Genomic DNA, 56,861 nt, shown 5'->3' with positions numbered 1-56,861 from the left:
GATCGCCCAGCCCATCGCCAAATCCGCAGCAAAGAAAAATATTGCAGCCAGCCCAGCCATGATGAAAACCATAGCGGTGGAAATCATAGTCTCGCGCCGCGTGGGCCAAGTCACTTTCGACGTCTCCGAGCGAACCTGCTGCAGAAACGTAAACGGATTAGTTTTGGATGCCATTGACTGCTCACGCCATATCGGCGCGTAAAGCTGACCACGCCAGCTCCACGCACCGCGTGTCTGATTTAAACCCTACATAAACTCCGATTCCCTTTTTCACAAGGGCAAATCGAAGCTTTTTTCCCATTGCCAAAGGCTGCACGTCAACCGCGCGACCATCGACAGATTTTGACGACTGGCAGGGGCAGTAAGGCTCGAACTTACGACCTGCGGTTTTGGAGACCGCCGCTCTACCAACTGAGCTATACCCCTTCGCCTGCCTTCCGGGCCTGCAATCCGCAAACCCGAAAAACAATTCTCGGCGCTTGTTAGTCAATCCGACCGGAAAAGACAAGCGCCCTCGCCCAAGAAATTTACCGCCTAATCAACGCCAAAACAAGCCTAGGTCAGATCGTCCGTCACCGCATCGGCCTTGCCGCTGATACGGTGTGCCAGTGCGGCTTCCATGAACGGGCTGATGTCACCATCCAGCACATCCGACGGCGCCGAGCTTTCGACGCCGGTGCGCAGGTCCTTGACCATCTGATAGGGCTGCATGACATAAGAGCGGATCTGGTGACCCCAGCCGATATCGGTTTTCGATGCCGCCTCAGCGTTTGCCGCCGCCTCGCGCTTCTCGAGCTCGGCCTCATAGAGTCTCGACCGCAGCATGTCCCAGGCCTTGGCCTTGTTCTTGTGCTGCGAGCGCTCCTGCTGGCAGGCCACCGCGATTCCCGTTGGGATATGCGTGATGCGCACGGCAGAGTCGGTCGTGTTGATGTGCTGGCCGCCCGAGCCCGAGGCGCGATAAGTGTCAATCCGGCAATCGCTCTCGTTGATCTCGATGTTGATCGAGTCATCGACGACGGGATAGACCCAGATCGACGAGAAGGACGTATGGCGGCGCGCGTTCGAATCATAAGGCGAAATGCGCACCAAGCGGTGCACGCCCGACTCGGTCTTCATCCAGCCATAGGCATTGTGGCCCTTGACCATGATCGTCGCGGACTTGATGCCGGCCTCTTCGCCGTCATGCATTTCCAGGATCTCGACCTTGTAGCCCTGTCGCTCGGCCCAGCGGGTGTACATGCGCAGCAGCATGTTCGCCCAGTCCTGGCTCTCGGTGCCGCCGGCGCCCGAATGCACTTCGACATAGGTGTCGTTGCTGTCGGCCTCACCGGAGAGCATCGCTTCGACCTGACGGCGATTGGCCTCCTTGAGCATCGCCTTCAGTGATTCCTCGGCCACTTGGATGATCTCCTGGTCGCTTTCCATCTCGCCGAGCTCGATGAGGTCGATATTCTCCTGCAGTTCCGCCTCGAACTTGCGGACGCTGGAAATGCCGTCGTCGAGCTGCTGGCGCTCGCGCATCAGCTTCTGCGCTTCCTGCGGATCGTTCCAGAGATTGGGGTCTTCAGACTTGTTGTTCAGCCAGTCCAGCCGCCTTACAGCCTGATCCCAGTCAAAGATGCCTCCTCAGCAGGCTTACGGCCTGCTTGATCTCGTCGACGACATTCACGATTTCATTGCGCATAGATTCATTCCGTTGGAAAATTCGGCCCGTCAATAATGTTTGACGGAGAGGATGTCAAAGGTTTGCACCTCGGCAAGCATCATTCTTCCAACAAGGCATTGAGCTGTTGGATCAAAGGCGGCAGCGCCTCGGTTGCCGTATTCCAAAGAATGTCGGTGCTAATATCGAAATAGGCATGAATCAGCCGGTTTCGCATGCTGATGATTAGCTGCCACTCTATCTCTGGATTGGCCTGACGCGTATCTTCGCTGATCTTGGAGGCCGCTTCGCCGACAATCTCGATTGCTCTCACCAGCGCGAACTGAAACTGCAAGTCAGCTTCAAGATCGTCTCGCGACCGCCCCTTGAGAAAGTGTGTCGCGACTACAGCGGACTCGCACATATGGCGCAGGCGAATGCGATCTTCATGCAGCATATTGGAGTTCCGCGGATGCCAGGACATCGCTCCGGAAATATCTGCTCAACTCATTCGCAGTGCGCAAATCAACTTTTCTGCCGTCCAACAGGACCGAGAGTTCAATCTCGATCCTGGCCATATCCAGGTATGTCGGCCGGGCAGTTTCGCTGAATTCAACGAGAAGATCGACGTCGCTGTTTTCCGTCGCCTTGCCCTTCAGTACGGAACCAAAAAGCGACAGCCGAACGATTCCATGGCGTTTGCATATCGCCTCAAGCGCTGATCTGTCGGAAAAGATTTCCATTCGAACCCCGTCTCGATGACAAGCGTGACCTTTATAGTTGTGATCACCACCTTCAAAGTCAAGCCGTCAGAACAGCCCGCCCTGCCCGCCTTCGACCGCTTCCTTGGCCTGTTGCGAGGAATTGAGGATCTCCTCCGGTGTGGCGAATTCCTCGCCGCCGATCACCGAGAAGACGTCGGCCGGGCCGGTGCCGGGCTTGAAGGCTTCCATGATCGTGCCACCTTCACCATCGATGGCCTGCATTCCCGTCTGGCGATTGACGGAGACCAGCTTCATGCCCTCCGGCAGGAGGAACTTCTCCGGCTTCTGGTCTTTTAGCGCCGCCTGCATGAACTCGTTGAACAAAGGCGCTGCCAGCGAGCCGCCGGTGGAGCCCCGGCCAAGCGGCTTGGGATCGTCGAAGCCGATATAGAGGCCAGCCACGAGATTCGGCGTATAGCCGACGAACCAGGTGTCCTTTTCGTCGTTGGTCGTGCCGGTCTTGCCGGCGACATCGCTCTCGAGCTTTATCTTGCCAGCCGCCGTGCCGCGCAGGATGACGCCCTGCATCATCGAGGTGATCTGGTAGGCCGTCATCGGGTCGAGCACCTGTTCGCGGTTGTCGACCACTTCGGGCTCGTCCTGTTCGGTCCAGTCGTCGGCATTGCAGGCCTGGCAGACGCTTTCCTCATGCTTGAAAATCGTCTTGCCGTAACGGTCCTGGATGCGGTCGATCAGTGTCGGCTTGATCTGCTTGCCGCCGTTGGCGAGCACCGAATAGGCGGAGACCATACGCAGAACCGTGGTTTCACCGGAGCCCAGCGACATCGAAAGCACTGGCTGCATCTTGTCATAGACGCCGAAGCGCTCCGCATATTCGGCCACCACATTCATGCCCAGGTCGTTGGCGAGGCGCACCGTCATCAGGTTGCGCGACTTCTCGATGCCGAGACGCAGCGTCGAAGGACCGGACGCACCGCCGCCATAGTTCTGCGGCCGCCACACGGTGCCGCCCGAGACGATTTCGATTGGCGCGTCGAGCACGACCGAGGCCGGCGTATAGCCATTGTCGAGCGCGGCCGCATAGACGAACGGCTTGAACGACGAGCCCGGCTGACGCATGGCCTGCGTCGCGCGGTTGAATTCGGATTGATTGTAAGAGAAGCCGCCGACCATGGCGAGTACGCGGCCGGTATGCGGATCCATGGCGACGAAGCCGCCCTGCACCTTGGGTGGCTGGCGTAGACGGTAGCTGCCCGGCTCTTCCTTCAGCGCTTCGACATAGACCACGTCGCCGGTATTGAGCACGCCGGTCGGGCTCTTCGCCGACTTGCGATCGGCCGTTGCCGAACGATAGGCCCATTTCATCGCCTTGGCTGCGATCCGGCCGGTCGTGCGCGCCTCGTCAACCTTGCCGGCTGCATCGACAGTCGGACGGAGACCGATATCGACCCCCTCCTCGTCGGCAGCAAGAACGACCGCGAGCTTCCATTCCGGCACATCGGCGAGCGGTACGACTTTGGAAAGCGGGATACCCCAATCGGTGCCGGTCTCAACCTTCGCGATCAGGCCATGGAAACCACGCGTCTCGTCATAGCTGATTAGTCCGTCCTGGAGGGCCTTGCGGGCAAACAGTTGAAGCGCCGGATCGAGCGATGTGCGCACTGAAAGGCCGCCCTCGAACAGGGACTCCTGACCGTATTTCTCGGTCAACTGACGACGCACTTCGCTGGCGAAGTAATCGGAGGCGAAAAGAAAGGAACTGGCCTTCTTCGGATTGACTCCGAGATCGGAGGCCTTGGCCTTGTCGCCGTCTTCCTTGGTCACGTAGCCGTTCTCGACCATGCGGTCGACGACCCAGTTGCGGCGTTCCATCGCCGCGTCGTGATGGCGGAAGGGATTGTAGTTGCTCGGCGCCTTGGGAAGAGCCGCGAGATACGCCGCTTCCCCGATCGTCAGTTCCGTCACCGGCTTGTTGAAATAGGTCAGCGACGCGCTGGCGAGGCCGTAGGAATTCAGGCCGAAGAAAATCTCGTTGAGATAGAGTTCGAGAATGCGGTCCTTGGAATAGGCCTGCTCGATGCGGAAGGCGAGAATGGCTTCCTTGACCTTGCGGTCGATCGTCTGGTCCGACGTCAGCAGAAAGTTCTTCGCCACCTGCTGGGTAATCGTCGACGCTCCGACGGGACGGCGGCCCGAACCCATGTTCTGCACGTTGACCGCGATGGCGCGAACCAGGCCCTGGAAGTCGACACCGGCATGCTGGTAGAAATTCTTGTCTTCGGCCGACAGGAACGCCGCCTTCACACGGTCCGGGATCGCCTGGATCGGCAGGAACAGACGGCGCTCATGGGCATATTCCGCAATCAGCGAGCCATCGTCGGCGTGCACGCGTGTCATCACCGGCGGCGAGTAGCTGGCGAGAACCTGGTAATCGGGGAGATCCTTGGTGACTTCACCGAGATAGGCGGATGCCATCATCGCCACCCCGAGATAGAGCACTGTCCCCAAACCAAAGAAATAGCCGATCAGTCTTATCATCAAACTCGTTCCGCGGGTGCCATCCCCGCATTGCTGTTTTCAGCAGGATTCGATCTATACCGAATTCGTCGCCGCCACGATACGTCAATGCCTGCCCGAATGTGAGGAAAATAGGGCCGGTCCGTAGCATTCCGGTCACAGCGCTTAACGAATTGCAGCCGGTTCCCACGCCATGTACCGGCTATCCGCCGCGCGCGACGCCCGCACTTTCCATATATTTCGCAATCGCCTCGGCCAGGAGGTCGGAAACCTTCTCGCGCCATTCGGGGTCGGTCAGCAGCACTTCGTCTTTTGGATTGGAGAGGAAGCCCAGTTCCAGGAGCACCGAAGGCACATCAGGCGCTTGCAGAACCCTGAAGCCGGCATGGCGCAGCGGGTTGTTGATCAGGCCGATCTGGCCGTCGAAGGAATCGCGCACCGTTTCCGCCATGCGGATCGAGAAGGCCTGTGTCTCGCGCCGGGTGAGATCGAGCAGGATATCGGTCACCTCGGTCGGCTCGTCGGCGATTTCCACGCCCGCAATGCCGTCCGAAAGGTTTTCGCGCTCCGCCAGTCCCGCTGCCAGCGCATCCGAGGCCTTGTCGGAGATCGTGTAGATCGTCGCGCCACGGATGTCCTTCTGCCTCAGCGTGTCCGCATGGAGCGAAATGAACAGCTGCGCGCCGCGCTGGCGGGCGATCACCACGCGCTCGGAGAGCGAGATGAACTCGTCCTTGTCACGGACGAGGAACGCCTTGATGCCCTTTTCCTTGTTGAGGCGGGCAGCGAGCGTCGTGGCGAAATCGAGCGTCACCGCCTTCTCCTCGATCTTCGTCAAAGTCCCCTTGGCGCCCGCATCGATACCGCCGTGACCAGCATCGATCGCGATCAGGAATTTGTTGTCCGCCGCCGGCTCCGGCGTCGTCGTCAGCCGATCGGTCTTGCCACCGGCGACCTTTTCCGCCCCGACCCATTTCTGCTCGGCGACCAGCGCCTGCAACGCCGGCTCGGTAATCACCTCGCAATCGAGCACCAGGCGAAAACCCTTGCCGGGCTCGTTGGGCTGCACTTCTGCCAGCACAGCGCGCGTCGGACGCCGCGCCGTGAGCACGATCCGCGAGGCGCCCTCGCCCATCCGTCCGTAACGGATCTCCGAGAACAACCCGATCGCCTTCAGGTCATCTTCCGAAAAGCCGAAGGCAGTCTCGCCGAGATCGATGATCAGCCGGTTGGGCTGCGCCGTATAATGAAGTGAGAATTCCGGCTTGCGGTCGAAGTCGATGACGACACGCGTCCGAGCATCATCGCCAGCGATCCGGGCGGCATAGGCGATCAGCGGCTCCGGCGCGGTCTGGGCATGCGCCATCACAGCCAGGAGACAAAGCAGGGAAAGCAGCAGCCTTGCTGTGAGTTTCAGCATCATCCAACCGGTCAAGTTTCAATTCCGTGCGCGTGCGCATCACCGTGGGTCAATATGATTCGCAACCATCATGGCAAGCCCCTGGCCTGATTGCGTAAAATGGGTCTGCTGGCCGGCGCAAGGAAAATCAATGACTTCTCCCTGCCGGCATAACCACTTCATCAATAATGTGACGGATTTGCGTCACCTCTTGATATTCAACGGGATAAACCCTAGAAGGAAAACGGGATGAAAGGCGAAGACGGGATAGAATCGCTTGAAGGCCGCCAGCCACAACTCTGGATTGGCGCCATGTTTGCGAAATCATCTGCCGTCGACACGTGCTCATCCCAAGCTATATCCGAACATGAGGCATGAACCTCATGTGATTTACTGGCGGCTTGCCGCCTTTCGCCCGAAGTCGGGCAAATTCATTGGACCTCACCACAGGTCTTGGGCATTGGCATTCTCGTTGGTACAGGACGTTGTCACAGGGATCTAGGTTAGTCGCGGCAGAACAAGGATGGATCGGATATCCGACTCCTCGCCGCCTTCCGACTGGCACCTGCCTACCCGCCACGGGAATAAAAATTATCGGCCACAGCAACGCCAGCCGCCAGCGTCATTCATTTGACGTCGGGCGGCTTTCGAATGTTCCTGGCCGAGGAGCAGTACTTACATGGCAGACAAGATGCTTATCGATGCGTCTCACGCTGAGGAGACGCGCGTCGTTGTCGTACGCGGCAACCGCATAGAAGAATTCGATTTCGAATCGCAGCACAAGAAGCAGATTCGAGGCAATATTTACCTCGCGAAGGTCACCCGGGTCGAACCCTCGCTTCAGGCAGCCTTTGTCGATTATGGCGGCAATCGCCACGGCTTTCTGGCCTTCGCCGAAATCCACCCAGACTATTACCAGATCCCGCTGGCGGATCGGCAGGCCCTGTTGCGAGCCGAAGCCGAGGAGCATCGTCGTGACGACGATTTTGAGCCGGCAGGTCCCGCCCCCAGCCAGGCGCGCGAGGAATGGCCGGTCTCTTCCGACCAGACACAGGAAGATGCACCGCAGCCGGTGATCGAAGCCTGGCAGGGCGAAAAGCTTACCCCCGCCGCTGCTCCGGAAACCGTTGTAGAAGCTGCGGAAATCGCGGAGACCGAAGCCGCTGAAAAGCCGAAGAAGCCGCGCAAGCCCCGTGCACCGCGTGCCAAGAAGGCAAAGGCTGGCGAAGAAGCCGCCGAACAGGCAAGCGACGATGAGGGCGGCTCGACGCCGCCGGCCATGGCCATGGCAGCCCATATCGATTCCGTCTCCGAAGACGCCCGCCGTCGCGGCGGTGACGACGACGATGATGACGACAGCCACGAAGAGCAGGAAGTTATCGAATCCGTCGGCGCCGAAGACGCGATGGAAGAAGTTCCCGATCGCGTGCAGCGCCGGCCGCGCAAGCAGTACCGCATACAGGAAGTCATCAAGCGCCGCCAGATCCTGCTCGTGCAGGTCGCCAAGGAAGAGCGCGGCAACAAGGGTGCGGCGCTGACGACCTATCTCTCTCTCGCCGGCCGCTACTCGGTGCTGATGCCGAACACCGCGCGCGGCGGCGGCATTTCCCGCAAGATCACCAATCCGCAGGACCGCAAGCGGCTGAAGGAAATCGCCCGGGATCTCGAAGTGCCGCAGGGCATGGGCGTGATCCTGCGCACCGCAGGCGCCAACCGCACCAAGGCGGAAGTCAAGCGCGACTTCGAATATCTGATGCGGCTCTGGGAAAACGTCCGCACCAAGACGCTCGCCTCCACGGCACCCTGCCTCGTCTATGAGGAAGGCAGCCTGATCAAGCGCTCGATCCGCGACCTCTACAACAAGGATATCAGTGAAATCCTGGTTGCGGGCGAAGAAGGCTATCGTGAAGCAAAAGACTTCATGAAGATGCTGATGCCGAGCCATGCCAAGGCCGTGCAGGCCTATCGTGACATTCATCCGATCTTCTCGCGCGCCGGCATCGAAGCCCAACTCGACCGCATGCTGCAGCCGCAGGTGACGCTGAAGTCCGGCGGTTACATCATCATCAACCAGACCGAAGCGCTGGTGGCGGTCGACGTCAATTCCGGCCGTTCGACCCGCGAACATTCGATCGAAGACACGGCGCTCCAGACCAATCTCGAAGCCGCCGAGGAAGTCGCCCGTCAGCTGAGACTGCGCGACCTTGCCGGCCTCGTCGTGATCGACTTCATCGACATGGAAGAGAAGCGCAACAATCGCCATGTCGAAAAGCGCCTCAAGGATCACCTGAAGAACGATCGCGCCCGCATCCAGGTCGGCCGCATCTCGCATTTCGGCCTGCTTGAAATGTCGCGCCAGCGCATCCGCGCCTCGGTACTCGAAAGCACGATGCAGATCTGCGCCCATTGCGGCGGCACCGGCCATGTGCGCTCGCAATCCTCCGTCGGCCTGCATGTGCTGCGCGGTGTGGAGGAATTCCTACTCAAGAGCACCACCCACGACATCATCGTGCATACGCAGCCCGATACGGCGCTTTATCTGCTCAACCAGAAGCGCGCCTCGATCGTTGATTATGAGAACCGCTTCGGCGTCTCGATCGTCATCGAATCCGATACCACCGTCGGTGCCCAGCATTTCACCGTCGAGCGCGGCGAAGCGGTTGAAAATCCGGTGAAGGTCGAGCAGCTTATCGCCTTTGCGCCTCCGGAGGAGGAAGAAGACGACATTCCGATCATCGAGGATGAGGACGAGGAAGAAGTCCAGGAAAAGCCGGCCGCGCAGGAGCATGCCGCTCCCGCCGTCGCACGCGACGAGAATGGCGCCAAGAAGAAGAAGCGCCGGCGTCGGCGTCGGGGTGGCAATCGCCCCGGTGGCGAGACTGGCGCATCCGATCAGGCTGTGTCCGCGTCCGGCACATCAGCCGATGAAGACGATGATGACGGCGACGATGGCGAGGATGATGCAGCCGAGACATCGGCGACCTCCACGGAAACCGCCGCCGAGGCTGAATCCCGCAAGCGCCGCCGTCGCGGCAAGCGCGGTGGCCGCAGGAACCGCGAAGACGGCCAGCCTGCCGACGCCAACGACACGTCAGGCGTCGTCCAGTCGCCGGATGTCGACTCCTCTGTTGCCGTCGCGCTGACGCCTGACAGCGATGCCGGCGACGACGACACCGTCAAGCCGGGTGTCAACGTCGAGGAAAAGCCGAAGAGGCGCCGCACGAAGAAGGCCCAGGCCGCCGCTGAGGAAGTCGCTCAGCCCGTCGCGCCGGCGCCCGTCGCCGAGACGGCACCTGTTGCCGAACCCGCAGAAGAAACAGAAACCGCTGCCGACGAGGCGCCGCGCCGCAGGGCGAACCGTGGCGAAGCCGCGATCGCAGCCTCCAAGCCCGTCATCAGTTCTTCGTCGCCCGCCAAGGCGGACGAAAGCTCCGAGGACGACGCCGGCAAGCCCAAGAAGGGCGGCTGGTGGCAAAAACGGGGGTTTCTTTGATGTCATTCAGAAATTGATTGGCGGCAAATGAAATCTTGGCCCGGCAAACGCCGGGCCATTTTCCATCATGCGTACGGGAACCCTCAAAGTACAAAATCACTCCTCGCGAGCTTTGTCAGGACGTCGAGTTCGATCTGCAGGTCGGCCCGGCCGTTTCCGTCGAAATCCGCCTCGATGACGGTGCGATCCTCGGCGGTCCCCTTGCGATTCAGCAGTTCGTACCGCAACTCGCCATCCTTCCTGCCGAACCTGTTGCTGCCGATGAAAACAAACTTGTCGCTTGACGTATCGGGATCCATCGAGCTCAGGTCGATCTGGTCAAATCCGCGCTCGAAGCCCACGATGAGATCGCGGTCAGTTTTCCGGCTCTCGTTCGGAGCGGTGTAGACATAGACATCAACGCCAGTCTCTCCGGCGAGCCGATCCGCGCCAGCCCCTCCCTCGAGACGATCCGCGCCCAGATCGCCAAACAGTGCGTCAGCGCCGCCTCGGCCGACAAGCCTGTTGTCGAATGAATCGCCGATGATGCGATCGTCATGCATCGTGCCATGAACTTGTTCTATGTTGAACGCCGACAGATAGAACGACCCCACCTTGCTGCGCGCACCGAGCACGAGTACGATGCCGCTCGTGAAGAATTCCAGATCGCCCTCTTCCACTTCTCCCGGGGCATAGAGATAAAGAGTATCGATATCATCGCCGCCGTCGAGCGTGGTCGTCCCCAAGGCGGAAAAGCCGAAGAAATTGCCCGCTTGTATGATGTCGTCGCCCGCGCCCGTGTCGATGAAATCGGTGCCGCCGTCGAGCATGACGTAATCGTCCTGACCGCCGAGGTTGAACAGGTCATTCCCTCCCGTGCCGTAGACCACGCCGAATGCATCGAAGGCAGAAACGTCCACCAGCCAGTCCTGGCCGTCAAAGAGTTCCGCGACGGCGTCCGCGGATTCGTCGTTGGCCGACAAAAAATCATCGTAGTTGATGGAGAGTCCCGTCACGGTATAGACGGCCGTCTGATCGACCGTCACGGTCAGTGATGTAATCACTCCCGAGATCGTTTCGAAGCTATGACCGCTGAGAATAAGTCCATAACCCGTGGTTTCGTCGTAATAATTTGCCGACGACGCACTGTCCACCGTAAAGACTGGATCAAAAGTGAACTGCTGATACCGGAGAATGTCGTCCGGCGAATAAATTCCATGAATCTCGACTGCATTTGTCGGCACAATTGTAGGCATTTCACACTCCGATCTCGAAATGCGCAGAAGGGACTGCCATGCAATGATGGGCGCAAGCTACAACAACTATCGCGATATAACAATGGGTCGTTCGCGCGGTGCGTCGGTCACAATCCCGCGACCACTGAACAGATTGCATATTTTCTGTTTCACGATCCCTCCGCTGGGGCTATACGGCGTAGGAAAACTGCCCTGATCACGGCTGCCCACGAAAGGACGCCCTATGAAATTCAAAATGCTGCTGGCGGCAACCGCCCTCTCGATCGGTTTTTCCGGCGCCGCCCATGCCTTCGACGATAAGGAGAAGGACGAGATCGGCAAGATCGTCCGCGAATACCTTCTTGCACATCCGGAGACCCTGATCGAAGTCCAGCAGGCATATGAGAAGAAGCAGGCCGCTGAGCGCGCCGAGCAGGCCAAGACCGCCGTCAAGGACAATCACGACGCGATCTTCAACGCTTCCTACGATCTCGCTGTCGGCAACCCCAAGGGCAAGGTCACGGTCGTCGAGTTCTTCGACTACAATTGCGGCTACTGCAAGCGCGCCGTCGGCGACATGGACGCCATTATCAAGGCCAATCCGGAAGTCCGTTTCGTGCTGAAGGAATTCCCGATCCTTGGCCAGGACTCGGTCGACGCCCACAAGGTCTCGAATGCCGTCCGCCTGGTCGCACCGGAGAAATACGGCGATTTCCACCGCGCGCTGATGAGCGGCGAACACGCCAACGAAGCGCGCGCCGTTGAAGTGGCGAAATCGCTCGGCATCGCTGAAGACGCACTCCGCGCCAAGATGACCGAGGCTCCGAACGACGAGAGCGTCCGCGATGCCTACCAGCTCGCGACGAAGCTCGGCATAACAGGTACGCCATCCTACATTATCGGCAATGAAGCGGTCTTCGGCGCCGTCGGTGAAGAGGAACTGGCGAAGAAAATCACCAGCGTCGAGCAATGCGGCAAGACCGTCTGCTGAGACCACACCCTCGTTCAAACGCCATCGCGGCGCATTGCCGGAGGATTTACGGCAGTCCAGTTGTGGACAACGGCGCAGGCACCCGCTCGCGCCGCGCCGCCCATCAACTTCACCCTTTCCCTTCCACCTTGAGCGGTCTATAGGAGGGGATTGCGTGAATACGGAATGTGAGTTGATGAGCAGAACGATATTCGTCCTGAACGGCCCCAATCTCAATATGCTGGGAAAGCGGGAGCCGGGCATCTATGGAGGCAAGACGCTTAAGGATATCGAAGTCGATTGTAAATCAGCGGCATCGGAACTGGGCATCTCGGTGGACTTCCGCCAGACCAACCACGAAGGCGTGCTCGTCGACTGGATCCAGGAAGCCGACGATGCCGCAGACGCGGTCTGCCTCAATCCCGGCGCCTATGGGCATACCTCGATCGCGCTTCACGATGCTATCCGGGCGATCTCCAAGCCGGTCATCGAACTGCATCTCTCGAACATTCACGCCCGCGAGGAGTTTCGCCACAAGACGTGGACGGCGCCCGCGGTCAAGGGAATCATCTGTGGCTTTGGGGCGCATTCCTATATTCTGGCACTCCACGCCGCCAAAGAACTCATTCAATAACAAAACACCAGGACATTGATAAGATGGCTGACAAGAAGACGGGTATCGATCAGGCGTTGATCAGGGACCTCGCCAATATCTTGAACGACACCGATCTGACCGAGATCGAAGTGGAGCAGGACGATGTCCGCATCCGCGTGTCGCGCATGGGGACGCCCCAGCCGATCCAGGCCTACGCACCGCAGTACATGCAGCCGGCCGCCGCTGCCGCCCAGCCCGTCGCAGCTACGGCTGCTGCGGCCGAGGCAGCGCCCGTCATCAACGGTTTCATCCTGACCTCGCCCATGGTCGGCACCTGCTATTATTCGCCTGCACCCGGCAGTCCGGCCTTCGTCGAAGTCGGCCAGACCGTCAAGGAAGGCCAGACCGTGCTGATCATCGAGGCGATGAAGACCATGAACCAGATCCCGGCACCGCGCTCCGGCAAGGTCACCGCGATCATGGTCAACGATTCCAGCCCCGTCGAATTCGGCGAACCCCTGCTGGTCATCGAATAGGCGGATAGCGAATGATCCAGAAAATCCTCATAGCCAATCGCGGCGAAATCGCCCTTCGCGTCCTGCGCGCCTGCAAGGAGCTCGGCATCGCCACCGTTGCAGTCCACTCGACGGCGGATTCGGACGCCATGCATGTGCGCCTCGCCGACGAGAGCGTCTGCATCGGCCCGCCGCCCTCGCGCGACAGCTACCTCAACATCCACCAGATCGTCGCGGCCTGCGAGATCACCGGTGCCGATGCGGTTCACCCCGGCTATGGATTTCTGTCGGAGAACGCCAAGTTCGCCGATATTCTCGATGCGCACGGCATCACCTTCATCGGCCCCACCGCTGACCATATCCGCATCATGGGCGACAAGATCACCGCCAAGCAGACCGCCCAGGAACTCGGTATCCCGGTCGTGCCGGGCTCGGAAGGCGAAGTCCTGACCGAAGCCGATGCGATCAAGACCGCGCGTGAGATCGGCTATCCCGTGCTGATCAAGGCGACCGCCGGCGGCGGTGGCCGTGGCATGAAGGTCGCCAAGCAGGAATCCGATCTGCTCGAAGCCTTCAACACCGCGCGCTCCGAAGCGGCCAACGCCTTCGGCAACGATTCTGTCTACATGGAAAAATATCTCGGCAAGCCTCGCCATATCGAGATCCAGGTGTTCGGCGATGGCGCGGGCAATGCCGTCCATCTCGGCGAGCGCGACTGCTCGCTGCAGCGCCGCCACCAGAAGATCTGGGAGGAGGCCAACTCGCCGGCGCTCAATGTCGAGCAGCGCATGAATATCGGCCAGGTCTGCGCCGACGCGATGAAGAAGCTGAAATATCGCGGCGCCGGCACGATCGAGTTCCTCTACGAGAACGGCGAATTCTATTTCATCGAGATGAACACCCGCCTGCAGGTCGAGCATCCCGTTACGGAAGCCATCACCGGCATCGATCTCGTGCATGAGCAGATCCGCGTCGCCTCGGGCGGCGGGCTCTCGGTCACCCAGGACCAGATCGAATTTGCCGGCCACGCCATCGAATGCCGCATCAATGCCGAGGATCCCCGGACCTTCGTGCCCTCGCCCGGCACGATCACGCATTTCCATGCACCTGGCGGCCTGGGCGTGCGCGTCGATTCCGGTGTCTATGCCGGTTATCGGATTCCGCCCTACTACGACAGCCTGATCGGCAAGCTGATCGTGCACGGTCGCACCCGCGTGGAATGCATGATGCGGCTCCGCCGCGTGCTCGACGAGTTCGTCATCGACGGCATCAAGACAACGCTGCCGCTGTTCCAGGATCTGGTGACCAATCCTGATATCGCCAATGGCGATTACGACATCCACTGGCTCGAACACTATCTCTCCGGCCCGACCGTCTGACGGGTGACACGGAATGGCGCGCCATCATTCCGACATGACCACCATCACCCCGGAAATCCTGCTCCGCGCCTATTCCGCGGGGCTCTTCCCGATGGCGGAATCGGCTGATGACCCGGATGTCTACTGGGTCCAGCCAAAGGTGCGCGGCATCATTCCGCTCGACCAGTTCCATGTGTCGCGCAGCCTCGCCAAGACGCTGCGCCACAAGCCCTTCGACATCCGCATCGACACTGCCTTCGACCGCGTGATGGAATACTGCGCCGAATCGACCGAGATGCGGCCGACGACCTGGATCAATCCGCTGATCCTGACGCTCTACAAGGAATTGCACCGCATGGGCTACACTCATTCGGTGGAGGCATGGGAGGGCGACGAACTGGTCGGCGGCCTCTATGGCGTATCGCTCGGCTCCGCCTTCTTCGGCGAAAGCATGTTCTCGCGCCGCAAGGATGCCTCGAAGATCTGCCTCGTCCATCTCGTCGAACGCCTGAGGGAGCGCGGCTTCACGCTGCTCGACACGCAGTTCACCACCGAGCACCTGAAGACCTTCGGCGCGATCGACATTTCCCGCAAGGAATATGAGAAACTGCTCGAAAAGGCGATGCAGTCCGACGATCTGGATTTTGACGGCAGGTAGCCGCCTATTTGTCGCTGCCTGATAGGACGAGCGTGTTGCCGTTCTTCCTGATCTCATCGATCAGCATTCGCGCCTTTGCATCGGTTAGGTCGCCGGATATCTGCATCAGGCCGCCGTAGATCGGATCCCTGATGACCGGGGCGATGAGGACCCTGCCGTTCAGCTTCACCTCTATCTTCTCGCCGACGCGCGCCTGTGTGAAAACACCGAAATCCGATGCGCTCTTCGCGGAGAGTCTTATCGCCACCGCCGCCAAGCCGGCGTAATCCTGTGCGAGTTCAGCGCTGGCAACCTGGACGACAAGTTCTTCAGCCAAAGACGTCGTGGGCACTGAGAGCATTACAGAAAGGGTCGCAGAGCAAATCAGCCGCTTCATCATCAGCCTCTTCCATGGACACAGGATCGCATTGAACGCCAGAGTAAGGCGGGAAGGCGAACAGACCAAAACGCCGCGACTGCGGAGTCACTGGCTTTCGGACTTCGTCTCGGAAGGCGCCGGCACGTCGGACGACTGCTTGCAGCCGGTGAGCCACACGTCATAGACCGGGTGGTCCACTGCGTTAAGGCCGGGGGATGCAGCAAACATCCATCCCGTGAAAATCCGGCGGATCTTGCGGTCGAGGGTGATCTCGTCGACCTCGACGAAGCCGGAAATCCTCTGCGCTTCAGTCTCGTCGCGGGTGAAGCAGACCTTCGGCGTCACCTGCAGCGCGCCGAACTGCACGGTTTCATCGATATAAACATCGAACGAGGTCGTCCGGCCGGTGATCTTGTCGAGGCCGGAGAACACCGCGACCGGGTTCTTGACCTTCGCGGCATTGGCGGGAGCCGCAAATGCGGAGAACGCCGCAAGGCCGCCCAGCATGAGCGCCGCGATCCGTTTTTTCGTCACCGTATTGGTTGCAGTCATTTATGCCGTTCCGCGCCTGCCAGAATCCGTCCTGGCCAAGCGGTAAAGATCAAATATGGCGGCAAGAAGAGATCAGCTCCGCGGCGTCCAGGCATCGTAGTCGCCGGTCACCCGGTCGCGCTCGCCACCGGTGGCCAGCGAACCCTTGGGGCGATAGGCCAGAGGCGTACCGGTCAGGTTGGCCTTGTGGCCCTTTTCCCATTCGCGCGCCTCGTATTTCTCGCGGCTCGGTGGGGTGTCGGTGCGATGATGCATCCAGCCATGCCAGCCAGGCGGGATGGCCGAGGCCTCGGCGTAACCGCTATAGACCACCCAGCGCTTCGGCAGGCCATAGGACGACAGCGGGCCTTCATAGTAGATATTGCCCAATTCGTCCTCACCGACGCGCTTGCCGAACCGCCAGGTGAAGAAACGCGTGCCGAGCGTCTGACCATTCCACCAGGTGAAAAATTGCAGCAGGAACTTCATGTCGGTATGGCCTCGAACGAAGGGCGCGCCGGGATTTCGCGCCATCTCATTGTCTTCGCTTATGCCGCGTCGCACCCCGGTTGTCCAGTCACCAATTGACGCATTCAACCCGCTTTCCCGCTTGCCTTCAGGCAATTGCCGCACCATTTTGCGACGGACCGAACACCTTCCAAAGCCAGGCCGCAAACCGAGAACCGACATGACCCGAATCGCAGATATGGGCGCCCGCGCGCTCGCCGAGCTCGACACCTGCATCGCCGCGATCGGCGAGGGCGAGACGAATGCGCTTGTCGAACTGCTCGCGACATCCCGGCGCATCTGCCTCCATGGCTGCGGCCGCGAGGGACTGATGATGCGGGCGCTCTGCATGCGGCTCTATCATCTCGGGCTCGACGTTCACATGGTCGCCGACATGACGACGCCGCCCGTCGGTCCCGGCGATCTGCTGCTGGTAAGCTCTGGCCCCGGCCACACCTCCACCGTGCTTGCCGTGCTGGGCGAAGCGCGCAAGGCAGGCGCCAAGATCGCGTGCTTCACGGCCGAATCCGGCTCACAAGTGACGAAGCTCTCGGATTTCACGCTCGTGATTCCGGCCCAGACGATGGCGCGCGACCAGTCATCACCGACATCCTTCCTGCCGATGGGCAGCCTCTACGAGGGCACGCAATTCGTCTTTTATGAGATTCTGGTCATGCTGATGAAGGATCGCCTCGGCGAGACAGTCGACAGCATGCGGGCACGGCATACCAATCTGGAGTGATCAGCCCGGAAAGCTGAGCGTCTTTTCCATGATCACGGCGGGTATGTCGGATTGCCCACCGCAATTCTTCGTCCAGCCGATCTCCGCAAATCCAAGACCAGCATAGAATCGTATCGCACGCTCGTTCTTGGGCTCGACCTCCAGCCGCATGCGCTTGGCGGCGGGAAAGCAGGTCTCGACCTCGGCAAACAGATCGCGGCCGATGCCCTGCCCGATCAGCGCAGGCTCGACATAGAGCTGATGCAGGACGACGACATCTTTTTCGTCCTTGTCCATTGCCGCGTAAGCCATGCCGCCGATCACCTTGCCGTTGTCGGCGACCACGAATTCGGCATCGGGTTGAACGAGCCGCCGCTTCAGCGACTCGACCGAATGCCATGAGGCGGTGATTTCCGAGACCTTCTCGGTGCCGTAGATCGCGTCATAGGTCGCATGCCAGCTACGGCCCAGCAGCGCCGAAACCTTAACCAGATCGGCCGCCGACGCAGAGCGGATGAAGAACATCAGTCCTCCAGCCCGAGCTTGGCTTTCACCAGCGCCTGCACCGCCTGCGGGTTGGCCTTGCCGCCGGTCGATTTCATCACCTGACCTACGAACCAGCCGGCAAGCGTCGGCTTGGCCTTGACCTTTTCGACCTGATCGGGATTGGCGGCGATAATCTCATCGACGGCCCTTTCGATCGCTCCAGTATCGGTCACCTGCTTCATGCCGCGAGCCTCGACGATCTCGGCCGGGTCGCCGCCTTCAGCCCAGACGATTTCCAGCAGATCCTTGGCGATCTTACCGGATATCGTACCGTTCCTGATGAGGTCGAGAATCGCACCCACCTGGGCGGGACTGACCGGGATTTCCTCAATCGACTTGCCGTTGAGCGCGCCGAGCAGATCATTGATGACCCAATTGGCCGCAATCTTGGCATCACGCCCTTCAGCCAGCTTCTCGTAATAGTCGGCGATCGCCTTTTCGGACACCAGCACTGAGGCATCGTACACCGTCAGCCCGAGGTCGCGTACGAAGCGCTCCTTCTTGTCATCAGGCAGTTCAGGAAGATGGGCCAGCAGCTCGCCGACAAAAGCATTGTCGAATTCGAGCGGCAGTAGATCCGGATCGGGGAAATAGCGATAATCATGCGCATCTTCCTTGGAGCGCATCGAACGGGTCTCGCCCTTGCCGGCATCGAAAAGCCGCGTCTCCTGATCGATCGAACCACCCTCTTCCAGAATGCCGATCTGGCGGCGCGCTTCATATTCGATCGCCTGGCCGATGAAGCGGACGGAGTTCATGTTCTTGATCTCGCAGCGCGTACCGAACGCGCCGCCGGGTTTCCGCACCGACACATTGACGTCGGCGCGCATCGAGCCTTCGTCCATATTGCCGTCGCAAGTGCCGAGATAGCGCAAGATGCTCCGGAGCTTGGTGATGTAGGCCTTGGCTTCGTCGGACGAGCGCAGGTCGGGCTTGGAGACGATCTCCATCAGCGCCACGCCGGAACGGTTGAGATCCACGAACGAGAGCGTCGGATGCTGGTCATGCATCGATTTGCCGGCGTCCTGCTCCAGATGCAGCCGCTCGATGCCGATCTCGACATCCTCGAACTGGCCCTGCCTGTCGGGACCGATCGAAATGACGATCTTTCCCTCGCCGACGATCGGATCCTTGTATTGCGAGATCTGGTAGCCCTGCGGCAGATCAGGGTAGAAATAGTTCTTGCGGTCGAAGACCGAGCGATGATTGATCTGCGCCTTCAGCCCGAGGCCCGTGCGCACCGCCTGCTTGACGCATTCCTCGTTGATCACGGGCAGCATGCCGGGCATCGCCGCATCGACCAGCGAGACGTTTGAATTGGGCGGCCTGCCGAATTCGGTCGAAGCGCCCGAGAACAGCTTCGAGTTGCTCGTCACCTGGGCATGCACTTCCATGCCGATGACGACTTCCCAGTCGCCAGTGGCGCCCGGAATGAAGCGTTTCGGATCGGGTGTGCGTACATCGACTAGGGTCATTCTTCAGCTTCTCTTGATCGCGTCCTGGAAGGAATTGGCGTTAGAACAATTACCCATTGCAGGCAAGCATTTCAATGCCGGCCGAGGGCACGATTGCGGGGAATGGGCATTCAGGGGTTCTGTTTCAAAACTCTTTCTGCTACGGGTTTCAGATTAAGTGCCAATGAGTTGGGGTCAATGGAACGTCTGAGCGGAAACCTGGCAGCTGCCTCGCTTTGCCTGCTTATGAGCCTGGGCCTCGCTACGATTCCGGCGACTTCCGCCTCCGCCTTCGAGATATTTGGTTGGAAGTTCTTCGAGGACGACGAGAACGCCTCGGCCGTTTCCGATCCCGTGCGCTACAACCTGACCTTCAATTCCGGCGGCGAGGACCTCGACGACAAGCTGCAGGACGCGTCGTCGCTCGTCCAGGAGAAAGAAGACCCCGTCAACGGCGACCTCGGCCTGGTCATCAAGGCCCGCGACGACCGTGAGCGCCTGCTCGCCGCCCTCTATGAGAATGCCCGCTACGGCGCGGTGGTGAAAATCTCCGTCAACGGAACGGACATCGACGAACTGCCGCCTGTCCCCGAGTTTCCCCGCGACCAGCCCGTTCCGGTGACCGTGGATGTGCAGCCCGGCCCGATCTTCACCATCGGCACCGTGTCATTGACCGGCGACGCCACGAAATTCGACCCCGCCGATTATGATCTTGATATCGGCGCACAGGCCAATTCGACGCTGGTCATCGCGGCAGCCGGCAAGATGGTGGAGGACCTCGAGGCCGAGGGCCGGCCGCTCGCCAGGCTTACCGAGCGCGGCCTGACCGCCGATCACAAGACCAACACCGTCGACATCCGCATCGGTGCGGAAAGCGGGCCGGTGGCCGATGTCGGCAACCTCGAGGTTTCGGGCTCGAAGACGGTCGACAAGGAATTCATCGAGAAATGGTCGCGGCTCGATCAGCACAAGCGCTACTCGCCACAGGAGATCAAGGACGCCAACGAGCGTCTGCGCAAGCTAGGCGTTTTCTCCTCGATCAACATCACGCATGCCGACAAGCTCGATGAGAATGGCCAGATCCCCATGGCAATCGAGGTCAAGGACGGCAAGCAGCGCTATTTCGGCGCCGGCGCGCAATTCTCCTCGCTCGATGGATTCGGCCTGCTGGGCTATTGGGGCCACCGCAACCTGTTCGGCGGCGCGGAATCGCTCAAGATCACGGGCTCGATATCCGGCCTCGGCAGCGAATGGGACTATCGCGATCTCGACTACCTCGCCTCGATCGAATTCTCCAAGCCGGGCATATTCGACGCCTATTCGACGCTCAATATCAGCGTCATTGCCCAGCAGGTCGTTCCCGACACCTATCGATCCACATCGCTCACCAAACTCGCCAACATCGCCTATGAGCTCAACCGGACCGATACACTCACCGGCGGCGTCGATCTGACCTGGAACGAGACGGAAGATTTTCGCGGCGAGTCGCAGTTCCTGACCTTCTCGCTGCCGGTTACCTGGACACGTGACGCCAGCGACAACAAGCTCGACCCGCATGAGGGCTATCGCCTGAAGCTGACCGGCATTCCGAGCTATGAATTCAACCACCAGAATTTCTTCACCACGCTCGACGGCACGGTCACCGGCTATACATCCTTCGGCGAGGACGACCGGATCACATTGGCCGGCAAATTCGCCATGGGCTCGCTGCTGATGGCGCCGGCACTCGAGGATGTTCCCGCCACCCGCCGCTTCTATCTCGGCGGCGGCGGCACCGTGCGCGGCTACGCGTATCAGGAAATCACACCGTACAACAAAAACGGGGACGCTTTGGGTGGCCGATCCTATATGCTCGCCTCGTTCGAGACCCGCATCAAGATCAACGAGACCTTCGGCGTCGTGCCGTTCATCGATGTCGGCAGCGTGTCGAGCCAGACCTATCCGGATTTCAGCGATATCCGTGCCGGCGCCGGTCTCGGCATACGCTATGCTACACCGTTCGGGCCGCTGCGCCTTGATGTCGCCATGCCGATTAACAAATACCAGGATGGAAGCATGTTCGGCATCTATGCCGGTATCGGCCAATCTTTCTGACGGGAATTGGCGTTCTGACGAGGAGTGAGACAATCAGAGCCGCGCTACGATGGATCGCCTGGATTTTCACCCGTCTGATGCTGCTGGTGGGCGTGCTGGGGCTCGTCCTGATCGCCGTGGTCCTGCTCATCGGCTACACCGCCACCGGCAACCAGTTCGCCGCCGACCAGATCGCCAGCCGCATTTCCACGCCTGATATGCAGGTCACGATCGAAGGCGCGCGCGGCCTGCTGGCCGGCCGGTTCCGCGTCGATCGCGTCGAACTCGCCGATACCAAGGGCAAATTCGCCGAATTGAAGGATATTGAACTCGATTGGTCACCGCTCGATCTCTTGGGCGCGCAATTCCACGCCCAGCGCATCGCGGCATCCAATATCAGCATCGCGCGCCAGCCCCTCGTCACGATCGAGCCCGAGCCGACCTCGTCGGAAGGCGGTTTCAGTCTGCCGGTCGAGATCGCGGTCGACGCCATCGACCTGCCGTCGATCTCGCTCGGCAAACCGCTGATCGGCCGCGAGGCGAAGTTGGCCGTCAAGGGCTCGGCCCGCGCCGTCGCCGACAACATCGCGCTCAAGCTGGACGCCAACCAGACGGATCGCCCCGACGCAAAGGCGCTTGCCGATCTCACCTATGCCGTCAACGCCAATACGCTCAAGCTCGATCTCAAGATCACCGAACCCAAGGGTGGACTGCTCGCCACGGCCCTGCAATTGCCCGGAGGCCCAGCGGTCGATCTTTCTGTAGCCGGCGACGGCGCGCTCTCGGATTGGTCCGGCATCATCCGCGCCAGGCTCGATGGCGTCGAACGTCTGGCAGTCAATGCCAGCCATCGGCAGAATGCGGCTGGCATGCACGACCTCAATCTCAACGGCGGCGGCGCGATCGGCGACCTGATGCCCCCCGCGCTCAGGCCATTGTTCGAAGGTGAAACCGCAGTCGATCTCGATGCCTCATTCGATGCCTCCGGCCATCTCGACATCCGCTCGGGAAAACTTGTCAATGGCAGCTTCACCCTCGACGCCAGCGGCAAGATCGATCCCAAGGGTCAGGTCAACCTCAACGGCAGCCTTCGCTCGGTCGGCGATGTCATTCCGGTTCGCTGGCCGCTGGCGAATGGCGAGTTGCAGGCCGATCTGCGCAGCGCGTCCTTCGTCGCATCCGGTCCCTATAATTCTGTCGCGATCAATGTCGGCACCGAGATTGCAACACTCGCACTGCCGCAAGGCCGCCTGACCGACGTCTTCCTGCGGACCGAGACCGACAGGTTCGATCTCGCCACACGCGCTGGCATGGTCTCTGTCGAACTCGCGAGCCAGGGCGCCACCGTCAGCGACCCGCAGCTTGCCCGTCTCGTCGTCGCCCCAATCGACATCAAGGCGCCGTTCGACATCACCGCAACCCGTGTCGCATCGGACGCCATCGAGATTTCCAGCGGCGCCGTCGGCGGCAAGATCACATTGGATTACGCCCTCGACACGGCGACCATAGCCAGCGCCTTCAACTTTTTCGTTGCCCCCGCCCGCGCCCTGCCCGAACCATTGGCCTCGAAGGTCTCGGGCATGATCGCACTCTCGGGCAAGGTCAGCGGCACCACCGACGATCTCGCCTTCGACCAAATCAGGCTGGCGTCCAATCTGCTGACTGCTGAAGTATCCGGCACGTTGAAGGACAACGAACTCACCGCATCGCTGACCAGTGATATCCCGGCACTAACGGCATTCCAGCCTGGCGTCGATGGCAAGGTGCGTGTCACCGCCGATCTTTCAGGCCCGCTGTCGGCGCTCGTAGTCAAGGCCGGCATCACCTCCGACCAGATTTCGGCCTCCGGACGCAAGCTGCAGACCGTCGATGTGAAATTCGACGGCACGATCGACCCCGCCAAACCGGGCGGCAAGCTGACGTTGGGCACGTTGCTTGACGGCCAGCAAATCAACCTCACGAGCGATCTCGTCCGCGAGAATGGGTTGATCTCGCTTCCGTCCATCACGGCCGATATCGGCCAGAACCAGATCACCGGTTCGCTCAACCTCGGCCCGGACTTCCTGCCGAGTGGCAAGATCAACGCCGATCTCGCCGATCTCTCCACTCTCGCGAACCTCGCCGGCCAGCAAGTCGAAGGCGACCTCAAACTCACGGTTGATCTCAGCGCCGAAAACGGCGCCCTCGCTGCGACGATCAACGGCACCGGTTCGCGCATCGCCACCCCCGATGTCGTGGTGTCAGAGCCGATCATCGATATCAAAAGTGCCGACCTGCTGGCGCAGCGCATCGGCGGCGTGATCAAATCTCGCGAGATCGCCGCCGGCACCAACCGGCTGGAGGCTCTGGAGGCAACATTCGACCATCAGGCAAACAGCACAGCATTCGACCTCAAGAGCCGTTTCGACGGTGCGCCAATGACCGCCGGCGGCGTGGTCGATCAACAGCCCGATGGCATCCAGCTGTCGCTGAACGCATTCTCCGCAAGCCCGCGAAAAATCCCGCTCTCGCTCGCCATGCCGGCCAAGGTCACCATATCAGGCGGCACGACGACGATCGAACCGGTGATGATCTCGGCAGGATCGGGCACCGTGACGATCGAAGGCACTGTTGCCGATGCGCTCAATCTCAACATCGATGCGAATGCCCTGCCCGCAAGCCTGATCAATGGCTTGGCGCCGGATCTTGATGCCTCCGGCACCGTCTCGGCCAAGGCCAGCATTTCGGGTAACGCAACGTCACCCGTCATCAATTTCGAAATGTCTGCCACCGACATCTCCGCCAAGCCGTTGAAAGATGCGGGCCGCCCGCCACTGCGGATCACGTCCAAGGGAACCTTCGCCAACGCACTTCTCTCTGCGCAGACGACGATCGGCGGCATCGCCGAACTCGGTGACCTCAGGACGGATGCAGGGATACGACTTGGCGAAGACATCCGGATCGCGAAATTCACTTTCAATAGCGACGCCCTGAATGGCTCCGTCACCGGCACATTTGCGCCCGCGACACAGGCCATCGCGACAACCTTCGACATCAACATTACCGGCCAAAACCTGATCCCCGCCTCAATCGCCGCCAAGCTTGATGGCCCGTCGCGGCTGACCGGCCAGCTCGATGGCACGCCGGATGACCTCGCATTCAACGGCATCAAGCTCGCGTCCAACATCGTCACCGCCGATGCATCGGGCACAATGAAATCTGGCATATTGCAGGCTAATCTGACCGGCGCCCTGCCCGATCTCTCCGCTTTCCAGCCCGACATAAAAGGCACGGCGCAATTCTCCGCCGAAGCGTCGGGTCCGACCTCGTCCCTCGCCATCAAGGCTCAGGTCACGTCAGCGGAAGCCGTGCTCGCCGGTCGGCCCCTGAAGGATCTCTCGGTCAATGTCGACAGCGTTATCGATCCTGCCAGCCCGAGCGCCAAGCTGACCGCAACAGGCACGCTCGACGGCCAGGCGATCAATGTCGCGGGCGACCTTGCCACCAGTGAGGGACTGATCTCGATCCCGGCGCTCAAGGCCGACATCGGCCGCAACACGCTGAGTGCCGGACTGGCATTCGACAGCGCCTTCCGGCCGACCGGCAATGTCACCTTCGATCTCCCCGATCTTGGATTACTCGCCGCGCTTGCCGGCCAGCAGGCCACCGGCGATCTCAAGGGCCGGGCCGATCTCGCGACGACCGACGGCAAGATGAGCGCGCGGATCAAGGCGAGCGGCACCGGCATCGCCGCCCAAGGCCTGACAATCCGCAATCCCGCCGTCGATCTCGATATCCCCGATCTCCTGACCGGCCAGATTTCAGGCACGGTCAAGGCGACCGAACTGGCAGCAGGCGCCAACCGTCTCGCCAATCTCGATGTCGACTTCGCGCTCGCCGGCGACCGAACCGATTTTGCCGTCAACGGCATTCTTGACGAGCAGCCCCTTATCGCCAAGGGCGCGATCACGCGGCAGCCCGGAGGCATGGAAATCGCGCTTGCGGAATTCTCGGCCGCGCCCCGCAAACTGCCAATCAAGCTCGCATCGCCAGCGACGGTCAAGATCGCGAACGGCGTGACCGACCTCGGCGATCTGCAACTCTCCATCGGAGCCGGGACTGTCAAGCTGTCGGGCACCGCGAGCAATACGCTGAACATCTCGGCCACGGCGACCGATCTTCCCGCCGCTCTCGCCAACACATTCGCCGCCGACCTCGGCGCCGATGGCACGATCTCGGCAAATGCGACAGTCACCGGCACGGCGACCGCTCCATCCGTTAGCTTCGACATCAACGGCAAGGGACTGGTCGTCAAGCAAATCCGGGATGCAGGGCTTGCCCCGCTCGATGTCACATCCAAGGGCACGTTCACCGGCAATGTTCTGTCCGCTGAAACCGTTATCGGCGGCATTGAAAAGCTTGGGCAAACCCGCGTGTTGAGCGACGTCGCCCTCGCCGCCGATCGAATCTCGGTGCAAAAACTCGATGTCGCGAGCGAAAAACTCAATGCCACGCTGACCGCCGATTACGCACTGGCCACCAAGCGCCTCGATTCCAAATTCGACCTCTCGGCCATCGCCGCTGGCCTGCTGCCGCCCGAAATCGCCGCCAAGGTCAAAGGGCCGGTTGCGCTCAGCGGCAAGATTGTCGGCGTGGTTCCGGGCGACATCACCATCACTGACCTCAATCTCAAGTCGAATGTCCTGACTGCCGATGGCACCGCCACGCTCAAGGGCAACGATCTGCAGGCGAAACTCACCGGTGACATTCTCGATATCGCCGCCTTCCATCCCGATGCTTCGGGCAAGGCCCAATTCACCGCCGATGGAGCGGGTCCGCTCGCGGCACTGAAGGTGAAGGCAACACTCACGGCCACAGAGGCGATGCTCGCAGGCCGTCCGCTCAGGAATCTCGACCTGAGGATCGACGGCGTCGCCGATCGCGCCAAGCCAAGCGGCAAGATCACCGCATCGGGCACGCTCGACAACCAGAAGATCGACGTGTCCGCCGATCTCGTTACCGATCAAGGACGCATTTCCGTACCGGCGCTCAAGGCCAATGTCGGCCGCAATTCGCTCACCGGCGCCATCCGGCTCGCTGAAAACTTCCTGCCATCCGGCAACCTGAAATTCGATTTCCCCGATATCGGCCTGCTCGCAGCACTCGGCGGCCAGAAGGCAAGCGGCGACATATCCGGCCAGATCGACCTGACCAATGCCGACGGCAAGATCACCGCAAAGCTCAAGGCCCAGGGCGCTGGCATTGTCGCGCAGGGCATCACGATCAAGAACCCGGCGATAGACCTCGATATCCCGGACCTCCTGTCCGGACAGATCTCCGGCACTGCCAGGGCAGGCGAACTGGCGAGCGGCCAGAACCGCCTCGCCAATCTCGACGCCAGTTTCGCGCTCGCCGGCGCCAAGACCGATTTCGATATCAAGGGCAATTTCGATGGCGCGCCGCTGATCGCCAAGGGCGCGGTGGAGAACGGCCCGGACGGACTTTCCCTGACACTCGCCAATTTCGCCGCGAGCCCGAAGAAGATACCGGTCAAGCTCTCGTCCCCGGTCACGATCCGCATGGTCGATGGCGCCGCCGACATCGCAAATCTCACCATCGCCACCGGCAGGGGCACGATCAACGTCAACGGCACGGCGGGTAACACGCTCGATCTCAAGATCAAGGTCACCGCGCTGCCCGCCAGCCTCGCCAATACATTTGCCTCCGGTCTTGATGCGGGTGGCACGATCTCTGCCAACGCAACAGTCAGCGGTACATCCGTCAGCCCCGCGGTGAATTTCGACGCCAACTGGCAAAGCGCCATGACCAGCCAGATCCGTACCGCCGGCATTTCTGCCCTCGCGGTCACAGCCAAGGGCAAGCTTGAAAACAACGTGCTGTCGATCAACACCAGTGTCCGGGGCGGCGGCGGGCTGACGCTGAGCGCCAATGGCACGGTCGGCACGACAGGCAGCCAGTCGCTCAACCTCAGCGTCAAGGGGCAACTGCCCTTCTCCGCCATCGCTGCCCAGCTTGCCGCCCAAGGGCTGGCGCTGAAGGGCGACGCCAGTTTCGATCTCAAGATCGGCGGTAACGCCGCCAACCCGCAGATCACCGGCCGTATTACCACGGCGGGCAGCCAGTTCATCGCCATCCGTCAGAACCTGATCGTCAACGGCCTCGGCGCCACGGTGACGCTCTCGGGCCAGACCGCGACGATCAGCAATCTCTCAGGCCGGCTCGAAGGCGGCGGTACCGTCAGCGCATCGGGCACGATCGGCATTCGCCCGGGCTCGAATTTTCTCAGCGACCTGAAGATCAAGCTCGACGATACCGTCTATGCCGATGGCCGCGTCGTCGTCGCCAAGATGAATGGCGACCTCAACATCAAGGGACCGCTTCTGGGCAGCGCCACACTCGGCGGATCCATTCGCCTGCGCCGCGCCGATATCACGGTGCCGGAGCGGCTGCCGGCTTCGCTCGCCAATGCAAATGTCAAGCACAAGAACGCGCCGCGCGAGATCGTCAGGCAGAGCAGCGAGCTGCGAGCCGATACGACCTCCACCGCTGACAAGGACAAGGCCGGCGGCATGCGGCTCAGCCTGAAGATCGTCGCCCCGCGCCAGATCTTCGTGCGTGGCCGCGGCCTCGATGCCGAGCTTGGCGGCGAAGTGCTGATTTCCGGTTCATCGATCACGCCGAGCGTCTCCGGCGGCTTCAAGATGCGGCGCGGCCGGCTGGCGATCATCGGCAAGCGCCTCGATTTCACCACTGGGGAAATCACGTTCGGCGGCGGATTGGTGCCGGCGCTCAACATGGTCGCCTCCACCGTCGTCAACGCCACGACGCTCAACGTCAATGTCAATGGGCCGGCCAACGACCCGAGCTTCAGCTTCACTTCATCGCCGGCGCTGCCGCAGGACGAGGTTCTGGCGCAGTTGATCTTCGGTCGGGATTCGGCCAGCCTGTCGCCGTTCCAGATTGCCCAACTCGCCGATGCGGTCGCCACGCTCTCGGGCGGCCAGCGCACCTCGCTGTTCAACAAGCTCCGCCAGGGCCTCGGCGTCGATGATCTCAATGTCGGCACCGACGAGAACGGCGGCGCCCAGGTGACAGCCGGCAAATACATCAACCGCCGCACCTATCTCGAACTGAAGCAGGGCGAGGACGCGACCAAATCGGGCGTCGCGATCAATCTCGATATCGGCAAGGGCGTCAAGCTTCGCGGCGAGGCCACCGCCGACGGCAACACCTCGACCGGAATTTTCTACGAGAAGGAATACTGAGCCATACGCGTCGGTTGACGATATCGGCATGCGCCCGTATATCGGACGCGTCCATGGAGTGTTGATGTCTACTTCGTCTGAGATTGTCTGAAGGGCCCTGCCCGCGGAATTCTTCCCTCGCGCGCAGCGGTCTGCAATTGAACCTCCGGCATTTCTGATGCCGGGAACGTTTTGTTGCGCCCATTCGGGCTTTCTCGGAATTCATCATCATGGATATCACGCGCAGTGAACAGCGCATTCTGCACCTGCTTGCGCAGGGCGGCTGGATAGAACACATCAAAAACCACAAGACCAAGATCGCAGACGTGAAATGCTTCAGCCGCGACGGCTGGCTTTATCCCGGGCTCGACCTCGAAGTCTTCCGCAGGCTCAAGCGGTTGAAGGCGATCTCGTCGTCACGCGGCCAACCTTACCGGATTACCGGCCGGGGACTCGTCCTCGTGCGGTCGCAGGTCGACAATCGCTGAGACTCAACTGCCGTGGGCGCCAGAGGCGCTCACGGCTCCCCTCGCCTTGCCGCCAGCCAAATGTTAAGCTCCTTCTTCATCCTCCGGAGGCGCTCATGTCATCTTTCATCAAGGCAGTCGTTTCCATTCCGGGCAAGGAGCGCGTCGCGAAGACGCCATTCGGCGCCCGTATCGTCATTCACGCCACGGCGGCCGAAACCAATGGTGCCTATGGCATGTGGGAAACCTTTACGCCTCCGGGCAAGGGGCCGGCGCCGCACACGCATACACGCGAGACCGAGTGTTTTCGCGTGATAAAGGGCCTTTACCGCTTCCGCTGCGGTGACGAGGAATTCGACGCCCCGCCGGGTACGGTCGTCGTGCTACCGCCGAACGTCCGTCATAGCTGGTGGAATATCTCCGACGAACCTGGCCAGATGTTTGCAACGGTGACACCGGGCGGTTGCGAGCAGCTCTTCATGGACATAGAGAATGAAAGCGCCGACACGCCGGAGAAAATTGCAGTGATCGAAGCACGGCTCGGTATTGTCAATGACGAGACGGAGGCTCTCGCTCGCCATGGCAATCGCTAGCCGTCCCTAATACATGGAAACCCGGTGCGGCATGCGCTCGAGATGCTCGAGGATCTTCGTACGCCATCCCTCGATCATCACGATATAGGCATCCCCCACGAAGGCGCCGATGGCAGTATTGCCAGCCTCGCTCAGTCCGGTCAGCGTATAGCTGACATCGACATGACATGCCTGTTCGCCATCGGCCACGCATGTCACTTCGACGATCGTCGAACGCGACCCCGGCGTAACCCGGCAGTATCGTGCCCGGCAACCTGCCAGGTCGAAATCCACGACCGTCCAATAGGTCAGTTCATCGCCCTCGCCTGTCGCGAACACCATGCCTTCGATCGTCTCGCCGTTCGCAGGAAAGAAGTAGCGTGGCGCCCAGCCGTCGACCCACATCCGCTCTCCCTCCGGCGTGAAGAACTCGATCGCCTCGTCGGCGCTGATCGGCAGGGCTATGCTGTGCGAGACTTTTTCGTGGCGTGCAATGAACATGGATCGTACCCGCTCAGATCGGCTTCTCGAGCAGCATGCGCGGCAGCGGAAGCCCGAGCGTTTCCGACATTTTCACCCCGCGCCATGTCTCGCGGAAGCCCTGGCGGATATAGAGATCGATCGCCCGCAGATTGGCCTGGGCCACCTCGATCCGTGCCTTGGCGAGATTGTCGGCGCGCATCCGGTCGATGAGTTGATTGAGCAGAGAGGTGCCGATGCCCCGGCCCTGAAAGTCCGGATCGATCCAGAGATCGGAAATGTAATCCCACGGGTGCGTGGCGTTGCCCGGCTCGTCGTAGCTGTCGCGCGCGCCCCAACCCACGACCCTGCCTTCGGCGCGGCATACGACGAGGTCGCATTTCGGATTCTTGACGAAGACCCTGAGCCAGCTTTCCACCCTTGCCTCGATCTCGGGATCGAACCATTCGGGATAATGGCGATTGTCGAGCCAGGAAATGTATCCCACCCGCGCGACCCCGTCCCGGTCCTCGTCAGTCATGGTCCGGAACGTGAGGTCAGCCATCAATTACCACCATTTATCAGGCGTGAAGCGTCCGGCGGCCTGCTCGATCACATGCGCCGTCTGGAACAGCATTTCTTCATCGAACGGTTTGCCGATCACCTGCAGGCCGAGCGGCAGGCCCTTGTGATCGAGCCCGGCGGGAACCGCGATACCGGGCAGGCCCGCCATGTTCACCGTCACCGTGAAGATGTCGTTGAGATACATCTTCACCGGATCATTGGCCATGTCCTGGTCGGCGATGCCGAAGGCGGAGGACGGCGTGGCAGGCGTCAGGATCGCATCGACGCCGGCCTCGAAGGCGAGTTCGAAATCACGCTTGATCAGCGTCCGCACCTTTTGCGCCCGGATGTAATAGGCGTCGTAGTAGCCGGCCGACAGGACATAGGTGCCGATCAGGATGCGGCGCTTGACCTCGGTGCCGAAACCGGCCGCACGGGTCTTCTCGTACATTTCGAGAATGTCCTTGCCATCCTGCCGGAGACCGTAGCGAACGCCGTCATAGCGGGCTAGGTTCGAGGACGCCTCGGCCGGGGCGACAATATAATAAGCCGGCAAAGCATATTTGGTATGCGGCAAAGTAATATCGACGATCTCGGCGCCGGCATCCCTCAGCCAGGCGATTCCCTGCTGCCAGATGCTCTCGATCTCCTCGGGCATGCCCTCGACGCGGTATTCACGGGGAATGCCGATCCTTTTGCCCTTGAGCGATTTGCCCAATGCCGCCTCGTAATCCGGCACCAGAATATTCACAGACGTCGTATCCTTGGGATCGACGCTCGCCATGGATTTCAAAAGGATCGCCGCATCGCGTACGTCGCGGGCGATCGGCCCGGCCTGGTCGAGCGACGAGGCAAAGGCGACGATGCCCCAGCGCGAGCAGCGGCCGTAAGTCGGCTTAATACCAACCGTGCCGGTGAATGCCGCCGGCTGGCGGATCGAACCGCCGGTGTCGGTCGCCGTCGCGCCTGCCGCCAGAAAGGCCGAGACCGCGGCCGCAGAGCCACCGGACGAGCCGCCGGGTACCAGATCGGCATTCGAGCCCCTGGCGCGCCAGGGGTTCTTCACCGGCCCGTAATAGGATGTCTCGTTTGACGAGCCCATGGCGAACTCGTCCATGTTGAGCTTGCCGAGCATCACCGCGCCGTCATCGAACAGGTTCTGGCTGACGGTCGACTCATATTCCGGCTTGAAACCGTCGAGAACGTGGCTGCAGGCCTGGGTATGGACGCCCTTGGTGGCGAACAGATCCTTGATGCCGAGCGGAATGCCCTCGAGTGCACCGGCTTGGCCGGCCGCGATCCTGGCATCCGAGGCTTTGGCCTGGGCGCGCGCGATATCGTGCGTCACGGTGACGTAAGCATTGAATTGCGCATTGGCCGCGTCGATCGCGTTCAGATAGGCCTCCGTCAGGTCGACGGCGGAAATCTCCCTGGCGAGGAGTTTTTTGCGTGCTTCGGCGATCGTCAGGCTTGTCAGTTCACTCATCAGGCTTTCACTTCAATTCTCAGGCAGCGAGCTGCTTGTGATAAAACACGGAATATTCGGAATCGGGATAGTCGAGGACCGGGCCGCAGCGGTTGAACCCGGCCTTCTCATAGATCGCCCAGGCTGCATGATGACGGTCGCCGGTTTCGAGCACGACTTCCTCGATGCCTTCATCGGCGGCAGCACTCAGTATCTCGCCGAGGATGCGACGACCGATGCCCTGGCCCCGATAGTCCTCATGCGTGAACATCCGCTTGACCTCGGCGATCCGGCCGTCATGGCGCTTCAGCGCGCCGCAGCCGATTGCCGTACCGCCGTCGCGCGCGATCCAGACAGTCACGCCGGGTTCCGCCATCTGTTCGACCGTCAGATGAAAGACGAAGTCCGGCGGCGTCAGTTTCAGCAGGTATTCGTTCAGCGAGGCGACGAGCGCGCGCACGTCGTCCTGAAGCGGGCTTTCGATAGCAATCGTGATGGCCATACGGGACTCCATCTTGCGTACGTTCCCTACTCGACGACTTTGGGAACCTCGAAAAAGTTCTGTTCGGTCAAAGGCGCGTTTGCGACGATCCGGTCAGCCATGTTGCCGTCGGTCACCTCGTCCTTGCGCATTTTCATCGCCATCGGCGTCACCGAGGTCATCGGCTCGACCCCGGTCACATCGACTTCGGAGAGCTGCTCGACGAAACCGAGGATGCCATTGAGCTCCCCGGTCATGCGCACGGCCTCATCCTCGGTCACGGCGAGCCGGGCAAGCCTGGCCACGCGTTTGACGGTCGCAACATCTACGGACACAACATTCTCCAGTCAGATTTCCCCTGCCCGCTATAAAGACGCATGACAGGCCGCGCAATCGCTTTTTGACTTAGGTCCGAACCGATTCAGACAGTCACCGTGCCGCCGACATCGGGCACTTCCACGCGGGCTTTGGCACCCTCCATCCCGGCAACGAACTTGTCAGGTGTCTGGTCGAGCAGGTCGAAGGTCTTGTAGTGGCAGGGAATCGCCAGCTTGAAGTTGAAGAAGCGCTGGCAGGCGAGTGCCGCCACGGCGCCACCCATGGTGAAACGGTCCCCGACCGGCACGAGGCCGATATCCGGCTGGTGCAGTTCCTCGATAAGCGCCATGTCGCCGAAAATGTCGGTATCGCCCATATGCAGCAGCGATGGCTCGTCATCGAAATGCAACATCAGCCCGTTGGCGCTGCCAAGCGAGTGGCTGACGCCGTCTTCGATCCGATGCGCGGAAGAATGCAGCGCATTTGTGAATGTAACGCTGAAATTGCCGGTATGAATGGTTCCGCCGGTGGCGCCCGAATTGACCTTCTTGACGCCGCGAAACTCGAGCCAGTCGCCGAGATGGACATTGGCAACGACCTCGGCATCGAGTTCACCGGCGAGTTCTATCGTGTCGCCGACGTGGTCCGTGTGGCCGTGGGTGAGCAGTATATGGGTAACGCCCTTGGTGACATCCTTCATATCCTGCCCTTGGAACGCGGGATTATGCGTGAAGAACGGATCGATCAGGATCGTATCCTTGGCGGTCTCGATGCGGAAAGCGGAATGGCCAAGCCAGCGGATCTTCATCGTAAGTCTCCCTATCATTGTTGGCAGCTTGATACCGAAATCGGCCTGTCGTTGCCAGACACTCGCGGGCATTTTTGCCTGCCATATGGAAATTCCTGCCGCACACGGCTAAGGAGAGCAATGACCATCCTCTCCATCGACGACCTCGCATCCACGCTCGCGCCCGGCGACATCATTGCCGGGCTCGACCTCGGCACGACGACCATCGGGCTGTCGCTCTCCGACAAGGGCCGGCGGTTTGCCACGCCGCGCACGGTGATCAGCCGCAAGAAGTTCACCTTAGATGCCGCTCTGCTGCTGGCTTTCGCAGCAAAGGAGGAGGTCCGGGCCTTCGTGATCGGCCTGCCGATCAACATGGATGGCAGTTCCGGGCCCCGCGCCCAGGCGACGCGCGCCTTCGTGCGCAACATGGAGGCCAAGACCGCGATCCCCTTCGTCTATTGGGACGAGCGGCTGTCGACGGTGGCGGCCGAGCGGGTGCTGATCGAGATGGATGTTTCGCGCAAGAAACGCAGCGAGCGGATCGATTCCGCCGCCGCATCCTTCATTCTTCAGGGTGCGCTGGACAGGCTTTCGTCCATAGCAAGGGCGGCGGCGTCGGACTCTGATTTCGCCTGACGCGCCCGCCACCATTCGGCAATCGCCTTGCGGCGGCGGAATGCCAGTATGCCGGCGAGGATGAATGTATCCATGATGATGGCGCGCACGACGAGGCCGGGAATTTCCTTCGGCGGCAGGCCGAGAATGCTGCCGTAAAGCTCGAAGACGAAATCGTTCATGCGGCGGCTGAGGATCAGGTAGCCGAAATTGATGTCGTTATAGGAAAGCCCGTACCATGTGCCGAGAACGACGATTGGCATGGCCCAGAAAATCAAGATCCATTTCATTCCCATGTCCTCGGCTGCTGCGGATCGAGGCCGTTTTCCCCGCCCCGATCCGCATGTTCCCCGGCCAGATACTGCCCCGAAGGGCGATTTTTCTCATCCGCCCCAAGAGAGCGTAATTCCTGTCAAAGTCTTGTTTTTGCCCGCAGAACGGGATTGGCAATCAACCTGTCGAAAAGCCCGAACATCGAGATCGTGAAGAGCGGGATTGCGAAATCCTTGGCGACGAGCGAGATCGCCACGGCCAATGCCGCAACAGCAATCATGCCTGTCTTTCCACTTGTCATGGCCGACGCGGCGGCGCAACGTTAAACAATTGTTAGGGTTAATTTCCACGGGGCCAGGACGGCCGATCAGGGATAGACTCCACGCACCAACCGGCGAACCGCCTGGGCGACACGATCCCAGTCCTTATCGGTCGACAGTTCAAGGCCCGCGAAGCGGCTTGCCGTAGCGCCGGCCAGGACCACATGCTGTACGGCCGCCAGCAGCATCGCATTGAGTGCCGCGTGATCGACACCCTTCGGTGGCGGCATCTTGCCCCTCACCTTCTCGATCCACAGCCCCAATGCCCGCGACCGCGCTTCCGACAGTCGCTGAACCTGCGGGGAATTATCCGACACCTCCCAGGCGATGATCCTCCGCGTCAACGGATCGTCCCGGAGCGCTTGCATGAAGAGCATCATCACATGCTCGATGAGATCGCCATAGGTCAGCATGAAGCCGGAGCTGCCTCCGACCGGCATTTTCTCCTCCATCCAGCGCGCCAGCTCGCCGCCGATCGCATCGACCAGCCCGCCCATCCCGCTATAGTAGCGGTAGATCAGCTGCTTGTCGCAGCCGGCGCGGCGGGCCACGGCGTTAACGCCGAAATTCTGGAAGCCGTCCTCGGCCAGCAGCTCGGCCGCCGCCTTCAATATCCGCGCCCTGGTCGCGTCGCGATTGCGTGGCGGCGCGGCATCCACCGCAATGTCTTCCGTTTGCATTCCTGTCCCCTGGTTCCGGCGGGAACCTAGTGGCCTCACCATGCGGTGACAATCGGGGGGCCTGCGTTGTCCACATGGTTTGCGCCGATCAACAAGGCGCTTGCAGTTGGCAGAACGGCCAACTAACAAGAGCCAAACTCCCCCCGCGAAGTTCTCCCATGCAAATCATCTTCGAAAGCATCCTGCCGATCTTCCTCATCGTTGTCTCCGGCATCGTGCTGAAGCGGCTGCCGCTGTTCGACAAGGGGCTCTGGAACGGCCTCGAACAGCTCGGGTTTTACGTCCTCTTTCCTTGCTACCTGTTCGTCACGCTGGCGACCGCCGATTACGCGGATATCGAGATCCTGCCGGTGACCGTGGTCTATCTCGGCGCAGTCCTGCTGATGGCGTCACTGCTGATCGCGGCCTGGCCGTTGTTTCGTGCCCGCGGCGTCGGCGCGCCGCAATTTACTTCGGTGTTCCAGACGGCAACTCGCTGGAACGGCTTCGTGGCGCTGGCAATCGCCGAACGCATCGCCGACCGGCCCGGCGTGGCGATGGTGGCCTTTCTGATGGGCGCCATCATCATCCCGATCAACTTCATCAATATCGGCCTGCTGATCTGGTTCGGCGGCGGCAGGAAGGATTTTACCACCGTAACGCTCAAGCTTGTGACCAATCCGCTGGTGTTTTCCAGCCTGCTCGGCGTGCTTGCGGCAGCACTCGGCATCCATATCTATGCGCCGGTCCTGAGCGCGCTCGATCTGCTCGGCCGTTGCGCGCTGGGCCTCGGCCTTCTGATCGTCGGCGCCGGATTGCAAGTCTCCGATGCGCTCGAGCCACGACCGGTGACGCTCATTCCGGTCTTCCTGAAACTGCTGGCCTTTCCGGCACTCGTCGTGGTGCTAGGGCTGATCGCCGGGCTCGATCACACGACGATCCAGCTGCTCGGCCTCGCAGCCAGCGTGCCGACGGCGATGAACGGCTATCTGCTCGCCAAGCAGATGGGCGGCGACGCGCCGCTCTATGCGGCGATCTCGACGATCCAGACCGCCGCCGCCTTCATCACCATGCCGCTGGTGCTGGCGCTGATCGCGCTTTTCTAACTCGCTGCCTCGCCCAAGCTCGAACCGGCGCCTAGCTTCTTCAGTATCCATGGAAGCGCCAGCAGCAGCACCGACAGGATCAGGAAGAAGGCCGAAAGCGGATGCGTGAGGAACACGCTCGGATCGCCCTGGCTGATCATCAGCGCCCGCCGGAAATGTTCCTCCGCCATCGGACCGAGAATGAGCCCGATGATCGCGGGCGCGATCGGAAATCCGTATCGTCGCATGAGGAAGCCGACAATGCCGAGGATGAGCAGGATGACGAGGTCGGTCAGTGAGCGGTTCAGGCCATAGACGCCGAGCGCCGAGAACACCATGATGCCGCCGTAGAGCAGCGGCGCCGGTATCGCCAGCAGCCGCACCCAGAGCCCGACGAGCGGCAGGTTGAGGATCAGCAGCATCACATTGCCGATATAAAGGCTGGCGATCAGCCCCCAGACCAGCGGCCCGGAATTGGTGAAAAGCTGCGGCCCGGGCTGCAATCCATATTGCTGGAAGGCCACGAGCAGGATGGCCGCCGTCGCCGATGTCGGCAGTCCTAGCGTCAAGAGCGGCACAAGCACGCCGGCGACGGCCGCATTGTTGGCGGCTTCCGGCCCGGCCACGCCTTCGATCGCGCCCCTGCCGAATTCCTCCGGCTTTTTCGAGAGCTTCTTTTCCATGACATAGGAGAGGAATGTCGGGATTTCGGTGCCACCGGCCGGCAGCACACCAAACGGAAAGCCGACGGCGGTGCCGCGAAGCCACGGCCGCCACGACCGGCCCCATTCCTCGCGGTTCATGAACAGCGATCCCTTGACCGCCAGCACTTCAGCCTCGCGAAGATCCTTGCGCGACGCGATATGCAGCGCCTCGCCCACCGCAAAAAGACCCACGGCGACCACGACGGTGTCGATGCGCCCCGCGAGGCTCAACAGCCCGAAAGTCAGGCGCGGCTGGCCGGTCAGGACATCGGTGCCGACGAGGCCGATCGCCAGGCCGAGAATGAGCGAGGTGACGCCACGCAGGAGCGAACTTCCAAGCAGCGCCGATGCCGCCGCAAACGCAAAGATCATCAGCCCGAAATATTCCGCCGGACCGAAGCGCAGCGCGACCTTGACGAAGACGGGCGCTAGAAACGTCAGAAGCAGCGTACCGATCGTGCCTGCTATGAAGGAGCCGATCGCTGCCGTGGCCAATGCCGCCGCGCCCCGGCCCTGCCGGGCCATGACATTGCCCTCGACCGCCGTGATGATCGAGCCGGATTCTCCCGGCGTGTTGAGCAGGATCGACGTTGTCGAGGACCCGTACATGGCGCCGTAATAGAGGCCGGCGAACATGATGAAGGCGCCGGTCGGATCGAGCTTGGCCGTGACCGGCAGAAGCAGCGCGATGGTCAGCGCCGGCCCGATGCCGGGCAGGATGCCGATCAGCGTGCCTAGCGTCGTGCCGATCAGGCACCACATCAGGTTGGTCGGTGTCAGCGCCGTGGCAAATCCGTCGAGGAGGAATTGGAACGCTTCCATCAGATGAATCCCTGGAGAATGCCGGCCGGCAGCTGAAGGTTCAGAAGTTTGGTGAAGGTGAAGTAGGCCAGGCTGCTGACGATCAGTGCGATGATCACATCCCGGACAACCTTCCGGCTGCCAAAACCGAACGCCACGGCGGTGAAGAGGACCGTCGAAGCCAGGATGAACCCGAGAATCTTGATAAAAACGATTTCGAAGACGAAGCCGAGCAGAATGAAGGCGAGCGCCTTCCAGTCGGTCTCATCCGTATCGCCAACGACCTTGTCAGGGCTGTTCCGGAGCGACTGAACGATGAAACATATCCCGACGATCGCCAGCGCGGCGGCGGCGAAATAGGTGAAGACCTGTGGTCCGACCTTGGCGTAGTTGGATGCGATCTTCTGTTGCGACGTGCTCCATGCGATCAGCACCGCAAGCGCGCCTAGCAACAGGCCGGCGACCACGCCGGCCAATTTCGATTCCTGCTTCATCGCCGCCCCGCCTTATTGCACGAGGCCGATCGCCTTCAGCACATCGGTCGTTCGCTTGTTTTCTTCCTCGACCAGCGCTGCGAATTCGTCGCCCGCGAGATAGAGGTCCGTCCACTTCTTGTCAGTGAGGATCTTCTTCCATTCGGCACTGTCATGGATCTGCTTGACCAGGTCGAGCAACCCGGCCTTGCCGGCCTCATCGAGGTCGGGAGCCGCAACCACGCCGCGCCAGTTGGCGAGCTCCACATCGACGCCCTGCTCCTTGAGTGTCGGCGCGTCCACGCCCTCCACCTTGGTGCCGGAAGAGATGGCCAGCACCCGGAGTTCGCCTGATTTGATCTGGCCTTCCCATTCCGAAAGCGAGGAAATACCGGCGGCAACGTGACCGCCGAGGATTGCGGCAAGCGCTTCGCCACCGCCCGAGAAAGGAATGTAGTTGAGCTTGGTGAGATCGCCGCCGACGGCCTTGGTGATCAGGCCTGCGAGGATATGGTCGGTACCGCCGGCCGAACCGCCGCCGAATGCCACCGTTCCCGCGTCTGCCTTCAGCTTCGCCGTCAGGTCGGCAAGCGTCTTGAATTCGGATGCTGCAGGTACGACCACTACTTCGAACTCGCCGGTCAGACGTGCGATCGGCGTCGTCTGGGCAAGTGTCGCGGCAGACTGGTTCGTCAGGATCGCACCGACCATGACGAGGCCCATCACCATCAGCACCTTGCTGTTGCCACTTTCCTGCCCGGCAAGTTGTGCCAGGCCGACGGTGCCGCCGGCGCCCGCGACGTTCTCGACCGAAACCGAGCCCGCGAGATTGAGCGCGCGGACCACTTCCTCCATGGCACGTGCCGTCTGGTCCCAGCCGCCGCCGGGCTTTGCTGGTGCAATGATTCGAAGGTCTTCAAGCGCGGCTGAAGCGGATGTTGCCCACGGCAGGGCGGTGGAAGCAGCAAGCGCAGCGGAAATTTTGATGAAGTCGCGTCTTTTCATGTTTTCCTCCCGAAAACGTATGTGGCCGTCCTTCGGCGGCGGCTCACCAAGCGTGAACCCATCACCGTCACTGCCTTGAAGGAAGCACGCAGGGCGCTGAATAACAAGTCATATTCGCAACAGCGCATCCAGAAAACCGGCTACTGTCCCACTGCCGGATAAAGCAGGTCCACGATAAACCGGGCATCGAAGCGCGAATCGAGCATGCCATAGGTCGAGCGCCATCCGCCCGCCAGCCGCGTCTCCAGAAACGCATCCGCGACGCGGCCCGCCCCGAGCCGCATAAGCTCGGCGGCACCTGCCGCCAGAGCCATCTGTTCCGCCAGGAACCGGGCCGATCCTTCGTCACGTTCGCATAGCGCAGCGGCTGCACGAAGCACGTCCACCATCTTGCCACCAGACGGGCCGAGGTCACGCTCGAGCATGTTGAAGACCATGTCGAACTGGTCGCGGTGGCGGGTCAGGACGCGCAGCAGGTCGAGCGCCATGACATTGCCGGAGCCCTCCCAGATCGCGTTGACCGGCGCCTCGCGATAATGCCGCGCCATCGGCCGCTCCTCGACATAACCGGAGCCGCCTAAACATTCCATCGCCTCGTAGATCAGCGCCGGCGCCAGCTTGCAGACCCAGTATTTGATAACGGGCGTCATGACACGCTGATAGGCCCGCTCCTCTTCGCTCGCCCCGGCGTTGTCGAAGGCCGAGGCCAGCCGGAAGACGAGCGCACTGGCGGCGGCGACATCGAGCGCCATGTCGGCCACGACACGCGTCATGATCGGCTGGTCGATCAGTTCCTTGCCAAACACCGACCTGCCGCGGATATGATGGATCGCCTCGGCGAGTGCGGCGCGCATGATGCCGGCCGAAGCCAGTGCGCAATCGAGCCGGGTAAGCGTCACCATTTCGAGGATCGTGCGGATGCCATGCTCGGGATCGCCGAGCAGGAAGCCGTAAGTGTCCGAGAATTCCACCTCGCTCGACGCATTCGAGCGGTTGCCGATCTTGTCCTTGAGCCGCTGGAACCTCAGCCCGTTGCGGCTGCCGTCCTCCAAGAGGCGCGGTACGAGGAAACAACCGATGCCCTCGCGGGTCTGGGCGAGCATGACGAAGGCATCGCTCATCGGCGCCGACATGAACCATTTGTGGCCATTGAGCCTGTAGATGCCCTCGCTCACTTTGTCGGCGACGGAGCGGTTGGCGCGCACATCGGTGCCGCCCTGCTTCTCGGTCATGCCCATGCCGATCGTCACGCCGGGCTTGTCCTGGGCGGGCCGGTTGTTGGAATCGTAGCGCCGCGCCGTGATCTTCGGCAACCAGCCGCGCAGCAGGCCGGGATTGGACTTGATTGCCGCAACGGATGCCGAGGTCATGGTCAACGGGCAGAGATGGCCGCATTCGAGCTGCGCGGTCAGAAAGAAGCGTATCGCGCGCGCCTGATGCGCCAGCCCCTTCTCATCTTCCTTGTCCTCCCAGATCGAGGAGGCGAGCCCGCTCGCCACCGAGCGCCGCATCAGCGCATGCCACGCCGGATGGAAATCGACCACATCGAGGCGCTCGCCCCTCGGCCCATGAGTCCTGAGCTTGGGCGTGCCCTGGTTGGCCATTCGTGCCAGTTCCTGCGCCTCGTGCGAGGTCGCATAACGGCCAACGAGCTCGAATTCCTCACGGATCGCACGCGGCATGGAGGAAGAAATATCGACCAGCAGCGGATCGGACCGATAGGCATTGATCCCCGTCCAGGGCTCCGGCTGGTTGAGTTCCTCGGGCGTCAGATCGGCGTGCAAATTCTTGTCCATGAACGCTTCTTAGGCGGATTCTCGAATGATTGCATGGGGCCGCCCTGACCCACCGCGTAATATGTGTTGAAAACGAATGTCTTGTCCATGCCGCACCGATGCCACACCGGTGCGCGCCGCCTTGCCTACGCAATCAAATGCAGTCTAGGATTGAAAAATCAGCGAAAGCAGCCAGCGCCGAGCCAGCCGGCGTGACCTGAGAAATAGGCTTCTCAGGCTGTGGCGACAGCCTCGCTGATCGAACGGAGGTGATTGCTATGTGGAGATTTCCATTCGGCATCACGCTTGAGGTAAAGAAAACCCGGACTGGCTGGCAAGTCGTTGTCCGGGTAATCTTTAATCGCTAAGCAAACGGGGGATGGGCGCAAGCCCATCTCCCACTCCGGGATAATATGATTTTCCGCAGCCGCTTTCAAGTGTGCTGGGGATCAGCCGAATTTCGCACCCGCGCTCCCTTGCTCCTCCCGCCCCAGCACCTTATAGAGCCGTGAAATACAGGCAAGGATCCCGCTCAATGGTCTTTTTTCCGCACCGCCACCTGCTTGGCATCAAGGGGCTGACGGAACAGGATATCGTCTATCTCCTTGACAAGGCCGACGAGGCAGTGAAAATTTCCCGCCAGCGGGAAAAGAAGACTTCCACGCTGCGCGGGCTCACTCAGATCAACCTCTTCTTCGAAGCATCGACGCGCACGCAGGCCTCCTTCGAGCTTGCCGGAAAACGCCTCGGCGCCGATGTTATGAACATGTCGGTCGGCAATTCCTCGGTGAAGAAGGGCGAGACCCTCATCGACACCGCGATGACGCTGAATGCCATGCGGCCGGATGTGCTGGTAATCCGCCATTCGTCGGCCGGTGCCGCCGCCCTGCTCTCCCAGAAGGTCTCCTGCGCGGTGGTCAATGCCGGCGATGGCCAGCACGAACATCCGACCCAGGCGCTGCTCGACGCGCTGACCATAAGGCGGGCGAAGGGCAAGCTGTCGCGCATCATCGTCGCGATCTGCGGCGACGTGCTGCATTCCCGCGTGGCGCGCTCCAACATACTGCTGCTGAATGCGATGGGTGCCCGCGTCCGCGTCGTGGCGCCCGCGACATTGCTGCCCACGGGCATCGCCGACATGGGCTGCGAGGTTTTTCACGACATGAAGGAGGGCCTGAAGGACGCCGACGTCGTCATGATGCTCCGCCTCCAGCGCGAGCGGATGTCCGGCGCCTTCGTGCCGTCGGTGCGGGAATATTTCCACTATTTCGGTCTCGATGCCGAAAAACTGAAAATGGCCCGGCCCGACGCGCTCGTCATGCATCCCGGCCCGATGAACCGTGGTGTCGAGATCGCCTCGGAGATCGCCGACGGCCCGCAAAGCGTCATCGGCGAACAGGTGGAAATGGGGGTCGCCGTGCGCATGGCCGTCATGGAAGCACTGCTGCTCGGCCAGAACATGGGAGAGCGGACATGACCACGACCGTCCTCCAGAACGCCCGCATCATCGACCCCTCGCGCAATCTCGACGAAATTGGCACGATCGTCATCCGCAACGGCAAGATTCTCGCATCAGGCAAAGACGCGCTGAACCAGGGTGTGCCGGAAGCCGCCATCGTCCGCGATTGCCGCAACCTCGTCGCCGTCCCCGGCCTGATCGATGCGCGAGTCTTCACCGGCGAACCGGGCGGCGAGCACCGTGAGACGATCGCCTCCGCAGGCCGCGCTGCGGCCGCCGGCGGTGTCACTTCCTTCATCATGATGCCGGACACCGATCCCGTGATCGACGACATCGCGCTGGTCGAGTTCGTGCGCAAGAATGCCCGCGATGCCTCGCCCGTCCGCATCTATCCCGCCGCCGCGCTCACCAAGGGCCTTGATAGCGACGAGATGACCGAGATCGGCCTGCTGAAGGACGCCGGCGCTGTCGCCTTCACCAATGGGCGCCATCCCTTGCACAACGCCCAGGTACTGCGCCGGGCGCTGACTTATGCACGCGAGTTCGGCGCCGTAATCTCGATGGAAACCCGCGACGAGCATCTCGGCGTCGGCGGCGTGATGAACGAGGGACTGCTCGCCTCCTGGCTCGGTCTCTCCGGCATCCCGCGCGAGGCCGAGATCATTCCGCTCGAGCGCGATCTCCGTATCGCCACGCTGACCGGCGGTCGCTATCACGCCGCGCAGATTTCCGTTCCGGGCTCGGTCGAGGCCATCAACACGGCCAAATCGCGCGGCGCCAAGGTCACCTCGGGCATCTCCATCAACAACCTGGCGCTCAACGAAAACGACATCGGCGAGTACCGTTCCTTCTTCAAACTCTATCCGCCGCTCCGCTCCGAGGACGATCGCACCGCCATGGTCGAGGCGCTCAACAAGGGCGAGATTGAGATCATCGTCTCCTCCCACGATCCGCAGGATGTCGATACCAAGCGCCTGCCTTTCGCAGAGGCCGCCGATGGCGCGGTTGGCCTTGAGACCATGCTCGCCGCCGCACTTCGCCTCCATCACGATGAATCGGTGAGCCTGATGCGGCTGATCGACGCCATGTCCTCGGCCCCCGCCCGCATCTTCGGCCTGCCCGGCGGCACGCTGAAGCCGGGCACTGCGGCCGATATCACACTGATCGACCTCGACGAACCCTGGATCTGCGTCAAGGACCAGCTTGTTTCACGCTCGAAGAACACACCTTTCGAAGATGCAAGATTCTCCGGCCGCGCCGTCGCCACTTACGTCGGCGGCGAAGAGGTTTATTCTTTGCGGGCGGAGTGATAGCCGTGAATGAGGTCAAAACACGCGATGACTTTATAGTCTTTCTCGACTCGCTTCGTTCCAGCCTTAGAGCTAACCCACACGAATGGGAAAACAGCGACCTTGGCTCCTTTCTGGAAGCGATGAAGGCTTGGACTACAGATATGGATGGATATTATGCAAACCGCGGCCTTACGCCTCCATCGGAGCCTGGTTGGCAGACCTTTGCAGACATCTTGAAAGGCGCCCGGGTTTATGAGTAAACCTTTGCCAGGGGGATTTGATTGATGGATTCATTGACGACCTGGAACATCGCGGCTTTCCCCGCGATCATTGCAGCCGTGCTCGGCTATCTCTCTGGCTCGGTGCCCTTCGGCCTGATCCTTACGCAGATGGCGGGTCTCGGCGACGTGCGCTCCATCGGCTCCGGCAATATCGGCGCGACCAATGTCCTGCGCACCGGCAACAAGGGCCTTGCCGCCGCGACGCTGCTGCTCGATGCGCTCAAGGGCACGGTCCCCGCCCTTCTCGGCACATATTTCCTCGGTGTCGAGGGCGGCGTGATCGCCGGCCTGTTCGCCTTCCTCGGCCATATCTTCCCGGTCTGGCTCGGCTTCAAGGGTGGCAAGGGCGTCGCAACCTATATCGGCGTAATGTTTGGCCTCGACTGGCGCATGGGCCTGCTTTTGCTCGCCGTCTGGATTGCAACGGCCGCAATCAGCCGCTACTCTAGCCTGTCCGCTCTGGTTGCAACCGTGGCGATCCCGGTGGTGGAGTTCTTCACCGGCGATATCAGGATCGCGGCACTGGCCGCCCTGATGTCGGTGATCGTCTGGATCAAGCATCGGGCGAATATAGAACGGCTGCTCTCGGGCGGCGAAAGCAGGATCGGCAGCAAGGGGTAGAGGTTGGAAACGAGCGCCGGTGCCAAGGGAATAGCGCTCACTGATCGCCAGCGGCTCGCCTGGCTTCGCCTCATCCGTTCCGACATTGTCGGCCCGGCAACCTTCCGCGATCTCATCAATCACTTCGGCTCGGCCGAAATGGCGCTGGAAGCCCTTCCCGAACTCTCGCGCCGGGGTGGCTCGACGCGTCCGGTGCGCGTTGCATCCCGCGAAGAAGCGCTGACAGAGCTCGATTTCGCCCACCGCTTCGGCGCACGCTTCGTCGGCATCGGCGAGCCGGATTATCCCTCCGCACTGCGCCAGGTCGAGGGCGCCCCACCGCTGATCGCGATCAAGGGCAAGGCACCGGTCCTGCGCCAGCCCTCGATCGCCATGGTCGGCGCCCGCAACTGCTCGGTGTCCGGCGCCAAGTTCGCCGCCATGCTGGCGCGCGAAATCGGCCGCGCCGGCTATTCCGTGGTGTCCGGCTTCGCGCGCGGCATCGATTCGGCAGCCCATCGTGCCAGCCTCGAAACCGGCACCATCGCCGTGTTGGCAGGTGGCCTCGACAAGCCCTACCCGCCCGAAAACGAACCGCTACTTACCGAATTCGAAGCCTCCAGCGGCCTGCTGCTGTCGGAAATGCCGTTCGGCTGGGAGCCTCGCGCCAAGGATTTCCCCCGCCGCAATCGCCTGATCGCCGGCATCGGCCTGGGTCTGGTGGTCATCGAGGCGGCGGCCCGGTCGGGCTCGCTCATCACCGCCCGCTATGCCGGAAATTTCGGTCGGCTGGTGTTCGCCGTGCCCGGCTCGCCGCTCGATCCGCGCTCGGAAGGCGCCAACGGCCTGATCAAGGACGGCGCCTCGCTGATCACCAATGCGAACGACATCATCGAGGCGATGGCCCCTGTGAGCCGCATCGATCTGTTCTCACCGCAACAGGTCAGCGAGCCGATCTACGAGGATGACAAGCCTATATCGCTGCCGCCGAGCGAAAGGGAACGGGACCTGATCGTCGATGCCCTAGGCCCCACGCCCGCCGAGATCGACGACATCATTCGCCACACCGGATTGCCGGCGCAGTCCGTCTATCTCGTGCTGCTGGAGCTAGATCTTGCCGGACGGCTTCATCGCCATGCGGGCGGCATGGTTTCGATCGACTTTGATACTGTCTGACCGGCCGCTCAGGAGATCCGTGGCTTCGGTGAATGCCATCTCCAGTAGAAAGACCAGCATCTCGGCCTTCTCCCTGCGCGCAAGGTCGGCGAGCTCTGGCAGCATCTGCTTGATATAATTGACACTTTGCAACGTCGTCGGCGGCAGGGATGTCACGGTTTCAGGCTTTCCTATCATCGCACCAACACAGCCTCGCAACGTTACGTCGAATGAATCAACCCCGGCCAATTACACGTGAACAAGTCTACCTTAATTAGTATTAATTGCAACGGGTTTTATTTCAGTCTCAGGTTGTAACGCGTTGTAGCGAAACCCAAGCCCCTGCCAAGCGTTGAGGCGATACCAATTTGTAACCGGACCGTGTTGCCCGATTGCAATAGTCGCCAAGCCAAGTCTATAAGCGCGGCCATGCCGGTGAAAACGCTTGCCATGCCGCAAACGGCTCTGAAACAATGCGCGCATACGCAAGGGACAGAGTCCGAAGGCCCTTTGGACAGAAAAAGAAGTAAATGAACGTAGTCGTCGTGGAGTCGCCCGCAAAGGCGAAAACAATCAACAAGTATCTCGGTCCTGGCTATAAGGTTCTGGCCTCTTTCGGCCATGTGCGAGACTTGCCGGCCAAGGATGGTTCAGTCCAGCCCGACAATGATTTCGCCATGTCATGGGAAATTGATCCTGCATCGCAGAAGCGCATGAACGAAATCGCCGATGCGGTGAAGAAGTCCGACGGCCTGTTCCTCGCGACCGACCCGGATCGCGAAGGCGAAGCGATTTCCTGGCATGTCCTCGATATCCTGAAGAAGAAGAAGGCGATTGGCGACAAGCCCGTCAAGCGCGTCGTCTTCAACGCCATCACAAAGAAAGCCGTGCTCGATGCCATGGCCGATCCGCGCGATATCGATGGGCCGCTGGTCGATGCCTATCTCGCCCGACGTGCGCTCGATTACCTCGTCGGCTTCAATCTCTCGCCCGTACTCTGGCGCAAGCTGCCCGGCGCCCGCTCGGCCGGCCGCGTCCAGTCGGTGGCACTGCGCCTCGTCTGCGACCGCGAAAACGAGATCGACCGCTTCATCGCCGAGGAATACTGGAATATTTCCGCACTGCTGAAGACACCGCGCAACGATGTATTCGAAGCGAGGCTCGTCAGCGCCGACGGCAAGCGGCTCACCGCGAAATCCGTCGCCAATGGCGATCACGCCGGCGACCTGAAGTCCGTTCTGGAAGGCGCGATCTATCGCGTCGACAGCGTCGAGGCCAAGCCCGTCAAGCGCAATCCCGGCCCTCCGTTCACGACCTCGACCCTGCAGCAGGCCGCTTCGTCGCGCCTCGGCTTCGATGCCTCGCGCACCATGCGCGTCGCCCAGAAGCTCTACGAGGGCTTCGATATCGGCGGCGAAGTCACCGGTCTCATCACCTATATGCGTACCGACGGCGTGCAGATCGCGCCCGAGGCGATCGACGCAGCGCGCAAGGCGATCGCCGGCCAGTTCGGCAACAATTTCCTGCCGGAGAAGCCGCGCTTCTATTCGACCAAGGCGAAGAACGCCCAGGAAGCCCATGAAGCCATCCGCCCGACCGATTTCAATCGCACGCCCGACAGCGTCCGCCAATATCTCGATGCCGACCAGTTCCGTCTCTACGACCTGATCTGGAAGCGGGGCATCGCGAGCCAGATGGCGTCCGCCGATATCGAGCGTACCACCGCCGAGATCACCGCCGAGAACGGTGCCCGTAAAGCGGGCCTGCGCGCCGTCGGCTCCGTCATCAAGTTCGACGGCTTCCTCGCCGCCTATACCGACCAGCGCGAGGAAAAAGAGGACAACGAAGCCGAGGACGAGGATGGCCGCCTGCCGGAAATCCGCGCCCAGGAAATGCTCGCCAAGGAAAAGATCAACGCCACCCAGCATTTCACCGAGCCGCCGCCGCGGTTCTCCGAAGCCACGCTGATCAAGAAGATGGAAGAGCTCGGCATCGGCCGGCCCTCCACCTATGCCTCGACGCTCGCCACTTTGCGCGACCGTGGCTACGTGACCATCGACAAGCGCAAGCTGATCCCCGATGCCAAGGGCCGCATCGTCACCGCCTTCCTGGAAAACTTCTTCAGCCGTTACGTGGAGTTCGACTTCACCGCGGCGCTCGAGGAAAAACTCGACCGTATCTCGGCCGGCGAACTGAACTGGAAGGACGTCCTGCGCGACTTCTGGACCCAGTTCTTCGCAGCGATCGAGGACACCAAGGAACTTCGCGTCACCAATATTCTCGATGCGCTCAACGAAGCGCTTGCGCCGCTGCTTTTCCCGACGCACGCCGATGGCTCCGATCCCCGCACCTGTCAGGTTTGCGGCACCGGCAAGCTGTCGCTCAAGCTCGGCAAGTACGGCGCCTTCGTCGGCTGCTCGAACTATCCGGATTGCAGCTTCACGCGCCAATTGACCTCCGACGCCAATGGTGACGACGCAGCCGCACCGATGGAAACCGTAAACCTCGGCAAGGACCCGATGACCGGCGAGGAGATGACCCTTCGCTCCGGCCGCTTCGGACCTTACGTCCAGCGGGGTGACGGCAAGGAAGCCAAGCGCGCCAGCCTGCCCAAGGGCTGGGCGCCCGATACAATCGACCATGAGAAGGCGCTCGCACTGCTTAACCTGCCGCGCGACATCGGCAAGCATCCCGAAAGCGGCAAGATGATTTCATCCGGCATCGGCCGTTACGGCCCGTTCCTGCTGCATGACGGCGCCTATGCCAATCTCGAAAGCGTCGAGGACGTGTTCTCCATCGGCCTCAACCGCGCCGTGGTGTCGATTGCCGAACACGCCGAAAAGCGCGCCAATGGCGGCCGTGGCGGCCGTTCGACGCCGGCAGCGCTCAAGGAACTCGGCGACCATCCCGATGGCGGCAAGATCACGGTCCGCGATGGCAAATACGGCCCCTATGTCAATTGGGAAAAGGTCAATGCGACGCTGCCCAAGGGCAAGGATCCGCAATCCGTGACCATGGAAGAAGCGATCACTCTGATCACGGAGCGCGCCGCCAAGGCGCCATCCGGCAAGAAGCCGCCGGCGCGCAAGGCGTCATCGGCCAAGCCGGCCGCCAAGAAGACCACCAAGGCTGCGGCCAAGCCGAAGGCGGCGGCGAAAGCGAAGAAGGCATCCTAGTGGGTAGACCACCGAAATCGAACGACAAGCGGCAGCCCGCCAGGAAACCGGCGGGCAAGCCGCCGCAGGGCATCATCCACGGCGCGGTGCCGCCGCGCGAGATCCTGCTCGAATTCATCCAAGACAATCCGGATCGCGCCTCCAAGCGCGACATCGCCAAGGCCTTCGGGCTGAAGGGCGACACCCGCATCGAACTCAAGGCGGCGCTTCGCGCCCTGGAAGACGATGGCCTGCTGCAAAAGACCCGCAAGTCGCTGACCCGCCCCGGCGCATTGCCGCCGGTCACGGTCCTCGACATCACCATGCGCGATGTCGGTGGCGAATTGATCGCACGTCCCGCCGAATGGCTGGACGAGAATGGCGTCGCACCGGCCGTGCTCATCCGCCAGTCCTCCGGCTCGGATCGTTCCAAGACCAAGGCACCGATCGCAGGCATCGGTGACCGCGTCGTCGCCAAGATCTTCCCCAACAAGGAACGCGGCGGCCCGGCCTATACGGCCCGTATCATCAAGATCATCGACAAGCGCAAGACCGCCGCCCTCGGCGTCTTCCGCGAAATGGACGGCGGCGCCGGCCGCATCATGCCGATCGAAAAGCGCGGCATGGAAATGGATGTCGATCCGGAATTCCGCGGCGATGCCAAGGACGGCGACCTGGTGGAGATTGAGACCGCCCGCACGGGCCGTTTCGGCCTGCCGCGCGCCAAGGTGCTCTCCGTCGTCGGCTCCGTCTCGTCGGAAAAGGCGATCTCGATGATCGCCATCCATGCCCATGGCATCCCCTATATTTTCCCGCCTGGTGTGATCAAGGAGGCGGATGCCGCCGGTGCCGCCGACATGTCGCACCGCAAGGACTGGCGGGACATGCCGCTAATCACCATCGATCCGCATGACGCCAAGGACCATGACGACGCCGTCTATGCCGAACCCGACCCTTCGCCCGACAACCCCGGCGGTGTCATCGTCGTCGTCGCGATCGCCGACGTCTCATATTATGTGCGCTCCGGTTCGGCTCTCGACCGCGAAGCGCTGAAGCGTGGCAACTCGGTCTATTTCCCCGATCGCGTCGTGCCGATGCTGCCCGAGCGCATCTCCAACGATCTCTGCTCGCTCAAGGAAGGCGTCGATCGCCCAGCGCTGGCCGTCCGCATGGTGTTCTCGAAGGAGGGCCGCAAGGCGTCCCACACCTTCCATCGCATCATGATGAAGAGTGCCGCAAAACTCTCCTACCAGCAGGCGCAAGCCGCCATAGACGGCAAGCCCGACGACAAGACCAGCCCGCTGCTCGAGCCGATCCTCAGGCCGCTCTGGGACGCCTATGCCAAGCTCAAGGCCGGTCGCGGCAAGCGCCAGCCGCTCGAACTCGACATGCCCGAGCGCAAGATACTCCTCAAGCCAGACGGCACCGTGGACCGGGTCCATGTGCCGCCCCGCCTCGATGCCCACAAGCTCATCGAGGAGATGATGATCCAGGCCAATGTCGCCGCCGCCGAGACGCTGGAACAGAAGAAACAGATGCTGATCTACCGCGTCCACGACGCGCCGTCGCTCGCCAAGCAGGAAACGCTGCGCGAATTCCTCGGCACGCTCGAAATGTCGCTGGCCCACGGCAACCTGCGTTCCAACCATTTCAATCAGATCCTCGAAAAGGTCGACGGCAAGCCCTACCAGACCATGGTCAACGAGATGGTGCTGCGCTCGCAGAGCCAGGCGATCTACAGCCCCGAGAATATCGGCCATTTCGGCCTCAATCTCCTGCGCTACGCCCACTTCACCTCGCCCATCCGCCGTTATGCCGACCTGATCGTCCATCGCGCGCTGGTCGCGTCGCTAGGCCTCGGCGCCGGCGGGCTGACGGCGGAGGAAGAGGGCCAGCTCGACGACATCGCCGCCGAGATCTCCACCTTCGAGCGCCGCGCCATGGCCGCCGAGCGCGAGACCGTCGATCGCCTGATCGCCCATCATCTGGTGGGCCGCATCGGCGAGGAGTTCGACGGCCGCGTCTCCGGCGTCACCAGGTCAGGACTATTTGTCTCACTGCCCGACTATGGCGCCGACGGCTTCGTTCCCATATCTACACTGGGTAGCGATTACTTCATCTTCGATGAGGCGCATATGGCCCTGACCGGCGAAAGATCCGGCCTCGGCTTCCGGCTGGGCGACACGCTCCGGGTTAAGCTCGTCGATGCCGTTCCGCTTGCCGGCGCGCTCCGTTTTGAAGTCATCAGCGAAGGGCGCAAACTGCCGACGGCAACGCGCTCGTTCCACAAGGCCACCAGGCGCCCCAACCGCGCGCCCCCGGCCAAAAAGCCGGGAACCCGGCCGCCGCGCGGGCGCAAGAGGTGAAACCTTCCACCCCTGACGCCATTCAATCATGAAGGTGCCAGGACGGATATGATGCAGGCCCAACCGACAATGCCCATTGAATGGAAGAACCCGGAAACGGGAACCGAAAAGCGTGACCTCGCGACCGCGATCAAGCGCGGCCTGCTCTGCCGCTGCCCGAATTGCGGCGAAGGCAAGCTGTTCGGCAAGTATTTGAAGCCCGTCGATCACTGCGCCGTCTGCGGCGAGGACTATACCCACCAGCGCGCGGACGACCTGCCCGCCTATCTCTCGATCGTTCTGGTCGGCCATATCGTGGTCGGCGGTTTCATGATGACCGACCTAGTCTGGACGCTGTCGAACTGGGTCCATCTCTCGATCTGGACGCCGCTCACGGTTCTTCTTGCACTCGCCACGATCCAGCCGATCAAGGGCGCCGTCATCGGATTGCAATGGGCGGCACGTATGCATGGATTCGGCGGCAAGGAGCCGGAACCTGAAGATCGTTTAAGCTGAGGAAGTCCGCGGGCAAGCGCCAAAAACTTGCGGTAATTTCCAATGCGGCCATTGAAATCCCTGCCCGGCACGTCTTTATAGCGAGTGCCGGGGGGACCATTTGCCCGGACCGATTTGGGCGAATGACGAAAAGAGTATTGAATGACTGATCAGAGGTCTGTGCAGACCGAAGATTCCATACACTGGCCATCGCTGATCGCTGCCATATCGGCCATCAGTGCCGTGGGGATCGCCATCGGGCTGGGCCTGCCGCTTCTGTCGATCCTGTTGGAAAAGCGCGGTATTTCGTCGAGTCTCACCGGGCTCAACACCGCCATGGCCGGCATCGCCGCCATGATCGCAGCCCCCATCACCACACGAGTCGCGCACAATATCGGCGTCGCACCGGCCATGCTCTGGGCCGTGTTGATATCCGCCGTCAGCGCACTCGGCTTCTATTACATCGAGAATTTCTGGGCCTGGTTTCCGCTTCGCATCGTCTTCCATGGCGCGATCACGGCGCTGTTCATTCTCTCCGAGTTCTGGATCAACGTCGCGGCCTCACCCGAGCGACGCGGGCTCATCCTCGGCATCTATGCAACGGTCCTGTCCATTGGTTTTGCAGCAGGAAACGTGATCTTCTCGGCTGTCGGTTCCGAAGGCTTCATGCCGTTCGGGATCGGCGCTTCGATCATCCTCGTCGCGGCCATACCGATCTTTCTCGCGCGCCATGAGAGCCCCGAGCTCGATGAAAAGCCGATGGGCCATTTCCTGCGCTATCTGCTGCTGGTGCCCACCGCAAGCGCCGCCGTCTTCGTCTTCGGCGCCGTGGAGGCCGGCGGCATGGCGCTGTTTCCGCTCTACGCCACGCGCGAAGGCTTTTCCGAAGCGCAGTCAGGCATCCTCTTGAGTACGATGGCAATCGGCAACGTGATCTTCCAGATCCCCGTCGGCATGCTGTCGGACCGGCTGAAAGATCGCCGCGCGCTGCTTACCGTCATCGGCATCGTCGGCTTGATCGGTTCGGTCCTGCTGCCCTTCGTGACCCATGACTGGCGCATCTTCTCGGTGCTGCTGCTGTTCTTCGGCGGCGCGATCGCCGGGCTCTATACGGTTGGCCTGAGCCATCTCGGTTCGCGATTCCGTGGCGGCGAACTCGCGGCTGCCAATGCCGCCTTCATCTTTTCCTATGCCGTCGGTACTGTTGCCGGTCCGCAGGCTATCGGCACCGCCATGGATCTCTTCGGCAAGGACGGCTATCCTTGGTCAATCACCGGCTTCTTTGTGCTGTTTGTCGTTTTTGCCCTTACACGCCTGTTTTTCCACCCCAGGAAGACTTGACTTTTGCCGCCCGATGCGTAGTTTCCGCGCAAATTCGCCGTGGCCGGTCAAAGGATTCCACGGCGTCTCTTTTTTATAAGGCAGGACGACCATGGCGAAAGCGACCACGATCAAGATCAAGCTCCTCTCGACGGCTGACACCGGCACGTTCTACGTGACCACCAAGAACAGCCGCACGATGACGGAAAAAATGACCAAGACCAAGTATGACCCGGTCGTGCGCAAGCATGTCGAGTTCAAGGAAACCAAGATCAAGTAATTCTTGATCTGAGGTTTTAGGGTTTCCAAAAGCGCGCCGGTGAAATGCCGGCGCGCTTTTCGTTTTGCCTATGACTTGAGTTCGCGCTTCCTGAATGCCTGGATGATCGCGCCCAGCACCGCAACGGCAATCTCAGCCGGGCTCTGCGCGCCGATATCAAGGCCGATGGGCGCGTCTATACGCGCGATCTGCTCGTCAGTGATGCCCAACGCTAGCAGGCGCTCCACGCGCTTCGCATGCGTCTTCCGGCTGCCGAGCGCCCCGACATAGAAGCACTCGGTCCTCAGTGCCTCGGCGATCGGAAAGTCGTCGATCTTCGGATCATGCGTCACCGCCACCAGCGCGGTATAGGCGTCGAGCGGCGCGTCCTTCAGCACATCCTCCGGCCAGTCGGCGACCAGTTCGACGCCCTCGAATCGCTCCTCGGTGGCGAATGCCGTGCGGGGATCGATCATCCTGAGGTCGAAGCCCGCGACATCGGCCATCCGCGCCAAGGCCTGCGAAATATGGACGGCGCCGATCACCGCGATTCTCGGCGGCGGCACATGGACGTTGAGGAACAGCCGCTTTCCTTCGAGTTCCACCAGTCCCGACTTGCCGGACCGGAACGCTTTCTCCACCACCTCGCGCAAAGTCTCCGGCACGCTTTCGCCCTCACGCACCAATGTGCTCGTGCCATCGCCGAGATCGGTGATCAGCAGCGCCGCACACCGCACGCGACGAGCCTCATTGAGTGCAACCAGATCCGCGCCGCGCATCAGGCGATCTTCTCGACATAGACCGCAATCCGCCCGCCGCAGGAAAGCCCCACGCGCCATGCCGTCTCGTCTGCAACGCCGAATTCCAGCATCTTCGGCGCACCCGATGTGATGACATCGATCGCCTCGGAAATTACCGCCCCCTCGACGCAGCCGCCGGACACCGAGCCCTCGAAATTGCCTTCACTGTCGATCACCAGATGGCTGCCCACCGGGCGCGGCGCCGAGCCCCAGGTTTCGATGACAGTGGCAAGCGCCACGTCGCGGCCCTGCCCTTTCCAGGCTTCGGCTATGTCGAGCGGATCGCGCAATTCGGTCTTGTTCATATCGGCCTCCTTCAGAGGTAGCGGCGGGGATCGGCATCGCGGGCACGGCCCGCGGCCAGCGCCTTCGCCAGATCGCCTATGGCCTGTAGATTGTGCACGGAGCGCAATTCGTCAACATGCGGCAGCATGGCGCGCACACCGCGCGCCCTGGCCTCGAAGCCATCGAAGCGCAGCAGCGGATTGAGCCAGACCAGCCTGCGGCACGAGCGGTGCAGCCGATCGGTCTCGTGGGCCAGCAGCGCCGCGTCGTCGCGCTCCAGCCCGTCGGTGATCAGCAGCACGACGGCGCCCTGCGACAGCACGCGCCGCGACCACAGCCTGTTGAACTCCTTGAGCGTCTCGCCGATCCGCGTGCCGCCCGACCAGTCCTTGACACTATCGGTGCACATCGCAATCGCCTCATCGGGATCGCGATGCCGCATCGCCCGCGTCACATTGGTCAGCCGCGTGCCGAACAGGAACGTATGCACCCGCCGGCGCTTCTCCGTAAGCACATGCATGAAATGCAGGAAGATCCGCGTATACTGGCTCATCGACCCCGAAATATCGGCGATGATCACCAGCGGCGGATGGATTTGCCGGCGCCGGCGCCACTTCGGCAGAATCAGCGCCCCGCCGGTCTTCATGGCGGCACGCAATGTGGCCCGTGTGTCAATGCGACCTGGCAAAGACGCTGCCTCGTAACGGCGCGTCCGCACCATGTCCATCGGCAGGATGAGGCGCTCGAGCTCGCGCCGCGCCTCGCCGAGTTCCGCCGCGGTCATCTGCGCGAAATCGGTGCGGCGAAAGACCTCGCGTTCGGAGACCGAGAATCGCGCATCGATCTCGATCTGCTCTTTCTCGTGCTGGCGCTCGGGTCGTTCGGCGAAGAGCGCTTCCGATACACGCGCCGCAGCCGCCGTTGGTTTCCGCTTCTCGCCAATGTCGGGCGTCATCCGCGACAGCATCTGGATCAGCTTCTGCTCGAAATCGCGCGGCCGCCAGAAGACGTTGAACGCCTCGTCGAACACGGCCCTGTCCTCGTGCCGCTTGACGAAATTGCAGAACAGCGCCGTATAGAATTCCTCGCGCGAGCCCACCCCGATCATATCGATGGCCTCGATCGCATCCTTGATCGCACCGGGACCGATTTTCAGCCCGGCACGGCGCAGCACCCGGCCGAAATACACGACATTGTCGGCGAAACGACCGTCGGAAGGCTGGGTAGGATTTATCCCGGCACTCGCTTCGCCAACGTTCATGATCTGCCCCTCACCCTAACCCTCTCCCCGTGAAGGACGGGGAGAGGGGACGCAGGAGACGCCACGACGCGTTAGAGGCACCGGCAGTGCCACGAGTCCCTTCTCCCCGTTCTCACGGGGAGAAGATGCCGGCAGGCAGATGAGGGGCAAAGCCAAGACCTGCACCATCAAATTCATCCCACTGCCCTGAGCTCGGCCTTCACAGCATCGAGCGCCTGCCGCCCCTCGGAACCCTGAATGCGGGCAATGTCGTCCTGATACTTCAGCAGCGCGCCGACCGTGTCGGAAATCGTCTCGGGGTCGAGGGCCACCCGATCAAGTTCGGTCAGCGCGGTGGCCCAGTCGATGGACTCGGCGATGCCGGGATTCTTGAACAGGTCGAGCCGCCGCAGCTTCTGCACGTAGGCGACGATTTCCTCGCTCAGCCGCTCGCTGCATCCGGGCACCTTGCGGCGGATGATCTCGAGTTCCAGGTCGGCCGCGGGATAATCGACCCAGTGGTAAAGGCAGCGGCGCTTCAGCGCGTCATGCACCTCGCGGGTGCGGTTGGTGGTGATGATGACGATCGGCGGCTCGGCGGCCTTGATCGTACCGAGTTCGGGAATGGTGACCTGGAAATCGGAGAGGATTTCCAGCAGGAACGCCTCGAAGGCCTCGTCGGTGCGATCAAGCTCATCGATCAGAAACACCGGCGCGCCGCCTGCCGATGACGAGAGCGCCTGCAGCACCGGCCGCCGGATCAGATGCTTCTCCGAGAACAGATCGCCTTCCAACCGCGCGCGGTCAGTCACGCCTTCGGCTTCGG

Annotated in this window: 52 protein-coding genes and 1 tRNA gene (2 of these 53 only partly in view); 23 read left to right on the top strand and 30 right to left on the bottom strand. The window is 61.6% G+C overall.

Annotation, left to right across the window (positions count from 1 at the left end):
• The 7 genes from secE to ACSQ26_RS08985 form a co-directional block, all read right to left on the bottom strand.
• A protein-coding gene (gene secE, locus ACSQ26_RS09015) for a preprotein translocase subunit SecE (protein ID WP_258162311.1) crosses the window boundary here: on the bottom strand, positions 1-174 show its 5' portion. It extends 27 nt beyond the left edge of the window; only the first 174 of its 201 coding nucleotides appear in the window; it begins with the start codon at positions 172-174; the stop codon falls past the left edge of the window.
• A 176-nt stretch (positions 175-350) separates the two neighbouring features.
• Positions 351-426: transfer RNA gene (locus tag ACSQ26_RS09010), tRNA-Trp, on the bottom strand.
• Between the two features lie 129 nt (positions 427-555).
• Positions 556-1,687, bottom strand: a protein-coding gene (gene prfB, locus ACSQ26_RS09005; RefSeq protein WP_436008238.1) for a peptide chain release factor 2 whose coding sequence is annotated in 2 segments (ribosomal slippage) — positions 556-1,617 and positions 1,619-1,687 — 1,131 coding nt in all. Because the reading frame shifts where the segments join, the coding sequence is not laid out codon by codon here.
• Between the two features lie 79 nt (positions 1,688-1,766).
• The gene (locus tag ACSQ26_RS09000; protein WP_436008237.1) at positions 1,767-2,102 is read right to left on the bottom strand and encodes a HepT-like ribonuclease domain-containing protein; all 336 of its coding nucleotides are present in this window, start codon (positions 2,100-2,102) and stop codon (positions 1,767-1,769) included.
• A complete protein-coding gene (locus ACSQ26_RS08995) occupies positions 2,092-2,388 on the bottom strand; it encodes a nucleotidyltransferase family protein (RefSeq protein WP_258162314.1) in 297 nt (98 codons plus the stop codon). Before ACSQ26_RS08995 ends, ACSQ26_RS09000 begins: the two co-directional genes overlap by 11 nt.
• A gap of 66 nt (positions 2,389-2,454) precedes the next feature.
• Entirely contained in the window at positions 2,455-4,908 is a 2,454-nt protein-coding gene (locus tag ACSQ26_RS08990) for a penicillin-binding protein 1A (RefSeq protein WP_436008236.1), read from the bottom strand.
• Between the two features lie 181 nt (positions 4,909-5,089).
• Positions 5,090-6,307: an N-acetylmuramoyl-L-alanine amidase gene (locus ACSQ26_RS08985; protein WP_436015167.1), complete on the bottom strand. Its 1,218-nt coding sequence runs from the start codon at positions 6,305-6,307 to the stop codon at positions 5,090-5,092.
• A 658-nt stretch (positions 6,308-6,965) separates the two neighbouring features.
• Between ACSQ26_RS08985 and ACSQ26_RS08980 the strand changes: the two genes are divergently transcribed.
• Complete coding sequence (locus tag ACSQ26_RS08980) at positions 6,966-9,779, top strand: Rne/Rng family ribonuclease (protein ID WP_436008235.1); 2,814 nt, start codon at positions 6,966-6,968, stop codon at positions 9,777-9,779.
• Positions 9,780-9,862: 83 nt separating this feature from the next.
• Here ACSQ26_RS08980 and ACSQ26_RS08975 read toward each other — a convergent pair whose 3' ends face one another.
• Complete coding sequence (locus ACSQ26_RS08975; RefSeq protein ID WP_436008234.1) at positions 9,863-11,014, bottom strand: calcium-binding protein; 1,152 nt, start codon at positions 11,012-11,014, stop codon at positions 9,863-9,865.
• A gap of 223 nt (positions 11,015-11,237) precedes the next feature.
• On the opposite strand from ACSQ26_RS08975, the gene ACSQ26_RS08970 reads away from it, so the two are divergent.
• From ACSQ26_RS08970 to aat, 5 genes are all read left to right on the top strand, one after another.
• Positions 11,238-11,984, top strand: a complete 747-nt coding sequence (locus ACSQ26_RS08970) for a DsbA family protein (protein ID WP_436008233.1) — start codon at positions 11,238-11,240, stop codon at positions 11,982-11,984.
• Between the two features lie 175 nt (positions 11,985-12,159).
• Positions 12,160-12,597: a type II 3-dehydroquinate dehydratase gene (gene aroQ, locus ACSQ26_RS08965; RefSeq protein ID WP_436008232.1), complete on the top strand. Its 438-nt coding sequence runs from the start codon at positions 12,160-12,162 to the stop codon at positions 12,595-12,597.
• A 23-nt stretch (positions 12,598-12,620) separates the two neighbouring features.
• Entirely contained in the window at positions 12,621-13,094 is a 474-nt protein-coding gene (accB, locus tag ACSQ26_RS08960; protein WP_436008231.1) for an acetyl-CoA carboxylase biotin carboxyl carrier protein, read from the top strand.
• An 11-nt stretch (positions 13,095-13,105) separates the two neighbouring features.
• Positions 13,106-14,452 carry an acetyl-CoA carboxylase biotin carboxylase subunit gene (gene accC, locus ACSQ26_RS08955; protein WP_436008230.1) on the top strand — a complete coding sequence of 449 codons (1,347 nt, stop codon included), beginning with the start codon at positions 13,106-13,108 and terminating at the stop codon, positions 14,450-14,452.
• 13 nt (positions 14,453-14,465) lie between these two features.
• Positions 14,466-15,089, top strand: a complete 624-nt coding sequence (aat, locus tag ACSQ26_RS08950; RefSeq protein WP_436008229.1) for a leucyl/phenylalanyl-tRNA--protein transferase — start codon at positions 14,466-14,468, stop codon at positions 15,087-15,089.
• Between the two features lie 4 nt (positions 15,090-15,093).
• On the opposite strand, the gene ACSQ26_RS08945 is transcribed toward aat, so the two are convergent.
• The 3 genes from ACSQ26_RS08945 to ACSQ26_RS08935 form a co-directional block, all read right to left on the bottom strand.
• Positions 15,094-15,405, bottom strand: a complete 312-nt coding sequence (locus ACSQ26_RS08945) for a SecDF P1 head subdomain-containing protein (protein WP_436008228.1) — start codon at positions 15,403-15,405, stop codon at positions 15,094-15,096.
• 147 nt (positions 15,406-15,552) lie between these two features.
• Positions 15,553-15,999 carry a DUF2155 domain-containing protein gene (locus tag ACSQ26_RS08940; protein ID WP_436008227.1) on the bottom strand — a complete coding sequence of 149 codons (447 nt, stop codon included), beginning with the start codon at positions 15,997-15,999 and terminating at the stop codon, positions 15,553-15,555.
• Between the two features lie 72 nt (positions 16,000-16,071).
• Positions 16,072-16,467: an NADH:ubiquinone oxidoreductase subunit NDUFA12 gene (locus ACSQ26_RS08935; protein WP_436015165.1), complete on the bottom strand. Its 396-nt coding sequence runs from the start codon at positions 16,465-16,467 to the stop codon at positions 16,072-16,074.
• 199 nt (positions 16,468-16,666) lie between these two features.
• On the opposite strand from ACSQ26_RS08935, the gene hxlB reads away from it, so the two are divergent.
• Positions 16,667-17,227: a 6-phospho-3-hexuloisomerase gene (hxlB, locus tag ACSQ26_RS08930; RefSeq protein ID WP_436008226.1), complete on the top strand. Its 561-nt coding sequence runs from the start codon at positions 16,667-16,669 to the stop codon at positions 17,225-17,227.
• On the opposite strand, the gene ACSQ26_RS08925 is transcribed toward hxlB, so the two are convergent.
• The gene (locus tag ACSQ26_RS08925) at positions 17,228-17,731 is read right to left on the bottom strand and encodes an N-acetyltransferase family protein (protein WP_436008225.1); all 504 of its coding nucleotides are present in this window, start codon (positions 17,729-17,731) and stop codon (positions 17,228-17,230) included.
• Positions 17,731-19,227, bottom strand: a complete 1,497-nt coding sequence (gatB, locus tag ACSQ26_RS08920) for an Asp-tRNA(Asn)/Glu-tRNA(Gln) amidotransferase subunit GatB (RefSeq protein ID WP_436008224.1) — start codon at positions 19,225-19,227, stop codon at positions 17,731-17,733. Before gatB ends, ACSQ26_RS08925 begins: the two co-directional genes overlap by 1 nt.
• Positions 19,228-19,404: 177 nt before the next feature.
• Between gatB and ACSQ26_RS08915 the strand changes: the two genes are divergently transcribed.
• From ACSQ26_RS08915 to ACSQ26_RS08900, 4 genes are all read left to right on the top strand, one after another.
• Positions 19,405-21,300 carry an autotransporter assembly complex protein TamA gene (locus tag ACSQ26_RS08915; RefSeq protein ID WP_436008223.1) on the top strand — a complete coding sequence of 632 codons (1,896 nt, stop codon included), beginning with the start codon at positions 19,405-19,407 and terminating at the stop codon, positions 21,298-21,300.
• Positions 21,301-21,377: 77 nt separating this feature from the next.
• Positions 21,378-28,544 carry a translocation/assembly module TamB domain-containing protein gene (locus ACSQ26_RS08910; RefSeq protein WP_436008222.1) on the top strand — a complete coding sequence of 2,389 codons (7,167 nt, stop codon included), beginning with the start codon at positions 21,378-21,380 and terminating at the stop codon, positions 28,542-28,544.
• Positions 28,545-28,753: 209 nt separating this feature from the next.
• The gene (locus ACSQ26_RS08905; RefSeq protein WP_436008221.1) at positions 28,754-29,011 is read left to right on the top strand and encodes a YjhX family toxin; all 258 of its coding nucleotides are present in this window, start codon (positions 28,754-28,756) and stop codon (positions 29,009-29,011) included.
• Positions 29,012-29,106: 95 nt separating this feature from the next.
• A complete protein-coding gene (locus ACSQ26_RS08900; protein ID WP_436008220.1) occupies positions 29,107-29,583 on the top strand; it encodes a cupin domain-containing protein in 477 nt (158 codons plus the stop codon).
• Positions 29,584-29,589: 6 nt separating this feature from the next.
• On the opposite strand, the gene ACSQ26_RS08895 is transcribed toward ACSQ26_RS08900, so the two are convergent.
• The 6 genes from ACSQ26_RS08895 to ACSQ26_RS08870 form a co-directional block, all read right to left on the bottom strand.
• The gene (locus ACSQ26_RS08895) at positions 29,590-30,063 is read right to left on the bottom strand and encodes a hypothetical protein (protein ID WP_436008219.1); all 474 of its coding nucleotides are present in this window, start codon (positions 30,061-30,063) and stop codon (positions 29,590-29,592) included.
• 13 nt (positions 30,064-30,076) lie between these two features.
• The gene (locus ACSQ26_RS08890) at positions 30,077-30,586 is read right to left on the bottom strand and encodes an N-acetyltransferase family protein (protein WP_436008218.1); all 510 of its coding nucleotides are present in this window, start codon (positions 30,584-30,586) and stop codon (positions 30,077-30,079) included.
• A gap of 3 nt (positions 30,587-30,589) precedes the next feature.
• Complete coding sequence (gene gatA, locus ACSQ26_RS08885) at positions 30,590-32,071, bottom strand: Asp-tRNA(Asn)/Glu-tRNA(Gln) amidotransferase subunit GatA (protein WP_436008217.1); 1,482 nt, start codon at positions 32,069-32,071, stop codon at positions 30,590-30,592.
• Positions 32,072-32,090: 19 nt separating this feature from the next.
• Positions 32,091-32,552 (bottom strand): GNAT family N-acetyltransferase, encoded by a 462-nt coding sequence (locus tag ACSQ26_RS08880; RefSeq protein ID WP_436008216.1) that lies wholly within the window; start codon positions 32,550-32,552, stop codon positions 32,091-32,093.
• A 26-nt stretch (positions 32,553-32,578) separates the two neighbouring features.
• The gene (gene gatC, locus ACSQ26_RS08875; RefSeq protein ID WP_436008215.1) at positions 32,579-32,866 is read right to left on the bottom strand and encodes an Asp-tRNA(Asn)/Glu-tRNA(Gln) amidotransferase subunit GatC; all 288 of its coding nucleotides are present in this window, start codon (positions 32,864-32,866) and stop codon (positions 32,579-32,581) included.
• A gap of 86 nt (positions 32,867-32,952) precedes the next feature.
• Entirely contained in the window at positions 32,953-33,657 is a 705-nt protein-coding gene (locus ACSQ26_RS08870; protein WP_436008214.1) for a metal-dependent hydrolase, read from the bottom strand.
• 120 nt (positions 33,658-33,777) lie between these two features.
• On the opposite strand from ACSQ26_RS08870, the gene ruvX reads away from it, so the two are divergent.
• Positions 33,778-34,275 (top strand): Holliday junction resolvase RuvX, encoded by a 498-nt coding sequence (gene ruvX, locus ACSQ26_RS08865; protein WP_436008213.1) that lies wholly within the window; start codon positions 33,778-33,780, stop codon positions 34,273-34,275.
• Here the strand turns inward: ruvX and ACSQ26_RS08860 are convergent.
• From ACSQ26_RS08860 to ACSQ26_RS08850, 3 genes are all read right to left on the bottom strand, one after another.
• Positions 34,209-34,544 carry a DUF6105 family protein gene (locus ACSQ26_RS08860; protein ID WP_436008212.1) on the bottom strand — a complete coding sequence of 112 codons (336 nt, stop codon included), beginning with the start codon at positions 34,542-34,544 and terminating at the stop codon, positions 34,209-34,211. The two genes, ruvX and ACSQ26_RS08860, sit on opposite strands and share 67 nt — an antisense overlap.
• A gap of 122 nt (positions 34,545-34,666) precedes the next feature.
• A complete protein-coding gene (locus ACSQ26_RS08855) occupies positions 34,667-34,807 on the bottom strand; it encodes a hypothetical protein (protein ID WP_258162336.1) in 141 nt (46 codons plus the stop codon).
• Between the two features lie 87 nt (positions 34,808-34,894).
• On the bottom strand, positions 34,895-35,527 hold the full coding sequence (locus tag ACSQ26_RS08850; RefSeq protein ID WP_436008211.1) for a TetR/AcrR family transcriptional regulator: 633 nt from the start codon (positions 35,525-35,527) through the stop codon (positions 34,895-34,897).
• A gap of 158 nt (positions 35,528-35,685) precedes the next feature.
• Here ACSQ26_RS08850 and ACSQ26_RS08845 point away from each other — a divergent pair, with 158 nt between their 5' ends.
• On the top strand, positions 35,686-36,612 hold the full coding sequence (locus ACSQ26_RS08845; protein WP_436008210.1) for an AEC family transporter: 927 nt from the start codon (positions 35,686-35,688) through the stop codon (positions 36,610-36,612).
• On the opposite strand, the gene ACSQ26_RS08840 is transcribed toward ACSQ26_RS08845, so the two are convergent.
• From ACSQ26_RS08840 to ACSQ26_RS08825, 4 genes are all read right to left on the bottom strand, one after another.
• Positions 36,609-38,117, bottom strand: coding sequence for a tripartite tricarboxylate transporter permease (locus ACSQ26_RS08840; RefSeq protein WP_436008209.1), 1,509 nt, complete (start codon positions 38,115-38,117; stop codon positions 36,609-36,611). The genes ACSQ26_RS08845 and ACSQ26_RS08840 overlap by 4 nt on opposite strands.
• Positions 38,117-38,590, bottom strand: coding sequence for a tripartite tricarboxylate transporter TctB family protein (locus ACSQ26_RS08835; protein ID WP_436008208.1), 474 nt, complete (start codon positions 38,588-38,590; stop codon positions 38,117-38,119). Before ACSQ26_RS08835 ends, ACSQ26_RS08840 begins: the two co-directional genes overlap by 1 nt.
• A 12-nt stretch (positions 38,591-38,602) precedes the next feature.
• Entirely contained in the window at positions 38,603-39,574 is a 972-nt protein-coding gene (locus ACSQ26_RS08830; protein ID WP_436008207.1) for a Bug family tripartite tricarboxylate transporter substrate binding protein, read from the bottom strand.
• A gap of 140 nt (positions 39,575-39,714) precedes the next feature.
• The gene (locus ACSQ26_RS08825; RefSeq protein WP_436008206.1) at positions 39,715-41,370 is read right to left on the bottom strand and encodes an acyl-CoA dehydrogenase family protein; all 1,656 of its coding nucleotides are present in this window, start codon (positions 41,368-41,370) and stop codon (positions 39,715-39,717) included.
• A 514-nt stretch (positions 41,371-41,884) separates the two neighbouring features.
• On the opposite strand from ACSQ26_RS08825, the gene ACSQ26_RS08820 reads away from it, so the two are divergent.
• The 10 genes from ACSQ26_RS08820 to rpmG all read left to right on the top strand — a co-directional run bounded on the left by ACSQ26_RS08820 (position 41,885) and on the right by rpmG (position 53,731).
• Positions 41,885-42,826, top strand: coding sequence for an aspartate carbamoyltransferase catalytic subunit (locus tag ACSQ26_RS08820; RefSeq protein WP_436008205.1), 942 nt, complete (start codon positions 41,885-41,887; stop codon positions 42,824-42,826).
• Positions 42,823-44,118: a dihydroorotase gene (locus ACSQ26_RS08815; protein WP_436008204.1), complete on the top strand. Its 1,296-nt coding sequence runs from the start codon at positions 42,823-42,825 to the stop codon at positions 44,116-44,118. Before ACSQ26_RS08820 ends, ACSQ26_RS08815 begins: the two co-directional genes overlap by 4 nt.
• Positions 44,115-44,360 carry a DUF7660 family protein gene (locus ACSQ26_RS08810; RefSeq protein WP_436008203.1) on the top strand — a complete coding sequence of 82 codons (246 nt, stop codon included), beginning with the start codon at positions 44,115-44,117 and terminating at the stop codon, positions 44,358-44,360. Before ACSQ26_RS08815 ends, ACSQ26_RS08810 begins: the two co-directional genes overlap by 4 nt.
• Before the next feature lie 24 nt (positions 44,361-44,384).
• On the top strand, positions 44,385-45,002 hold the full coding sequence (gene plsY / locus ACSQ26_RS08805; protein ID WP_436008202.1) for a glycerol-3-phosphate 1-O-acyltransferase PlsY: 618 nt from the start codon (positions 44,385-44,387) through the stop codon (positions 45,000-45,002).
• 3 nt (positions 45,003-45,005) lie between these two features.
• A complete protein-coding gene (dprA, locus tag ACSQ26_RS08800) occupies positions 45,006-46,157 on the top strand; it encodes a DNA-processing protein DprA (RefSeq protein ID WP_436008201.1) in 1,152 nt (383 codons plus the stop codon).
• A gap of 509 nt (positions 46,158-46,666) precedes the next feature.
• Positions 46,667-49,312, top strand: coding sequence for a type I DNA topoisomerase (gene topA / locus ACSQ26_RS08795; protein ID WP_436008200.1), 2,646 nt, complete (start codon positions 46,667-46,669; stop codon positions 49,310-49,312).
• On the top strand, positions 49,312-51,657 hold the full coding sequence (gene rnr, locus ACSQ26_RS08790) for a ribonuclease R (RefSeq protein ID WP_436008199.1): 2,346 nt from the start codon (positions 49,312-49,314) through the stop codon (positions 51,655-51,657). The genes topA and rnr overlap by 1 nt, the downstream gene beginning before the upstream one ends.
• Before the next feature lie 69 nt (positions 51,658-51,726).
• Positions 51,727-52,152 (top strand): DUF983 domain-containing protein, encoded by a 426-nt coding sequence (locus ACSQ26_RS08785; RefSeq protein WP_436008198.1) that lies wholly within the window; start codon positions 51,727-51,729, stop codon positions 52,150-52,152.
• A 141-nt stretch (positions 52,153-52,293) separates the two neighbouring features.
• A complete protein-coding gene (locus ACSQ26_RS08780) occupies positions 52,294-53,472 on the top strand; it encodes an MFS transporter (RefSeq protein WP_436008197.1) in 1,179 nt (392 codons plus the stop codon).
• Positions 53,473-53,563: 91 nt separating this feature from the next.
• On the top strand, positions 53,564-53,731 hold the full coding sequence (gene rpmG, locus ACSQ26_RS08775) for a 50S ribosomal protein L33 (RefSeq protein ID WP_258162352.1): 168 nt from the start codon (positions 53,564-53,566) through the stop codon (positions 53,729-53,731).
• Positions 53,732-53,799: 68 nt separating this feature from the next.
• On the opposite strand, the gene ACSQ26_RS08770 is transcribed toward rpmG, so the two are convergent.
• The 4 genes from ACSQ26_RS08770 to ACSQ26_RS08755 all read right to left on the bottom strand — a co-directional run.
• Positions 53,800-54,489, bottom strand: coding sequence for an XdhC family protein (locus ACSQ26_RS08770; RefSeq protein WP_436008196.1), 690 nt, complete (start codon positions 54,487-54,489; stop codon positions 53,800-53,802).
• The gene (locus ACSQ26_RS08765) at positions 54,489-54,815 is read right to left on the bottom strand and encodes an XdhC family protein (protein WP_436008195.1); all 327 of its coding nucleotides are present in this window, start codon (positions 54,813-54,815) and stop codon (positions 54,489-54,491) included. Before ACSQ26_RS08765 ends, ACSQ26_RS08770 begins: the two co-directional genes overlap by 1 nt.
• An 11-nt stretch (positions 54,816-54,826) precedes the next feature.
• Positions 54,827-56,056, bottom strand: coding sequence for a vWA domain-containing protein (locus ACSQ26_RS08760; RefSeq protein ID WP_436008194.1), 1,230 nt, complete (start codon positions 56,054-56,056; stop codon positions 54,827-54,829).
• Between the two features lie 173 nt (positions 56,057-56,229).
• On the bottom strand, positions 56,230-56,861 hold the 3' portion of the coding sequence (locus tag ACSQ26_RS08755; RefSeq protein WP_436008193.1) for an AAA family ATPase. Its footprint extends 298 nt past the window's final position; the window shows 632 of its 930 coding nt (coding positions 299-930); its start codon lies beyond the right edge, outside the window; the stop codon is at positions 56,230-56,232.

Origin of the sequence: Rhizobium sp. LjRoot254 (genome assembly GCF_964254105.1) — a bacterium.
Taxonomy (GTDB): Bacteria; Pseudomonadota; Alphaproteobacteria; order Rhizobiales; family Rhizobiaceae; genus Rhizobium_E.
The sequence above is the reverse complement of the archived record's forward strand: the minus strand, read 5'-3'. Positions and strand labels throughout refer to the sequence as shown.

What these genes read in the sequence shown, in the direction of transcription:
- ACSQ26_RS09000 (WP_436008237.1), bottom strand. Translation starts at nt 2,102, where the DNA reads ATGCTGCATGAAGATCGCATTCGCCTGCGCCATATGTGCGAGTCCGCT.
- ACSQ26_RS08995 (WP_258162314.1), bottom strand. Translation starts at nt 2,388, where the DNA reads ATGGAAATCTTTTCCGACAGATCAGCGCTTGAGGCGATATGCAAACGC.
- ACSQ26_RS08990 (WP_436008236.1), bottom strand. Translation starts at nt 4,908, where the DNA reads ATGATAAGACTGATCGGCTATTTCTTTGGTTTGGGGACAGTGCTCTAT.
- ACSQ26_RS08985 (WP_436015167.1), bottom strand. Translation starts at nt 6,307, where the DNA reads ATGCTGAAACTCACAGCAAGGCTGCTGCTTTCCCTGCTTTGTCTCCTG.
- ACSQ26_RS08980 (WP_436008235.1), top strand. Translation starts at nt 6,966, where the DNA reads ATGGCAGACAAGATGCTTATCGATGCGTCTCACGCTGAGGAGACGCGC.
- ACSQ26_RS08975 (WP_436008234.1), bottom strand. Translation starts at nt 11,014, where the DNA reads ATGCCTACAATTGTGCCGACAAATGCAGTCGAGATTCATGGAATTTAT.
- ACSQ26_RS08970 (WP_436008233.1), top strand. Translation starts at nt 11,238, where the DNA reads ATGAAATTCAAAATGCTGCTGGCGGCAACCGCCCTCTCGATCGGTTTT.
- aroQ (WP_436008232.1), top strand. Translation starts at nt 12,160, where the DNA reads ATGAGCAGAACGATATTCGTCCTGAACGGCCCCAATCTCAATATGCTG.
- accB (WP_436008231.1), top strand. Translation starts at nt 12,621, where the DNA reads ATGGCTGACAAGAAGACGGGTATCGATCAGGCGTTGATCAGGGACCTC.
- accC (WP_436008230.1), top strand. Translation starts at nt 13,106, where the DNA reads ATGATCCAGAAAATCCTCATAGCCAATCGCGGCGAAATCGCCCTTCGC.
- aat (WP_436008229.1), top strand. Translation starts at nt 14,466, where the DNA reads ATGGCGCGCCATCATTCCGACATGACCACCATCACCCCGGAAATCCTG.
- ACSQ26_RS08940 (WP_436008227.1), bottom strand. Translation starts at nt 15,999, where the DNA reads ATGACTGCAACCAATACGGTGACGAAAAAACGGATCGCGGCGCTCATG.
- ACSQ26_RS08935 (WP_436015165.1), bottom strand. Translation starts at nt 16,467, where the DNA reads ATGAAGTTCCTGCTGCAATTTTTCACCTGGTGGAATGGTCAGACGCTC.
- hxlB (WP_436008226.1), top strand. Translation starts at nt 16,667, where the DNA reads ATGACCCGAATCGCAGATATGGGCGCCCGCGCGCTCGCCGAGCTCGAC.
- ACSQ26_RS08925 (WP_436008225.1), bottom strand. Translation starts at nt 17,731, where the DNA reads ATGTTCTTCATCCGCTCTGCGTCGGCGGCCGATCTGGTTAAGGTTTCG.
- gatB (WP_436008224.1), bottom strand. Translation starts at nt 19,227, where the DNA reads ATGACCCTAGTCGATGTACGCACACCCGATCCGAAACGCTTCATTCCG.
- ACSQ26_RS08915 (WP_436008223.1), top strand. Translation starts at nt 19,405, where the DNA reads ATGGAACGTCTGAGCGGAAACCTGGCAGCTGCCTCGCTTTGCCTGCTT.
- ACSQ26_RS08910 (WP_436008222.1), top strand. Translation starts at nt 21,378, where the DNA reads ATGCTGCTGGTGGGCGTGCTGGGGCTCGTCCTGATCGCCGTGGTCCTG.
- ACSQ26_RS08905 (WP_436008221.1), top strand. Translation starts at nt 28,754, where the DNA reads ATGGATATCACGCGCAGTGAACAGCGCATTCTGCACCTGCTTGCGCAG.
- ACSQ26_RS08900 (WP_436008220.1), top strand. Translation starts at nt 29,107, where the DNA reads ATGTCATCTTTCATCAAGGCAGTCGTTTCCATTCCGGGCAAGGAGCGC.
- ACSQ26_RS08895 (WP_436008219.1), bottom strand. Translation starts at nt 30,063, where the DNA reads ATGTTCATTGCACGCCACGAAAAAGTCTCGCACAGCATAGCCCTGCCG.
- ACSQ26_RS08890 (WP_436008218.1), bottom strand. Translation starts at nt 30,586, where the DNA reads ATGGCTGACCTCACGTTCCGGACCATGACTGACGAGGACCGGGACGGG.
- gatA (WP_436008217.1), bottom strand. Translation starts at nt 32,071, where the DNA reads ATGAGTGAACTGACAAGCCTGACGATCGCCGAAGCACGCAAAAAACTC.
- ACSQ26_RS08880 (WP_436008216.1), bottom strand. Translation starts at nt 32,552, where the DNA reads ATGGCCATCACGATTGCTATCGAAAGCCCGCTTCAGGACGACGTGCGC.
- ACSQ26_RS08870 (WP_436008214.1), bottom strand. Translation starts at nt 33,657, where the DNA reads ATGAAGATCCGCTGGCTTGGCCATTCCGCTTTCCGCATCGAGACCGCC.
- ruvX (WP_436008213.1), top strand. Translation starts at nt 33,778, where the DNA reads ATGACCATCCTCTCCATCGACGACCTCGCATCCACGCTCGCGCCCGGC.
- ACSQ26_RS08860 (WP_436008212.1), bottom strand. Translation starts at nt 34,544, where the DNA reads ATGAAATGGATCTTGATTTTCTGGGCCATGCCAATCGTCGTTCTCGGC.
- ACSQ26_RS08855 (WP_258162336.1), bottom strand. Translation starts at nt 34,807, where the DNA reads ATGATTGCTGTTGCGGCATTGGCCGTGGCGATCTCGCTCGTCGCCAAG.
- ACSQ26_RS08850 (WP_436008211.1), bottom strand. Translation starts at nt 35,527, where the DNA reads ATGCAAACGGAAGACATTGCGGTGGATGCCGCGCCGCCACGCAATCGC.
- ACSQ26_RS08845 (WP_436008210.1), top strand. Translation starts at nt 35,686, where the DNA reads ATGCAAATCATCTTCGAAAGCATCCTGCCGATCTTCCTCATCGTTGTC.
- ACSQ26_RS08840 (WP_436008209.1), bottom strand. Translation starts at nt 38,117, where the DNA reads ATGGAAGCGTTCCAATTCCTCCTCGACGGATTTGCCACGGCGCTGACA.
- ACSQ26_RS08835 (WP_436008208.1), bottom strand. Translation starts at nt 38,590, where the DNA reads ATGAAGCAGGAATCGAAATTGGCCGGCGTGGTCGCCGGCCTGTTGCTA.
- ACSQ26_RS08830 (WP_436008207.1), bottom strand. Translation starts at nt 39,574, where the DNA reads ATGAAAAGACGCGACTTCATCAAAATTTCCGCTGCGCTTGCTGCTTCC.
- ACSQ26_RS08825 (WP_436008206.1), bottom strand. Translation starts at nt 41,370, where the DNA reads ATGGACAAGAATTTGCACGCCGATCTGACGCCCGAGGAACTCAACCAG.
- ACSQ26_RS08820 (WP_436008205.1), top strand. Translation starts at nt 41,885, where the DNA reads ATGGTCTTTTTTCCGCACCGCCACCTGCTTGGCATCAAGGGGCTGACG.
- ACSQ26_RS08815 (WP_436008204.1), top strand. Translation starts at nt 42,823, where the DNA reads ATGACCACGACCGTCCTCCAGAACGCCCGCATCATCGACCCCTCGCGC.
- plsY (WP_436008202.1), top strand. Translation starts at nt 44,385, where the DNA reads ATGGATTCATTGACGACCTGGAACATCGCGGCTTTCCCCGCGATCATT.
- topA (WP_436008200.1), top strand. Translation starts at nt 46,667, where the DNA reads ATGAACGTAGTCGTCGTGGAGTCGCCCGCAAAGGCGAAAACAATCAAC.
- ACSQ26_RS08785 (WP_436008198.1), top strand. Translation starts at nt 51,727, where the DNA reads ATGCCCATTGAATGGAAGAACCCGGAAACGGGAACCGAAAAGCGTGAC.
- ACSQ26_RS08780 (WP_436008197.1), top strand. Translation starts at nt 52,294, where the DNA reads ATGACTGATCAGAGGTCTGTGCAGACCGAAGATTCCATACACTGGCCA.
- rpmG (WP_258162352.1), top strand. Translation starts at nt 53,564, where the DNA reads ATGGCGAAAGCGACCACGATCAAGATCAAGCTCCTCTCGACGGCTGAC.
- ACSQ26_RS08770 (WP_436008196.1), bottom strand. Translation starts at nt 54,489, where the DNA reads ATGCGCGGCGCGGATCTGGTTGCACTCAATGAGGCTCGTCGCGTGCGG.
- ACSQ26_RS08765 (WP_436008195.1), bottom strand. Translation starts at nt 54,815, where the DNA reads ATGAACAAGACCGAATTGCGCGATCCGCTCGACATAGCCGAAGCCTGG.
- ACSQ26_RS08760 (WP_436008194.1), bottom strand. Translation starts at nt 56,056, where the DNA reads ATGAACGTTGGCGAAGCGAGTGCCGGGATAAATCCTACCCAGCCTTCC.